Source organism: Palleniella muris (assembly GCF_004792655.1).
Lineage (GTDB): Bacteria > Bacteroidota > Bacteroidia > Bacteroidales > Bacteroidaceae > Prevotella > Prevotella muris_A.
Window position 1 is genome coordinate 1 of record NZ_SRZC01000029.1, and the last position, 41,317, is coordinate 41,317.

A 41,317-nucleotide genomic window follows, 5' to 3' on the forward strand; every position below is an offset into this window, starting at 1 on the left:
CAACTGTGGATAGCTGGAAAGGGTGGAACTATCTGGCATTCATAGTCATGTTTGTTAAAAAATGTCTTAAATCCAATTAGTTTAAACAACTTCATCTTATGAATAGCAGTTCGCGATATTTCGGGAGCGGCCAGCATGCATCGTCGACGATGAACTCGAGTTTGTCAATCTGGTAGCGTATTTCCTCCATCTTCGGTGCCACTGTGTCGTGGTAAGCAATCGCTTTTGCGTGCTCGTCGCCAATCTTGTTAGCCACTTTGCGTGCGTTGACAAGTTCTTCCACCTGGCGTTCTATGGTGGAGGTGCGTTCAGCGATTTCCTCAATGATTTTCACGTTGCGTGCTGAGAGACGCTCTGCCTTGTCGATAGGGAACACAGAGTTCATGTTCTCTACATTCACGAGGAGTTGGCTTTGGTAGCGTGTGGCAACAGGGATGATATGGTTCATTGTCAGGTCGCCAAGCACACGCGCCTCAATCTGTATCTTCTTTGTGTACGTCTCCCATTTCACTTCGTTGCGTGCCTCAAGTTCTTTGCGTGTCATAACTCCAAGGCTTTCAAACATTTCCACACTTTCCTTGTTGAGGTAGTTCTCGAAGATTCGTGGGCAGGATTTCTCTGTGTCAAGTTCGCGGTGTCCCGCCTCCTCGACCCATTCATCGGAATAGCCGTTGCCGTTGAAACGGATAGGCTTGCAGGTTGTGATGTCCTGGCGCAGGATGTCGATGATGGCGTGGAACTTGGCGGTATGTCCTGTACCCTCCGCGAATTTCGGGTCATCGGCAATCTCCTCTATGCGAGTGTCAACACGTTTCTTGAACGACACAAGTGCTTCTGCCACAGCAGAGTTGAGTGCAATCATTGCTGATGCACAGTTCGCTTCTGAGCCCACGGCGCGGAACTCGAAACGGTTGCCGGTGAAGGCGAAAGGAGATGTGCGGTTGCGGTCAGTCTGGTCGATAAGCAGTTCCGGAATCTCCGGGATGTCCATCTTCATGCCCTGTTTCCCGGCCAATGACAACTGGTCGGAGTCTGCACGCTCTATGTGGTCAAGGAATTCCGACACCTGTGTGCCGAGGAATGAGCTGACTATGGCAGGAGGAGCCTCGTTTGCCCCAAGGCGGTGAGCGTTGGTGGCAGACATTATTGACGCTTTCAGCAGTCCGTTATGGCGGTAGACACCCATGAGTGTCTCAACGATGAACACAGCGAAGCGTAGATTCTGTTCCGGTGTTTTTCCCGGTGCGTGGAGAAGTGTGCCTGTGTCGGTCGACAGACTCCAGTTATTATGCTTTCCGGAGCCGTTGATGCCGGCGAAAGGTTTCTCATGGAGGAGTGCGCGGAAGCCATGCTTGCGTGCCACCTTCTTCATGAGTGACATGAGCAGCATGTTATGGTCTACCGCAAGGTTTGTCTCTTCGAAGATAGGAGCAAGCTCAAATTGGTTGGGAGCGACCTCGTTATGACGTGTCTTGCATGGAATGCCAAGCTCCAGAGCCTGTATCTCAAGGTCTTTCATGAAAGCCTGCACACGGTCAGGGATCGTTCCGAAATAATGGTCGTCCATCTGCTGGTTCTTGGCAGAGTCGTGTCCCATGAGTGTGCGTCCTGTCAGCATTAGGTCTGGGCGTGCAGAATAGAGACTGTCATCAACGAGGAAATATTCCTGTTCCCATCCGAGATTGGATGTCACTTTCTTCACTTCAGGGTCAAAGTATCTGCACACTTCCGTTGCCGCCACGTTCACAGCATGGAGTGCGCGGAGCAGTGGAGCCTTGTAGTCGAGAGCCTCCCCACTGTAGCTGATGAATACTGTCGGAATGCACAGTGTGTCATCGATGATGAACACTGGAGATGTCGGATCCCATGCCGAGTAGCCGCGCGCCTCGAAAGTGCTTCGTATTCCTCCGTTAGGGAAAGAACTGGCATCAGGTTCTTGCTGGACAAGCAGTTTTCCTGAAAAATCCTCAACCATGCCTCCCTTGCCGTTGTGTTCAACAAAGGAATCATGTTTCTCCGCCGTGCCTTCCGTCAGTGGCTGGAACCAGTGAGTGTAGTGTGTGACACCATTCTCTTTTGCCCATTGCGCCATGCCTTTAGCCACCTCGTCAGCCACCTCACGCTCCAGTCGCGCCCCATTGTCTATCACGTCAATCATCTTTTCGTAGATAGGTTTGGGCAGGTATTTGTACATTCGTTCACGATTGAACACCTTTCTGCCGAAGTACTCATAAGGTCTTTCCTCAGAAATCTTTACTTCGAGAGGCTTTCTTGAAAGCGCCTCTTTTACCGCATGGAATCTTAAATTTGCCATAATATTGCTATTGTATTATTTGTGTTGTTCAGATGTTTCTATTTCAGCCATTTCCTGATTCTCTCTAAAGCCTCCTCCGTCTGTTCTTTTGAGCCGAAGGCTGTGAATCTGACATATCCCTCGCCTGACGGTCCGAAACCTACTCCCGGTGTGCACACCACATGGGCTCCGTAAAGCAGTTCCTCAAAGAATCGCCATGAGTCAGACCTTTCTGGGACACGCATCCATATGTATGGAGCGTTCTCTCCACCTTGGACGTCAAAGCCCATGTCTTTGAAGGTTGCCAACATCTTTTTGGAGTTTTCCATGTAATAGTCTATTGTCTGGCGCACCTGTCGTTTTCCTTCCGGTGTGTATATAGCCTCTGCTGCACGCTGTGAGAGATAGCTTGTGCCGTTGAACTTTGTGCATTGCCGTCTGTTCCACAGCGGATTAAGAGGGATGCGCCTTCCGTCTAGAGTGGCAGCTGTGAGTTCTTTTGGTACTATGGTGTATCCGCAGCGCACTCCAGTGAATCCTGCTGTCTTGGAATAGCTGTGGAACTCTATGGCACATTTGCGCGCTCCCTTTATCTCGTAGATGCTGTGCGGGATGGAAGGATTCTGGATATATGCCTCATAAGCTGCATCAAAGAATATTATAGCCTCATTCTTCAGGGCGTAGTTCACCCACTTGCGCAACTCTCCTTTTGTCAGTACAGTGCCGGTAGGGTTGTTAGGATAGCAGAGATATATGACATCAACGCGCCTTTCCGGCAATTCCGGAACAAAGTCGTTTTCGGCGTTGCAAGGCATGTAGTAAATATTTGACCATCGTCCGTCTTCTCCTTTCATGCCTGCTCTTCCAATCATAGCGTTTGAGTCTATGTACACAGGGTATATAGGGTCAGTCACAGCGACAGTGTTATCCCAGCGGATAAGCTCCTGTATGTTGCCGGTATCGCTCTTCGCACCGTCGTTAATGAATACCTCATCGATGTCAAGGTGAATGCCACGCGGAAGAAAATCGTTCTTTAGGATAGCTTCCCGCAGGAAATCATATCCCTGTTCCGGTCCGTATCCCCGGAAACCTTGCCGTGTCGCCATCTCGTCTGTTGCCTTATGCAAAGCCTCGATGACAGCCGGGCAGAGAGGTTGAGTGACATCACCAATGCCTAATGATATGACTTCTGCTCCTTTGTGCGTGGCTTTGAAGATATTGACCTTCTTTGCTATGTCTGCGAACAAATAGTTGTTCGGAAGTTTTAGGAAATGCTCGTTAACTAATGCCATATATCTTTTTCCTGTATCAAAAATGAATGTATCCTTCAAAAACAAATTCTGCACCGCCGGTCATATAGACATGGTTGTCTTCCTTGTTCCAGCATATTTGGAGTTCGCCGCCGTCCATGGAGATTGTTGCCGTCCTTCCTGTACGCTTGGTAAGGCATGCTGCGACAGCTGTGGCACAGGCTCCTGTTCCGCAAGCCATTGTGATGCCGCTTCCCCTTTCCCATACTCGCATGCGTATGCTCCCGTCTTCTTGTATCTTGGCAAACTCAATGTTTGCCCTTTCCGGGAACATGCTGTCATGTTCAAGTTGTGGACCGTAATGCTCGATGCTGTCAGTTGTAAGGTCGTCTGTGAAGATTACGAAATGCGGGTTACCCATAGACACAAATGTTCCAAAGATGTTTTTTTCGCTGATTTTCAATGTTGTCTCCTTGCCATTGGCATCTGTATTTGCAAATTGTCTTTCATTATCAAGGACAGGCTCGCCCATATCGACAGTAACATTCTTGACGACCTTGCCTTCTACTGTAAGGTTTAGCACCTTGATGCCTGCAGCAGTGAGAAGTCTGATGCTTGTCTTTTTAGTCAGACCTTTCTCAAAGAGATATTTGCCTATACAGCGTGAGGCATTGCCGCACATCATGGCTTCGGAGCCATCGGCATTGAATATGCGCATCGTGAAATCTGCTTCAGGAATGTCGGCTTTCCCAATCAGCACCAATCCGTCAGAGCCGATACCTTTGTGGCGGTCACTCCATGCGATTGCTGCTTTCTCGGGATTCTTTATATTATATAATGTAGAGTCAACATAAATATAGTCGTTGCCAATCCCATGCATCTTTGTGAAACCTATTTCCTGTGTCATTCTGTTTGGTGTTTCTTTGGATTTGCTTACTGATTGTTTTTATTCCGGATGCAAAGGTAACATATTTTGTAATAAATGAGAAGAAAAATCTTTTGAGATTTACTTTGTTGTTTGATGAAAGTGATAAATCGTAAGATATTCGAGGTGGTCGGTTATGGTTTGTGATGTTTATCTTGCAGAAAAGTTATAATCTGTAACGTCTGTTGTTTGTGTTGATAGAAAAACATTTGAAATGCCGACAAAATGTTTTGGAAATTGATAACTTTGCATCCGAAATGACAGATAAAGCAAAGGTGATATGGTAGAATGTAAGAACAGAGGGCTATACCAAAGCCGGTATGAGCATGACGCTTGCGGAGTAGGTATGGTTGTGAATATCAATGGCGGCAAAAGCCATCAGTTGGTAGATGATGCGCTTCGGATTTTGGAGAATATGCGTCATCGTGGTGCGGAAATCGGTAAAGACGGTGACGGAGCCGGCATTATGATTCAGATTCCGCATGAGTTTATCCTTCTGCAAGGCATCCCGGTGCCGGAGAAAGGGAAATATGGCACAGGAATGGTGTTCCTTCCGAAAGAGAGTGGTGCGCAGCAAGAGATACTGAGCATCATTATTGAAGAGGTGGAGCGTGAAGGACTGCAACTGATGCATCTGCGTTCTGTTCCTACGAACACGGAATGTCTTGGCGAGCGTGCGTTGACAAGCGAGCCGGACATAAAGCAGCTGTTTGTCACAGGTGTGCAGGATGACAAGGTGGACATGTTCCCACGTATCTTGTACACAATAAGGAAGCGTATAGAGAAACGTGTCCATAATAAAGATTTCTACATTTGTTCGTTAAGCAACACAAACATTATTTACAAGGGAATGTTATCATCAATGCAGGTCCGCCTGTACTATCCTGACCTCTCTAATCCTTATCTTACGAGTGGACTGGCATTGGTGCATTCCCGTTTCAGTACAAACACATTCCCCACTTGGTCGCTGGCTCAGCCTTTCCGCCTGTTGGCACACAATGGAGAGATTAACACCATACGTGGCAACCGTGGATGGATGAAGGCACGTGAAAGTGTGTTGTCAAGTGCAGCATTAGGCGATGTCCGTGACACCTCACCAATAGTCCAAGAGGGCATGAGTGACTCTGCCTCTCTTGACAATGTCCTGGAATTCTTTCTTATGTCAGGACTGTCACTGCCACATGCCATGAGTGTGCTTGTGCCGGAGAGTTTCAATGACAAGAACCCTATATCGGAAGATTTGAAAGCCTTTTACGAGTACAATTCCATATTGATGGAACCATGGGATGGTCCTGCCGCGCTCCTGTTCAGTGACGGACGCTTTGCAGGCGGTATGCTTGACAGGAACGGTCTGCGCCCTGCACGCTATACGCTTACTAAAAGTGGCATGATGGTTGTCGCTTCGGAAGTCGGCGTTATGGATTTTGACCCTTCGGAGGTAGCCGGAAAAGGGCGTTTGCAGCCGGGAAAGATACTTCTTGTCGACACTCAGGAAGGAAAGATATACTATGACGGAGAAATCAAGCAACAGTTGGCTTCTGAACATCCGTATCATCAGTGGCTGTCCACGAACTGCATACAGTTGGAGAAACTGAAGAGCGGTCGACATGTGGACAATGCCGTGCCTGATTTGCTGCGTAAGGAAAAGCTCTTCGGATATGGAGATGAGGACATTTCCTCAACGATTATACCAATGGCTGTCAATGGGCAGGAGCCGACAGCATCCATGGGTAATGACACTCCGCTGGCTGTCCTGTCAAGCCGTCCTCAGGTGTTCTTCAACTATTTCAGGCAGCAGTTTGCCCAAGTGACAAACCCTGCGATAGACTCTATCCGTGAGAATCTCGTCATGTCATTGACAGAATATATCGGACGTGTCGGCTCAGGCATACTAAGCCCTGACGAATCAAACTGCAAGATGGTGCGCCTGCCTCATCCTGTCTTGAACAATACACAATTGGACATCCTGTGCAACATACGCTACAAGGGATTCAACACACTTAAACTCTCATTGCGTTTTGAGGACGATATTCGTGAGGCTATTGACCGCTTGTGCAAAGATGCGGAACAAGCGGTAGATGAAGGCTATAACTATATCATCCTTACAGACAGGGGCGAGAGCGGTCCTTTCATTCCGTCTTTGCTGGCGGTTTCTGCTGTTCATCATTATCTTATTTCAGTAGGGAAGCGCGTACAGACTGCTTTGATTGTGGAGAGTGGAGAGATTCGCGAGACAATGCATGCCGCCTTGTTGCTTGGCTATGGAGCTTCCGCCCTGTGCCCTTACATGGTTTTCGCTATATTGGATGACCTTGTAAAGAAAGGAAAGATACAGGAGGACTACTCTACAGCCGAGTCAAACTACATCAAAGCCGTGAAAAAAGGTCTATTCAAGATAATGGCGAAGATGGGAATCTCTACAATCCGAAGCTATCGTGGCGCAAAAATATTCGAGAGCATAGGATTGAGTGAGAGCCTGTTGCGCTCTTATTTCGGGACAGAGACAAGCACAATCGGCGGTGTCGGCTTGGAGAAGATTGCCAATGATGCTGTCTGTTTCAGCGAAAGGCAGAATGACGATGATGTAGGGTTCCTTAAGAATGACGGACAGTTCCATTGGAGGAAAGACGGTATACTTCATGCATGGAATCCTGAGACTATCGCCACATTGCAGTTGGCATGCCGTCGAGGGGACTATAAGAAGTTCAAGGAGTTTTCACGCCTTGTCGATGAAAAGCAGCAGCCGATATTCATCCGTGACTTACTTGATGTGAAGCGCAATCCTATAAGTATCGACGAAGTTGAGTCTGTCTCTGAAATCGTCAGGCATTTTGTGGCAGGTGCCATGTCCTTTGGTGCCTTATCCAAGGAAGCACATGAAGCCATTTGTCTTGCGATGAACCGTTTGGGCGCAAGAAGCAACACCGGCGAGGGAGGCGAGGATGCAGAACGCTTCCATACAAACATTGACGGTGTGAGCCTGTCAAGCAAGACAAAACAGATTGCTTCCGGACGTTTCGGAGTGACGACAGAGTACCTCGTGAATGCAGAGGAATTGCAGATAAAAGTGTCGCAGGGGGCAAAACCGGGCGAAGGTGGACAGCTGCCGGGGTTCAAGGTCAATGAGACCATTGCCAGGACACGCCATTCCATTCCCGGCATTTCGCTGATTTCTCCTCCACCTCATCATGACATTTATTCGATAGAAGATTTGGCGCAACTCATTTTTGACTTGAAGAACGTTAACCCGACCGCTGCCGTCTCCGTGAAACTTGTCGCAGAGAGTGGTGTCGGCACTATTGCCGCCGGCGTGGCAAAGGCGAAAGCTGACCTCATAGTCATCAGCGGTGCGGAGGGAGGAACGGGAGCCAGTCCGGCATCTTCGATGCGTTTTGCCGGCATCTCGCCAGAGATAGGTCTTGCGGAAACACAGCAGACGCTTGTACGCAACGGGCTTCGCGGCGGAACCCGTCTGCAGGTTGACGGTCAGTTGAAGACAGGTCGCGACATCATCCTTATGGCATTGCTTGGTGCTGATGAGTTTGGCTTCGGAACAACGGCGCTTATCGTCCTTGGATGCGTGATGATGCGCAAATGCAACCTCAACACATGCCCTATGGGGGTGGCAACGCAAGACCCACGTCTCCGTAAGCATTTTCTTGGCAAGGCCGACCATTTGGTCAACTATTTCACATTCTTGGCAGAGGAGGTGCGCGAACATCTTGCAGCCATGGGCTTCCGCAGCCTAAAGGAAATTGTAGGTCGTTCCGATTTGATAGAGGTAAAACCTTCCATGCTTGACCTGAGCAGACTGCTTCATAAAGAGGAGGGCGTGCTGAGTTACAGGAATTCTGATGGCTGGAACATTCCTCTCGGCATGCAGCAGACTGTGCTCGACCGGCAGATGGTTGACGCTGCCACTCCGGCGATAGAATGTCAGGAGGAAGTCAATCTTGACTATGTAATCAAGAACACTGACCGCGCTGTCGGGGCAATGCTCTCCGGGAACATTGCCAAGCGATATGGAGGTGCAGGACTGCCTGACGCGACAATCAACGTGAAGTTCAAAGGCTCGGCTGGTCAGTCGTTTGGAGCGTTCCTTGTTAACGGTGTGTCCTTCAAACTCGAAGGTGAGGCTAACGACTATTTTGCCAAAGGACTCTCAGGTGGCCGCATAGCTATTCTTCCTCCCGTCCGTTCGGATTTCGCCGCCGAGGATAACATCATAGCAGGAAACACCGGACTTTACGGCGCGACTTCCGGTGAACTTTACGTCAATGGCAAGGTGGGGGAGCGTTTCGGAGTACGCAACTCCGGTGCCATTGCCGTGATAGAAGGTGCCGGAGACCATTGCTGCGAGTATATGACAGGTGGTCGCATTGTTGTTCTTGGCGAGACGGGCAGAAACTTCGCGGCAGGCATGTCGGGCGGTGTGGCTTATGTCTGGGACAGGCACCACACATTTGATTATTTCTGCAATATGGACATGGTGGAAATCAATCTTGTTGAGGAGACAAGCTATCGCAAGGAACTTCACGAACTCATCCGCCAGCACTATCTTTACACAGGCTCAAAGCTTGCGCGCACAATGCTTGACGATTGGCAGCACTACGTGGAGGACTTCATTCAGGTTGTCCCTATCGAGTACAAGAGGGTGCTGCAGGAAGAGCAGATGCGAAAGCTGCAGAAGAAGATTGCGGACATGCAGCGCGACTATTGAATCCTGTATGATAAAGAAGACCCTCTATGTTTATTGTGCATGTAAGAGTTCTAAAAAAAAGGAAAAAGAAAATATGGGGAAACAGACAGCATTTTTGGATGTGCCTCGCCAAGAAGCAGGTTATCGTCCGATACACGATAGAATACATGATTTCGGAGAAGTAGAGCAGACACTCAACACCGGAGACCGCCGCCGTCAGGCATCGCGCTGTATGGACTGCGGTGTGCCTTTCTGCCATTGGGCATGCCCTTTGGGAAACAAGGCACCGGAATGGAATGATGCCTTGAGCAAAGGCGATTGGGAACTTGCCTACCGTTTGCTCAGCAGCACAAACCCTTTCCCGGAGTTCACAGGACGCATCTGTCCTGCCCTTTGTGAGAAAGCCTGCGTGCTCAATCTCTACGACCATCAGCCGACAACCAATCGCGAGAACGAGGCGGCAATCACAGAGATGGCTTTTCAGGAGGGCTTCATCGATATGCACCTGCCTGAACGCAACGGCAAGCGTGTGGCGGTCATAGGTGGCGGTCCTGCCGGACTTGCAGCAGCCCACGACCTGAACCTTATGGGGTATGCGGTAACGGTTTTTGAGAAGAATGAGGCGGCAGGAGGTCTGTTGCGCTATGGTATTCCGAACTTCAAGCTGAACAAGGAGATTATCGACCGTCGCATAAAGCTCTTGGATCAGGAGGGGATAGAGTTCCGCTACAATGAGGAAGTTGCTCCGGAAGCCGTAGCCGGCGAGTTTGACGCTGTCGTTCTTGCCATGGGAACACCACAGGCACGTGACCTGAATGTTCCGGGACGGGAACTCAAAGGTGTGCATTTCGCCCTTGAGATGCTTGCGCAGCAGAACCGTGTCTTGGCAGGAGCAGAGTTCACAAAGGAAGAGCGTGTCACGGCGGCAGGGAAGAATGTCCTTGTAATCGGCGGTGGCGACACAGGTTCCGACTGTATAGGGACATCCCACCGACAAGGAGCACTGAGCGTGACGCAAATAGAGATTATGCCTCGCCCCGCCGAAGGTCCTGATGACCCGAAGAATCCGTGGCCGCATTTCCCACGCACCTTCAAGACAACATCAAGCCACGAGGAGGGATGCTTGCGGCGTTGGAACATCAACACGCTGGAGTTCGTCAGCGAGGAAGGATGCGTCACAGGTGTGAGGGTGCAGGAGATAGACTGGCAGCCGAATCCGAAAGGCGGGCGTCCGCTTATGGTCGAGAAAGGCGAGCCGGAGGTTATCAAGGCTGAGCTTGTGCTCCTTGCCATGGGATTCCTCAAACCGGAGCATCCGCAGTATCCGGAGAATGTCTTCATCTGTGGTGATGCCGCTTCCGGAACTTCCCTTGTTGTGCGTGCCATGGCGAGCGGCAAGCAAGCGGCATTGCTGGTTGATGAATATCTGAAATTATAGGTGTCCGCTAAAACTCCACAAGTTGTTGTGAAATCAGATTTTCATATGGAATGTTTCGCATAAGATGTGGCGGAGCCACAATCCATATGGTAACTTTACCTTTGCAGTGTCAAATAATATATGTTAAATATATCTATCTTGATAACATAAAAAACCGAGGTTATGTTTACCTTTGTCGTATTAAGGAAGCCAACCTCCCCATGGGGTACACCAATATGGTAACTAGGCTCAGAGCCTTCCGGCGGTTAGGTTATTGGCTTATCGACCGCCTGGTTCCAATGCGCGTCTCCCTTGAGAGTGAGAGGGTAGGCCTTGACCTTTCGCAGCACGATGAGCATTACGGACTGGCGCATATCGATGAGCGCGAGCTTGCCGAGTATGAGGAGCATATACGTGAAAAGAACAAACAATAACATAAAATATGAGCAAATATATCTTTGTGACAGGCGGTGTCGTCTCGTCATTAGGCAAGGGAATAATCTCTGCCTCCATAGGAAAGCTGCTGCAGGCGCGTGGCTTCAGGATTACGATACAGAAGTTTGACCCGTACATAAACATAGACCCGGGTACGCTGAACCCTTACGAGCATGGCGAATGCTATGTCACTTCCGACGGCATGGAGACAGACCTTGACCTCGGACATTACGAGCGTTTCACGGGAATCACCACTACACGCCATAACTCGCAGACAACCGGGCGAATCTACCAATCGGTAATTGAGGCGGAGCGTCGTGGCGATTATCTTGGCAGGACAATACAGGTGGTGCCGCATATCACGGACGAGATAAAGCGCAGGATGAAGTATCTGGAGAAGGACGGTTATGACTTCATCATAACAGAGATAGGCGGAACGATAGGCGACATAGAGTCCGCACCGTTCCTTGAATCCATCCGACAACTGAAATGGGAGCTTGGCAGGGATGCTGTGACGGTTCATCTGACGTATGTCCCTTATCTCAAAGCCGCCGGAGAGCTTAAGACAAAGCCTACACAGCACAGTGTGAAAGAGCTGCAAAGCGTGGGAATACAGCCGGACATCCTTATCCTTCGCACAGAACGGCATCTTGACGACAATCTGCGCCGGAAGGTTGCGGGATTCTGCAATGTCGCTTTGGAGTGCGTGATACAAAGCGAGGACATGCCAAGCATTTACGAGGTTCCTGTCAGCATGCAGCGCCAAGGGCTTGACGCCGCCATTCTCCGTAAAATGGGGATACCTGTCGGTGAGACTCCGGAGCTTGGTCCATGGAACCGGTTCCTTGAGCTTCGCAAGCGCGCAAAGGAGGTTGTGCGCATCGGACTTGTGGGGAAATACGCTTTGCAGGACGCATACAAGAGCATTTGTGAGAGCCTTTCCCATGCTGCCACGTACAATGACAGGAAGGTGGAGATAACCTTCATCGACTCGGAGCATCTTGACATTTCACTGCTGGAGCAGCAGGACGGGCTGGTGATTTGTCCCGGATTCGGGCAGCGAGGGACGAAAGGCAAGATGATTGCCGTCAGATACGCCCGTGAGAATGATGTCCCGTGCTTCGGGATATGCCTTGGAATGCAGATGATGGTCATTGAGTTTGCACGTGACGTCCTTGGGCTGAAAGACGCTGACAGCGCGGAGATGGCGGAGACAAAGAACGCTGTCATTGACCTTATGGCAGGTCAGAAGGGCATTGCAAACCTTGGCGGCACGATGCGCCTTGGTGCTTATGACTGCGAACTGGAGGCAGGGACACGCATGGAGACCGTCTACGGAGAGCGTCTTATCCGTGAGCGCCACCGCCACCGCTATGAGTTCAACAATGACTATCTTGGCAGATTCGAGGATGCCGGAATGAAATGCGTAGGAAAGAATCCTGAGACATCTCTTGTCGAGATTGTTGAAATCCCGGAGTTGCGGTGGTTTGTCGGAACACAATTCCATCCGGAATACCAAAGCACTGTACTTAACCCTCATCCGCTGTTTATGGACTTCATAAAAGCGGCAATAGGGAGATAGGAAAACAGGGGATTCTCTTAAGCCAAACAGAAGGTAACCTTTCGCCATGTGAAAGGTTACACTTTGCCTTGTAAAAGGTTACCTTTGGCAGGGTAAAAGGTTACCCTTGACTATGATAAAGGATAATTACAAGAAATGGAACAACTGAAACATGAGTGCGGCATAGCGATGATTCGCCTTTTGAAGCCGCTGGAATACTACGAAAAGAAGTATGGGACAAGGGCTTACGGTCTGGGAAAGCTCTACCTGATGATGGAGAAGCAGCACAACCGCGGTCAGGAGGGGGCAGGTATTGCCTCTGTCCACCTTGACGCTGTTCCGGGGAAGGAGTACATGTTCCGTGAGAAGGCGCAGGGCAAGGATGCTATAACGGAGATATTCTCGCGTGTCGACGAATCGTTTGCCGGTGAACTCCTTATGGGGCATCTGCGCTATTCGACCACAGGAAATAGTGGGCTGACATTCGTACATCCTTTCCTGCGCCGCAACAATTGGCGTGCGAAGAATCTTTGCCTGTGCGGAAATTTCAACATGACGAACATTGACGAAATCTTCCGCAAACTCACGGCGCAAGGGCAGTTCCCACGCATATACAGTGACTCGTATATAATGCTTGAGCTAATGGGGCACCGGCTTGACCGTGAGGTGGAGCGCAATTTCTCGGCAGCGAAGGCGGAAGGGCTGGAGGGAACAGGGATAACGGACTACATCGATGCGCACATGGAAATCGGTAATGTCTTGGAGACGACAATGAAGGACTTTGACGGAGGCTATGTTGTCTGCGGACTGACAGGTTCCGGAGAACTCTTTGTTATGCGTGACCCGTGGGGCATCCGCCCTGCGTTCTACTATCGTGATGAAGAACTTGTGGCGGTGGCATCCGAATGTCCGGTGCTTCAGACGACATTCAACCTCGATGCGGAGAGCGTGAAGGAACTCGCCCCCGGCTGTTCACTGGCAGTAAGGCGCAATGGTGAGGTAGGCATCTTGGAGATTATGCCGCCGAAGACACTCGCACCATGCAGTTTTGAGAGGATATATTTCAGCCGTGGGAACGACAGGGACATCTACCGTGAGCGAAGATGTCTTGGCGAGCAACTTGTGCCTGCCATAACAGAAGCCTTGGGTGGTGACGTGGACAATACGGTCTTCTCCTTCATTCCAAACACTGCCGAAGTGGCTTATTATGGCATGCTCCACGGATTCATGAGGCAGGGGCATGATGTCCGCTTCGAGAAGATAGCGTGGAAGGACATCAAGCTGCGCACATTCATCACTGGAGATGCTCTGCGCAACGACCTTGCCGCCCATGTCTATGATGTTACCTATGGTGTCGTGCGCCCTTACGAGGACAACCTTGTGGTAATCGATGACTCTATAGTCAGAGGGACAACACTGAGAGAGAGTATCATAAAAATCCTTGACCGTCTGCATCCGAAGAAGATTGTCATTGTCAGCAGTTCACCGCAGATTCGTTATCCCGACTTCTATGGCATAGACATGGCACGAATGGAGGAGTTCATCGCTTTCCGTGCCTGCGTCTCCTTGCTGGAAAGGCGTGGCATGAAGCAGCTCATCGAGGATGTTTACAAACAGTGCATGAAAGAACTTGAGAAGTCTGCATGGGAGCAGTCTCTGCCGGTCAAGGAGCTTTATGCCGCATTCAACGTGGACGAATTGAACGAGGAGATGGTCAGGCTGCTGCGTACGGAGGATGTCTCCACTCCGATTGAGCTTGTCTTCCAAAGCATTGAGGGGCTCCATGCGGCATGCCCCGGACATGGCGGTGACTGGTATTTCACAGGCAACTATCCGACGCCGGGTGGTGTACGCCTGTGCAACCGCGCGTTCGCAAACTGGTTTGAGGAGCATTGTACGGCTTCCGGGGAATAGGCATCATGACAGACTGGATATAATCCCCAATCGGCAATCAGGCATTATGCGGGCTTCAATGGCAACTGCTGTTTATTGTCTGATTGCCGATTCGGGATAACATCTTTGCTTTGGGTTACATAAGTTGAATATTCTGATACGCAGTAACCTGACGGGATGCTGCTCCGTGAGGGAATGGCATTCCGTCTTTTTTGAGGCTTGTTTTACAGCCTGATTAGCATTTGCGGCAGCAAAAAACTGTGCCGTTACTTGGCAACAATAAAAAAATGTGTGAAAAATATTGTGCAAATGGAAATTTATTATTACCTTTGCAATGCATTTGCGGCAGTAGCTCAGTTGGCAGAGCATCAGCTTCCCAAGCTGAGGGTCGCGAGTTCGAGCCTCGTTTGCCGCTCTTTTGTATGAGCATGCCTCTTATGTTTGAGGGGCATGCTCAGTTATTTTTATAGCAGATGATTGGTTTTCTGCCGATTATATGCCTTAGAGTATTCCATAAATAAACAGCACCTTTGTAGCCGGTCTATAAAGGTGCTGTTTTTATGTGAATAGATGTTGAATGGTGTTTGGATTATTCATGACACGGCGCAAAATACGTTAAACTATTGCAGATTGCAGAAATATTATTACTTTTGTATCATATTTTTCCAACAGTCGCATGGGTTAGTTCAATGCAGCGTCAAGGATAATCATCAGCAGGAAGCCGACGGTGAACCCGATAGACCCAAGGTTGGAGTGAGAGCCTTGCGATGCCGCAGGGATAAGTTCCTCCACCACGACATAGAGCATTGCTCCTGCTGCAAAGGCAAGCAGGAAAGGCATGAGCGGAACAACGGCGGAGGCAAGCCATATAGTGAGCAGTGCCGCTGCCGGCTGAACCACACCGCTCAGTACTCCGATGATGAAAGCGCGGTTTTTGGTGTTGCCTGCATCGCGCAAAGGGAGTGAGACGATAGCTCCTTCCGGCACGTTCTGTATGGCAATGCCGACAGACAGTGCGAGTGCCCCTGTCACGGGCAGGCAGGCGTTGCCTTCCGCAACGGCAGCAAACGCCACGCCGATAGCCATTCCCTCCGGAATGTTGTGCAGGATAATGGCAAGTATAAGTTTCCATGTTCGTGACATGTCGCAATTCAGTCCTTCGTCGGAGGAGTCGTTTCCGTGCCGGTGCGGTATGACACTGTCCATAATCAGAAGGAAAGCCACGCCTGCCGCAAATCCCGAAATGGCAGGCATGATGCGGCTCACGCCTTCCCCTCCCGACATGTTCATGGCAGGAATGAGCAGCGACCAGACGGCGGCAGCTATCATCACTCCGGCAGTGAAGCCCATGAATGCTTTTTTCGTAAGCAGTGGTATGGTGTCCTTTATCGTGTAGACAAATGCGGCTCCTATTGTCGTTCCTATGACAGGGATGATAAGTACTGAAAATAATGCGCTCATATAGTTCTCTGTTTTTGGTTTCGAGTACAAAGAGAATGCCAACCGGGTGCAGCAAGAGCTTGCTCTTATTGCCGAGGTGCAGCTTATCTTATGCAAAGATACAGAAAGTTGCCAATAACAGTATAATGTTTTAGGTTTAAATTAAATCAGTTAAAGTTTTTTGTTTTTGATTTGCTTCTGCTGGCGTGTAAGCAAAAATGGGATAAATGCTTGCTATATGTCGGATATACGGGCGTTTTCGTAAATTAAAACAATAACGTATGTTAAAAAACGGTTGATAAAACAAAAGGTAACACTTGACATTGCCAAGGGTTACCTTTCATCAAGTGAAGCATTACCTTTTATAGTGCCAAAGGTAACACTTCATTTTGTCATTTGTTGTCTTTGGGATTTTATGCCAATAGATTTTACACTGCTTACCATTTCAGCTTGTCGATGCTGAACACAGGACCGTCCTTGCATACGCAGACATTTCCCTTCTGAGTGTCCTCCACACAGCAGAGGCAAGCCCCTACGCCGCATGCCATTTTGTTCTCAAGAGAGACTTCGCAATAAACACTTTTCTCCCTCGCAAGTTTTGCCACGGCAACCATCATCGGCTTCGGACCGCAGACACTTATCTGACAGAAATTGTGGGTGTTCCATACGGAATGGTTTGTCACAAACCCTTTCTCGCCCTCCGAACCGTCCTCTGTGGTGATGAACACCTCACCGATGGCGCGGAAATTGTCCAGCTCGAGAAGGTCAGACTTTGAGCGTGCACCAAGCAGGAACATTGGTGTGCCACCGTTTTTCTTTATCACTTCACCGGCATAGAGCAACGGTGCGACACCCACGCCGCCACCGACAAGAAGCACGGAATAATCTTTTTGTGTCTCTTCCTCACAGGCTGGAGCTACAGTAAAGCCGTTGCCGAGTGGGAGGAGTACGTTAAGTATGTCGCCCTCTTTCAGTTTTGCAAGTGCACGTGTGCCGTCACCGACAAGTGCGATGAGGAGCCAAAGCTCATTCTTCTCATAGTCAACATAATGGATGGAGATAGGGCGGCGCAGGAAAGTGGTCTTCGAGCCGTCGACACGTATCTCCACGAACTGCCCCGGAGCCATATCGGGGAGTGGGGCGTTGTCGGTAAGTTTGATGAGGATATATTTCTCGTTGATGCGTTCCACGCATTTCACCGTAAGGTCTAACAAGTGTTTCTGTTTCATAGCACTCCTATTATTTCGTGAATGTCCTTTATTCCGTGGTTGTCAAGCCACAGGTTTATTCCGTCCTTTACCTTCTTTGTCACGGCAGGGTCGAGAAAGTTTGCCGTGCCTATTTCTATTGCCGTAGCACCTGCCATAAGGAATTCTATGGCGTCTTCCGCAGTGGATATGCCACCAAGTCCTACTACCGGAATGCTGACAGCCTTGCTAACCTGATAGACCATCCTGAGTGCCACAGGCTTCACGCATGGACCGGAGAGTCCTCCTGTGCCTATGGAAAGATTAAATTTCCGCTTCTCGATGTCGATGCTTGTACCCATCAGTGTGTTGATGAGCGACACGCTGTCCGCTCCTTCCGCTTCGACAGCCTTGGCAATGTCTGTGATGCTTGTTACGTTTGGCGATAGTTTTACGATGAGAGTCTTGTCGTAAGCTTTCCTTACAGCCTTCACAACGCTTGCCGCACCCTCACAGGTCACGCCGAAAGCCATGCCGCCGTCCTTGACGTTAGGGCAGGAGATGTTCAGTTCGATGGCGCGGATGTTCTCCAGAGCATTGACGCGTGTGGCGCACTCGGCATAGTCCTCTGGTGAAGAACCGCTGACATTGACAATCATCTGTGTGTCGATGTCCTTTATCTCCGGATAGATATGCTCGCAGAAGTAGTCCACGCCTTTGTTCTGAAGTCCTACACAGTTGAGCATACCCTGTGCCGTTTCCGCCATACGGGGATAGTCGTTGCCCTGTCGTGGTTTGAGGGTTGTGCCTTTGACGATGATGCCTCCAATCTCATCGAGAGGCACGAGGTCGGCAAATTCGAGACCGTAGCCGAAAGTGCCGCTGGCAGTCATGACCGGATTCTTTAGTTCCAGTTTGCCGATGTTGACATTGAGTTTTGCCATTCGATTGTATCTTTTTCTTGGGTTTCTTGTGTGAGTTTTGGTAAGTCAAACAACACCTCGGCAATTCTGAGCAAGCTCCAACTGCTCTCGGTTTGTACAACTTTGTAACAAAATTACTAAAATAATCCTAATCTTCCAAAGAAAATGGCAGAAAACTGACAATAATGTACATTATTCAGCGTTTAGCATTTAACTGTCGGTGCATGATTGCAGTCCGTACAGTCACTATATATAATAATGTGTAAGAAAACCATCATACGATGCATATATTAACAATTCTTGTTGCTATCTTGGCGATTCTTTTGCCGAAGCCTTTGTCAAAAGGTTCTGAAATGATTGTCAGGCATAAAGCATACACACTGAGTTACAACAAATCGCGCAACACTCCGAATTGGGTGGCGTGGACTTTGACGGCGAACCATACCGATGGTCCTGTGCCAAGGGCAAGCAAATTTCTTGCCGACCCGCTGATTCCTCGTGCCTACCGCGTGGAATATTATGACTACAAGGAGTCAGGTTATGACCGTGGCCACATGTGTCCTGCTGCCGACAACAAGTGGAACGCGCAGGCAATGAAGGAATGCTTCTACATGTCAAACATGTGTCCGCAGGATCCGGCACTCAACTCCGGCTCATGGGCAAGTCTAGAGAAAGCCTGCCGCCAGTGGGCGAAGACGGAGGGAAAGATCTACATTGTCTGTGGTCCGGTGTACAAGAACCGCAAGCATGAGCGCATTGGTGTGAGCCATGTCGTGGAAGTTCCGGATGGTTTCTTCAAGGCTGTGCTGTCTTTGCGTAAGGGGCATGAGAAGGCAATCGCGTTCTATTATGCGAACAATTCTAAGAAACAGCCTTACCGCCATGCGTGCACAGCTGTCGACAACATAGAGGCTCTTACAGGTCTTGACCTCTTTGCAGACCTTGATGACAAACTGGAAGCAAGACTGGAGAGGCGCTGTAACATCAATGATTGGAAATAACTAACGGGCGGAAGCCACGCTGTAGGGGTGTGGCTCGTGACAAACAATATACAGAACAATTAAAAAAGACATTACTATGAAACACTTTCCTCCTTCAGAACTGCCGATAAATGCTGACGGCAGTGCTTTTCATCTTCATCTGAAACCTGAGAATCTTGCCGACAAAGTCATCTTGGTTGGCGACCCGGGGCGTGTGGAAACGGTTGCTGCACACTTTGACTCCGTAGAGGCAGAGGTGGCAAGCCGTGAGTTCCGCACTATCACCGGCACATACAAAGGCAAGCGGATTACGGCGCAGTCCACAGGTATCGGTTGTGACAACATTGACATTGTTGTGACTGAGCTTGACGCTTTGGCGAACATAGATTTCACGACACGCATGGAGAATGAGAAATTCCGGCAACTCACCCTTGTGCGTATCGGTACTTGTGGCGGCTTGCAGCCTGAGACACCTATCGGCACTTTTGTCGCTTCATCAAAAAGCATCGGCTTTGACGGACTGCTCAATTACTATGCAGGGCGTGACGAAGTCTGCGACCTTGAACTTGAAGAGGCGTTTGTGAAGCACATGGATTGGTGTGCAAAGAAGGGTGCTCCATACGTTGCCACTGCTTGTCCTGAACTCATAGAGCAGATAGCCGGCGAGGATATGGTGCGCGGCATCACCATCGCCTGTGGCGGTTTCTATGGTCCGCAAGGGCGTCAGATACGTCTTGGCATACAGGATCCGAACCAGAATGAGAAGGTCGAGTCTTTCCGTTATGGTGACTTGAAGGTCTGCAACTTTGAAATGGAGTCATCGGCGCTTGCCGGTTTGGCTTCTCTCTTCGGTCATCGTGCCATGACATGCTGCATGGTTATTGCCAACCGCTATGCCAAAGAGATGAATACTCAGTACAAGAACAAGATTGATGACCTCATCCGCCTTGTGCTTGACAGGATTTGAAAAACATCAAAGTCAGAAGAACAAACAAGTTCAGACAAATATAATACAAAAGAATCTGCCACCGTTTCTTGTTTCATGTGTAGTGGGATAAGAAACGGTGGCAGACTTTTTTGTTTGGTTTTTATTGCTTTATGCTCAGCAGGAATTCCCTCAGCACTTTGCAGGCTACGGCAGTTGATATGCCTGAGGTGTCAATATTCGGTGCAAGCTCGTTGATGTCCGCGCCGACAATGTTGCAGTTTGAGCATATTTCGTAGATAGCTTTGCGAAGCTCATCGAATGTCACGCCGCCCGCTTCCGGTGTTCCTGTGCCCGGGAATACTGACGAGTCAAGCACATCAAGGTCAATGGTAAAATAGACCGGTGTGCCTTTCGGCAATGCCAGTCCTTTGCTTTTGCCATTGCCCTCGCTATCATCGCCATGGACAAGGTTGGCAATGTCTTTGAGAGAGAACGGATGAATGTCAGTGTGTCCGGCATGTGCAAACTGCCATTCAGCACGCTCTCCGGAGCGTATGCCAAACTGATGAATCCTGCCGTCGCCAATGATGTCGTGGCAGCGGCGTAGGACACAGGCATGGGACAACTGCACTCCGAGATAATCATTGCGCAGGTCGGCATGCGCATCAAAGTGTATGATGTGCACGTCAGGATAACGCTTTGCCACCTCACGGAAAGCTCCGAGCGTCACAAGATGCTCTCCGCCAAGCATCAATGGTATCTTGCCGTCGTCAAGAATCTCTGCAGTATGCCGGGAAATAGCGTCAAGAGCCATCTCTGCCGAACCCATCGGAAGTTCCAAATCACCGGAGTCAAAGACAGCAATACCGTCATATTCCCCTTTGTCATTAAGGTCAACAAGGTCGCGATCGAGATAAGGAGAGTAGGTTTCTATGCCATAACTCTCATGCCTCATTGCCGCTGAACCGAATCGTGCGCCGGGTCTGTAACTCGTTGTGCTGTCGAAAGGCGCTCCGAAGAGCACCACTTTCGCATCCTCGTATTCGGCATCGCAGCCGATAAATGTCTCTATGTTGTGTTTCATGTATTATTCTGTTTTTATACAAGTGTTTATGCGGAAACGTGCAAGTATCAGTATTTGAATGATGAGCCGCCGACAAATTCACGCATGATTGATGTCGGAGGAATCTCCTTGTCTGACACCGGAGTGAAATAATGGATGAATTTCAGCAGTCTGTGCGCCTCGGCATACTCCGGACAGTTCTTCGGAACGGAGCGCAGGATAGGTTCGGCGTGGTTGCGAAGTATGGCGAACTCAATGCTCAATGCTGAGTTGAACATCACATCGGCATTCTCCTGGTAAGGGAAAATCCACTTCTCTTCCGCAGCACATACATTAGGCCACTGCTTTATTGTCTCACGAGCAGAGAATGCTCCTTTGTTGTAATCGCGGATGATGCGCCTCAACAGGCGGTTGTCACGTGTCGGAATCCAGTTGTGGTCGTCAAGAGAAACATTGGTAAGTGCGGAAGTATATATTTTGTATTTGTTGCCCTCCGGAATGTTCTCTGTCAGCCGTGGGTTCAGTGCGTGTATGCCCTCGATGATAAGGATATGCTTGTCCTTTATGCGCAGTTTCTTTCCGTTCCATTCACGCATACCGGTAGTGAAGTTATATTCCGGCACTTCCACATCCTTTCCTTCAAGAAGCTGCACAAGATGCTCACCAAGGAGTTTGTGGTCGACAGCCTCGAAATTGTCAAAGTCATACTGCCCGTTAGGCAGAAGCGGAGTGTCCACACGGTTGACAAAGTAGTCGTCCGTAGAGAAAGATATTGGTCGCAGTCCGCAAGCAAGGAGCTGTATGGACAGACGCTTGCAGAACGTTGTCTTTCCCGAGCTTGACGGACCTGTGATAAGCACAACCTTCAGGTCCTGCTCCCTGTACCTCTGTTCTATCTCCTCTGCAATCTTTACAATCTTTTTCTCCTGCAACGCCTCCGAAACCTGTATCAGTTCCGGTGCCCTTCCGTTTTGGCAAGCCTTGTTGACGTCACCGGCATTGGACAGGCGCATGATGACATTCCACTTCACCTGCTCCTTGTAGACATCGAAAGTCATAGGCTGCGGTATCATCTCCGCCAGCTGTTCCGGATTGTTCTTGTCAGGAACGCGCAGCAGCATGCCCTCGCCGTACTGTTCAAGTCCGAAGACCTTCAGATAGCCTGCCGACGGAACCAATGCCCCATAGTAATAGTCCACTGTGTCGCCAAGAGTGTAATAGTCGGTGTACACCTTCTCCGAAGTCTCCAAAAGCCTCACCTTGTCGGTGAATCCACGCTCCTTGAATATGCGGATAGCCTCTTCCGTAGGAGCTTCGTTGCGTCGGAACGGCATGTCAAGGCTTATTATTTCCTGCATCCTTTGGCGCACTCTCTCAACCTCCTCGACAGTAAGTCCGCGCTTGTTCTCAGGGCTTTTTGCGGTGATGTTCTTGAAATTCCTGACGAAATTGCAGTAATAGCCTCGTGAGATAGGATGCTCGATGAACAGTTTGCAGCCCGGGAACACGTCCTGTGCCGCTTTGTAGAGCACGAAGCACAGTGAGCGGATGTAGGCACGCATGCCACTGGGGTTGCATACATCCACAAATTCCACGTCACGGTTCTGCCACAACCTGAACTTCAGTCCTTGCGATGTGTTGTTGACTTTGGCTGAGACCACAGGATGCTTGAAGTCAAGCCCGAACTCCGGGAATATATCCAGAAGGGAGCTGCCTTCGGTGAAACTCTTTGTCTGATTGTTGTTCGTACAGCGTATTTGCAACATTTTCTTTCTGTGGGTTAAGTAATATTTTATGCAAAGTTACAAATAATTCCGAAATATTTTGTAATTTTGCAACAAAATTGTATTAATATAGTAGAAAAATGACACAGTTATTCAAGCGGCATCTGCCGGACATCCTTGTAGTGCTGGCGTTTGTCGTCATAGCGTTTGCATATTTTTTTCCTGCCGACACAGAAGGCAGGATACTCTATCGCCACGACTCCTCCGCAGGACGCGGTGCAGGAATGGAGGTTTCAAACTATCGTGAGAAGACCGGGGAGGTGTCCCGTTGGACAAACTCCGTGTTCTCAGGAATGCCTACTTATCAGTCTGCACCTTCCTATGACAGTCAGAAGCCGCTGAATGCCGTTACCGACGCGTTCCACCTTTGGCTTCCGGAGAATGTCTGGTACTTGTTCGCCTACCTCTTCGGGTTCTATATCATGCTCCGCGCCTTTGACTTCAAATGGTACCTTGCGGCACTGGGCTCGGTGATATGGGCGTTCTCAAGCTATTTCCTGATTATCATTGCAGCGGGTCATATATGGAAAGTGATGGCGTTGGCTTACCTCCCTCCGATGATTGGCGGTGTGGCATTGTCCTACAAGGGCAAGTACCTGGTGGGCTTCCTTGTCACCGCTGTCTTCGCAGCCATGGAGGTTTTGGCAAACCATGTGCAGATGACTTATTACTATTGCTTCATCATCTTCTTCATGGTCATAGCCTATCTTGTCGAGGCCATAAAGGAAAAACAACTGCTGCGCTTTGCAAAAGCGTCGGCGACATGTGTCTGTGCGGCTCTTGTGGGCATACTGATGAACGCGTCAAACCTCTACCACACATGGGAATACCAGAACGAGTCCATGCGCGGAAAGAGCGAGCTTGTGAAGGAAAACTCTGCAAATCAGACATCTTCGGGTCTTGACCGCGACTATATAACGCAATGGAGCTACGGAATAAGTGAGACATGGACGCTGCTTGTGCCTAACACAAAGGGAGGCTCTTCCATGGACGCGATAGCTTCCAATGAGACAGCCATGGCTCATGCCAATAACGATTATGTCGGCATCTACCAGCAGATGGGACAGTATTGGGGCGAGCAGCCGGGCACGTCCGGTCCTGTTTATGTTGGCGCATTCGTTGTTATGCTCTTCGTTCTCGGTCTGATGGTCGTAAAGGGTCCCATGAAATGGGCACTCCTTGCTGCCACAGTGCTCTCCATACTGCTCTCTTGGGGCAAGAACTTCATGCCGTTGACGGATTTCTTCATTGACTATGTCCCGATGTATGCCAAGTTCCGCACGGTGGCATCGATACTCGTCATTGCAGAGTTCACCATACCTCTTCTTGCCATTATGGCACTGGCGAAGGTCATCGAGGCTCCGAAACCTGAGAAGGGCAAGGACAAAATGCTGAAAAAGATAGGCATAAGTTTCGTGCTGACAGCAGGCATCTGCGTGCTTTTCGCCCTTATGCCGACACTCTTTTTCACGGACTTCGTTTCACAGAACGAGCTGAGAATGCTTGGGCAGATACCTCAGGAACAGCTCAATCCGTTGCTTTCCAACCTGCGCGAGATGCGTCAGGCTGTGTTCGCAGCCGACTGTTGGCGTTCATTCTGGGTCATTGCAGCCGGTGCAGCATTGCTTGTGGCCATGCGCATGCGCAAACTGAAGCCTGTCTATGCCGTCACGGCAATGGCTCTCCTTTGCCTCTTCGACATGTGGCAGGTGGACAAACGCTATCTGAATGATGCCATGTTCGTCAATGCGGAACAGCGCACGGCTCCGCAGCCTATGACACAGACTGACATGGAGATACTGAAAGACAAGTCGTTGGACTACCGTGTGCTGAACCTTGCGTCAAACACGTTCAACGAGAACGAGACAAGCTACTACCATAAGTCTGTCGGCGGATACCATGCAGCAAAGCTGCGTCGCTATCAGGAGCTTATCGAGAAGTATATCTCTCCTGAGATGCAGAAGACAATGTCTGCCATTGTAGAGGCTCAGGGTGACATGTCCATGTTCGGCAAGGATGTCTGTCCTGTGCTCAACATGCTGAACACAAAGTATTTCATCCTTCCTCTCCAGGGGGGTGAGACTATGCCTGTGCAGAATCCTAATGCCTTTGGCAACGCATGGTACGTGGATAATGTGCTCTTCGTCAATAACGCCAACGAGGAACTTGACGGTATGGCAAAGATTGATTTGAGCAGGCAAGCCGTTGCCGACAAGAAGTTTGAGGCACAGCTTTCTCAGTCGGTGCAGCAGGATTCCATGGCTGTCGTGACAATGACAAAGTACGCTCCGAACCATTTGGAGTATGAGGCAGAGTCGTCAAAGGGCGGTGTGATAGTCTTCTCCGAGATATATTATCCGGGCTGGACATGTACAGTCGATGGCCGGGAAGTGGAGCTTGGCAGAGTGAACTATGTGCTCCGCGCCGTGAATGTCAAGGCAGGAAAGCACAAGATTGTATTGGATTTCCACCCGCAGACCGTCAAGACAACGGAGACTGTGGCATACACAGCCTTCGGAATCCTTGTCCTCTGTCTTTTGGTAATAATAGCACTTTATTTCAAGCGACGCAAATGAACTTTGAACGACTGAATGAAGAATACCGCCGTGAGGAGCTGCTCCGCAACATAGAGCATGCTTTGCAGAAACTCTCCCTGAGCGAACTTGAGGCGATAAGCTATGACCTTCTGACAAAAGGGTATATGGACAATTAATGAAAGATGTAAGATGACAAATTGTTGATATTAAGTTTGTTACCTTATATTTAGCACATCGATAAACAAAAGGTTACCTTTTGCCATGCAAAGTGTTACCTTTCATGTGGTGAAAGGTAACCTTTTACAAGGTAAACCGTTACCTTTTGCAGAACGGAGTGACAGCCTGTGTTTTTCAGGTCTGTCTGTTGGAAATAAAAAGTAGTGTGATTAATGAAATCAAGATATAAGTTTAACGGCAAAAAGGAGTGACAAATGCAACAGACAGCTATTCTATTACTGCACTGCCCTGACAAGCTGGGCATCATTACAGAGATAACAAAGTTCATCACCGACAACAATGGCAACATCGTCTACCTTGACCAATATGTTGACAAAATTGACGGACGGTTCTTCATGCGTGTGGAGTGGGAGCTTGAGAAGTTTGCCATCCCTGCGGAAAAACTGTCGGAATACATCGAGACGCTCTATGGACAACGCTACAACATGCAATTCCAGATATATTTCAATTACGAGAAACCGCGCATGGCTTTGTTCGTAAGCAAGATGTCGCACTGCCTTTATGACCTCCTTGCACGTTACAAGGCCGGGGAACTTGACGTTGAGATTCCGTGCATTGTCTCCAACCATGAGGATCTCAGGTATGTCGCCGAGCAGTTTGACATCCCGTATTATGTTTGGTCAATCAAGAAAGACTGGTCCAACAAGCAGGAGGTTGAGCGTGAGGAAATGGAACTGATGAGGGAAAAGGGCATAACGTTTATCGTCCTTGCACGCTACATGCAGATTATCTCAGAAGAGATGATACAGCAGTATCCTAACCGTATCATCAACATCCACCATTCGTTCCTGCCGGCATTTGTAGGTGCAAAGCCTTATCATCAGGCATATCAGCGAGGCGTGAAGATTATCGGTGCGACAAGCCATTATGTCACTTCGGAGCTTGACGCAGGACCTATCATCGAGCAGGATGTCGTGCGCATCACCCATAAGGACACTCCCGAGACCCTTGTCCTGAAGGGCAAGGACCTTGAGAAGATAGTCCTCTCGCGTGCCGTCAAGAAGCATATCGAGCGCAAAATCCTCACTTGCCATAACAAAACGATAATTTTCAGTTGACGAGCCAATGGTTATTGCCATATAAGGCACTGAGCAATAAATAACTTTCCGTATTGTGCAATTCTTCATGAAAATGTTCTGCAAGAATTGCGCATTACGGATTTTTTTCTTCCATTAAACGCATACATACCTTATGTTTTTCCATATTGCAATATCGAAAATGGTAAAAGTTTTCGTCTGAAAAGAAAGAAAATTAGAAAAGTTTTCGTTTGAAAAGAAAACTTTTACTATCTTTGCAGAAAATAAACTCCACCTCTGCAATTAAGAGCAAACTCTTACTGCATTCGGTTTGAATTGTCTTTGCACAAAAATATAGTAAGCTATGGATAAAAAGAGAACATTCCAATCAATTATCAGTCTGAAGCAGAAAGATATGGTTTCGCGACTTTTTGAGCGTGACTTACAGTTGCCGATAGACAGTGGACACATAATCACTGTGCCCGGTGTACGTCGCTGTGGTAAGTCATCTTTAATGGAACTTGTTGTTTCTCAGTTGGTTGAACGTGGTATTGATAAGTGCCGTATCCTGTGGATAGGATTTGATGATGAGCGTCTTCGCAATATAACATCCGACGACCTGAACGACATTATAACAGGCTACATGGAGATGTATCCTGACATAGAGATGAAAGATGTATATATGTTCTTCGATGAGATTCAATATGTTGATGGGTGGGAATTGTTTGTTTTACGCATATTCAAATCATATTGTAAAAATATCTTTGTCTCCGGTAGTAATGCCAGCCTGTTGTCTGCTGAATTGTCAACAGCTTTACGAGGGTGGCCGATTGAGTATGAAGAGTTTCCGCTAAGTTTTGCGGAATATTGCCGTTTCAGAAATGTAGCAGTGGAAATGTTTTCAGAAGAAGGCCAAGCCTATTTGGTTCGTGCTTTCCAAGGGTTTCTTATGGACGGCGGCTATCCGGAAGTTGTGCTGTCTGCAAACGAGACATTGAAGAACAAACTTTTGCAGAGCTATTTCAATGCAATGCTTTTTCGCGACTTGGTTGACAGATATGGGTTGACCAACCTCCCTGCCGTGCGTTATTTCATAAAAAGAGTGATGACTAACCTTTCAAAGCCAACATCAATAAACTCTATTTACAACGAATTGAAATCGCAAGGCATAAAAGTTGCGCGTGAGAGATTGTACGGATTGGCAGAACAATGCTGCTCTATATATTTGTTTTTCCGTTTGCCAAAATATAGCAAATCCATTGTCAAGGAAAATTCTTCATTCCCAAAGTTTTATGTAGTTGACAGTGGACTATGGCGCTCTGTTCTTACGCCACAGAGTGAGGAAAAAGGCAAACTGCTTGAAAACGCTGTTTACTTGCATCTGCGCCGCAATATGTCTCCATCTACAAAATTGTATTATTATTCAGACAAGAAAGAATGTGACTTTGTTGTTCAAGAATACGATTGTGTGAAAACGCTCATACAAGTGACATGGTCGTTGCTTGAAGGCGGAACACGTGAACGAGAAATCGGTGGTCTGTTGGAATGCGCTAAGGTAACAAACTGTAATGAGCTTCTGATTATTACATATAATGAAGAAGAAAACATTGAACTATCAGGTAAGACTGTACGCGTGATTCCTGCTTGGAGGTGGATGTTGGCATAACCGTGAATTATGATGTTTACATAAATATAACATTGACAATCCGGTCATCGAAAATAATGCAAAGACCGCATTCTTTTATTTATCATGTGCTGCAAAGTGCCAATATCTCAGCAGCGATTCTTGCAGGTTAAGGAGAGCCGTTGGTTATTAACATGATATGAAAAATTATTGTCGGTTTTGCAAACTGCTTTTTCGGGCATAGCAGTTGCTTATGTAAAGAAATCATAATTATTTTATTCCTGATTCTTGATTCTTGATTAAAATTATTAACTTTGCATCTATCAACTACAACAGTCTACCGAACAATGGAGAACAATACAGTGCAAGGCGGGAAATTTGTCGTGGAGGTGCGACCGGAAATCCTTGAGTGCGATGTCGTCCGTTTCCAGAACAACAAGGAAAAATGGGTGGCTTTCGTAGGGCTTCTTGACGGACATCCTTACGAGATTTTCACCGGTCTGCAAGATGATGAGGAAGGCATAGCACTACCGAAAAGCGTCGAGAAAGGAAATATAATAAAGTGCACAAATGCTGACGGCACCAAAAGGTATGACTTCCAGTTTGAGAACAAGCGTGGCTACAAGACCACTGTGGAGGGGCTTTCCGAGAAGTTCAATCCGGAATACTGGAACTATGCCAAGCTGATTTCTGGTGTTCTCCGTTATGGTATGCCTATAAAGCATGTCGTGAAGCTCGTCTCTTCCATGGAGATGAACACCGACAGCATCAACAACTGGGCATCAGGAGTGGAACGTGCGCTGAAGAAGTATATCTCTACTGACGAATAGACTCATTGCGGTTTGTGGAGACAGAGACGTACATACATATAGACAGCCTTCGCATGCATGCCTTTCATGGCGTGCTGGAACAGGAGCGCAGGGTGGGGAATGACTACCTTGTTAATATAAAGGTAGGCTATCCATGGCTGCAGGCCGTTGTGACCGATGATGTCGATGACACGCTCAACTATGCTGCACTTGCGGACATAGTCAAAGGGCAGATGAACATTCCTTCTGCACTTCTGGAGCATGTTGCCGGCAGAATAACGGCAAGGATACAGGAAATGTTCCCGAAATGCACATTTATAGACCTGAGAATCACCAAGGTTGCCCCGCCGATGCAGTGTGATTGTGACGGTGCCGGAGTGCATATCGTGATGAAGGACGTGAAAAATGAAATGTGAATGCGCGAAAAATGACGCTGATGTCATAGCGTTTTACTGTTAAGAAATTCTGTGGTATTAGACTTATCTTGAAACAAAGAATATTCCATATAGCATTATTCCTGCTTGTTGCCGTTGCATCAATGGCGGCAGGGAAAAAATATGTTCTGGTGATTGACCCCGGTCATGGCGGCAGAGATGCCGGCGCTGTGGGCTCTTTCTCCAAGGAGAAGGACATAAACCTGAAAGTTGCTCTATGCTTCGGAAGGTATGTGGAAAGGAACTGCCCAAACGTGAAAGTCATATATACGAGGAAAAAGGATACTTTCCTCCAACTCTATGAGCGTGCGGACATTGCCAACAAGAACCATGCCGATGTGTTCGTCTCCATACACACAAACTCTCTCCCAAAGGGGCATATAGGACGAGGGGTTGAGACTTATTCCATGACTTTGCGCCGTTCGGAAGAGAAACTCTCAGCTGCCATGCGCGAGAACTCGGTGATAACCTATGAGGAAGGCTACGAGGAGCGTTATGAGGGCTATGACTCGAAGTCTGATGAATCGGCAATAATGTTTGAGTACATCCACGATGAGAACATGGCAAAAAGCGTGGAACTTTCAAAGTCTATACAGAAAAGCCTGTGCGCATCGGCAAACCGTCCAAACAAGGGTGTCAAACAGGATAATTTCCATGTGCTGCGCCGTACTTCGATGCCGGCATGTCTTGTGGAGCTTGGTTTTATCTCCACTCCCGATGAGGAACGCTTGCTGAACGACGAGGCGGTTATCGACAAGATGGGGTATGGCATATATGTCGGTTTTGTGAAGTATATGGACAAGAATTCTGTCGTCACTCCATACAAGCCCGATGCTGAAAGCCATATAGCACTGCCTACCGTAGCACCGTCAAAGAAGACTTCCGCTCCGTCAAAGAGCAAGAGGCAGGCGGACGATGAAGAGGCAAAGGCGAAAGAGACCGTGGAAAAGTCAATGCCGGAATCTCATGACAGGCAGGAGCAAAGTTCTGACAAGCTGGTGTACAAGGTGCAGTTCGTGACAGCGTCGACTGTACTTAAGGAGGGCGCAAGCGTTTTCAAAGGTGTGACAGGGGCAGAACATTATAAAGACGGCGGTGTCTATAAATATACCATAGGATGCTGTGAGACACAGGCAGAGGCTGTAAAGCTTAAACGTGAAATTGCGGAGAAATTCCCTGACGCCTTTGTCATAAAGTTCCAGAACGGACAACGTGTCAGATAATTAATTAGGAAAATAAACTTAGAAATTGCGATATGAACAAATATTTTACCAAAGAAGTGCGCATCGCTCTGGCTGTTCTTGCCGGAATAGTAGTCCTTTTTGTGGGAATGAATTTCCTCAAAGGTGTCATGTTGTTCTCTGATGACTATTCATATAAGGTGCAGATTGCTGACGCCAACGGTCTTACTCAGTCCAACCCTGTGTATGCCAATGGTCTGCAGGTCGGTGTTGTACGTGACGTGACTGTTGACTTTTCAAATATGGCGAAAGGCATTACTGTCACGATAGATGTGGACAAGCGCATGCGCATTCCTGAAGGAACCATAGCAGAAGTTGATGCTGACCTTATGGGCAACCTGAAGATGAACCTTGTCCTTGCTTCTTCTTCAAAGAGTATAGAGCCGGGAGGCACTATCATGGGACGTGCAGCAGACGGCGTGATGAACAAGTTGGCGGACTTGGTGCCTTATCTTGAGACAATCGTGCCGAAGCTGGATTCCATCATGACAAGTGTCAATACGCTTCTCGCTGACCCTGCTGTTGTGGCAATCCTCCGTAATACTGAGACCACGACAGCCAACCTCAGCACCTCAACAGCAGAACTCAACAGACTGCTTGCACAGATGAACAGACAGGTGCCGGGACTGTTGCAGAAGGCTGACAAGACAATGGCAAACACGGAACAGCTTACTGGAAACCTTGCGAAACTGGATGTAGCGTCCACAATGGCAAGTGTCGATGCAACGCTGAAAAACTGTGAGGAACTTACAAACAAACTGAATTCCAATTCAGGAACAATAGGAAAGCTACTGAATGACTCTTCTCTCTATGATAATTTGAATGCCACTATACGTGACGCTGACTCTCTGATGATTGACCTGAAGGCTCATCCTAAGCGTTATGTTCATTTCTCTGTATTCGGAAAGAAGGATAAATAATGTGTTTTCTCTCTTGCCACCCGAGGAGACAAAGGGTGGAGTGTGCTTAATTTAAGGTATAATAGTGGCAGATTATAAACTACTTTGGGAAGATACGCAGCAGCGTATTCTGGCTGACTTGTCAGCAGAAGGTAAGGAGGAAGAGTATAACAAATGGTTCCGTCCTGTAACCTTTGAATCGTTTGACACGCAAACTCACCAGTTGCTTTTGCGTGTCCCGGGACGAGCATATATAGATCATATTGAGAAGAATCATCTTCGCGTTTTTGCCAAGGCACTTATCGCTGCTTATGGCAAAGGTGTGAAGTTGAACTACCGTATTGTTGTTGTCAAGGAGGCTAACGAGACTGTCGTTGAGGCTTCTGACCCGGAAATGGTTGCTCCACGTGCTAACGCATCGCAGAAACAGTCAAAGCTTCCCGAGGTGGACCCTCAGCTTGCACCAAGCCTTAATTTCAAGAATTTCATAGAGGGCGAGTCGAATAAGCTGTCACGCTCTGTCGGTCTGAACATTGCGGAACATCCAAGAAGTTCCAAGTTTAATCCTTTCTTCATCTTCGGTCCGTCAGGTTGTGGCAAGACCCACCTTGTCACGGCAATAGGATTGCGTGCGAAGGAGCTTTATCCTAACCTCCGTGTGCTGTACGTTTCTGCACGCACGTTCCGCCAGCAGTACACAACAGCCGTCACAGAGAATACGGTGAATGATTTCATTGCTTTCTACCAAACTTTGGATATACTGATTGTGGATGACATACAGGAGTGGGCTTCGCAGGAGAAAACACAGGATACGTTCTTCCATATCTTTGACTACTTGTTCCGAAGAGGCAAGAGGATAATCCTTGCTTCTGACCGTTCGCCGGCGCAGTTGCGAGGCATGCACGAGCGACTCATAACACGTTTTATTTGCGGTGCCACTTGTGAATTGATGCGTCCTAACAAACAACTGTGTGTTGACATATTGAAGAACAAGATAGCCCATGACGGACTTACAGGTCTTTTCTCCGATGAGGTGATAGAATACATTGCCACAACGGTCACCGGCAGTGTTAGGGACTTGCAGGGAATAATCAATTCACTGATGGTGTACAGTATTGCAGGCAATACGGAGATTGACATGCCTTTGACAGAGAAAGTTATAAAGCGCATTGTCTCTTTTGTGGATGACACCCAGGTGACATTGGACAATATCATTGACAGTGTATGCCTTATCTGCAATGTCACTTCCCAGGACATAAACAGCAAGTCAAGGAAGAAGGACATAACAGAGGCGCGCCAGATTGTAATGTATCTTGCACAGACGCTTACCAACATGCCTGCAACCCGCATCGGCAGACTTGTCGGTGGCAGAGACCATTCCACTGTCGCCCATTCCTGCAAGAAAGTGAAGAAGGCTCTTGTGACAGACAAACAACTAAACCAGCTTATCGACAAGATAAAGAAGGAAATAAAGGACAGCACTGCGAAATAAAACTCCTGCCAACAAGCTCTCCTTATAAAAAAAGAAAGAGCGTGTGGCGGCAGGATGAATCTGTAATATACGACAAATCCGGATAAAGAGTTTATGGTTTTCCCATAACCCTTTATCCGGATTTTTGTTATCTATCTGCCGCCTTATAGGGCGGTTGTGTTCCATGTGTCAGCCTTGGGGCGATGCATTTATACTACGCCTTGCGCCATCATTGCGTTGGCAACCTTCATGAAGCCTGCGATGTTCGCGCCCTTCACGTAGTCGATGTAGCCGTTCTCCTGCTTGCCGTACTTGACACACTGTCCATGGATAGAGTGCATGATGTAATGCAGTTTCTCGTCAACCTCTGCCTCAGACCATGACAGACGTATGGCATTCTGTGTCATTTCAAGTCCTGATGTCGCTACGCCGCCTGCGTTTACTGCCTTGCCCGGTGCGAAGAGCATTCCTGCTGCAATGAACTTATCCACTGCCTCTGCTGTACACCCCATATTGCTCACCTCGGCTATGCACAAAGGCTTGTTTGCCAAAAGCATGTCAGCATCCTCGCCACTGACCTCGTTCTGTGTGGCACAAGGCAGCGCGATGTCACACTTCTGCTCCCATGGACGCTTGCCGGGGAAGAATGTAGCTTCAGGGAACTCCTCTGCATAAGGTGCGCAGACATCATTTCCACTTGCACGAAGCTCAAGCATGTAGTCAATCTTCTCACCGCAAATGCCTGTCGGGTCATAGATGTAACCGTCAGGACCGGAGATTGTTATAACCTTTGCGCCAAGTTCGGTAGCCTTCTTTGCAGCACCCCATGCCACATTGCCGAAGCCACTGATAGCCACTGTCTTGCCCTTTATGTCTATGCCGTGGGTCTGCAGCATCTCATTGACAAAGTAGAGCGCGCCGAAACCTGTAGCCTCAGGGCGTATGCGGCTGCCGCCCCAGTCAAGTCCCTTGCCTGTAAGCACACCGTTCCACTTGTGTGTCAGCTTCTTGTACATGCCGAAGAGATAGCCAATCTCCCTTGCTCCGACACCGATGTCGCCTGCAGGAACATCCTCGTCAGGACCGATATTCTTCACAAGCTCAGTCATGAACGACTGGCAGAAGCGCATAACCTCATTGTCGGAACGTCCGCGGATAGAGAAGTCACTGCCACCCTTGCCGCCACCCATAGGCAGAGTAGTGAGGGCGTTCTTGAATGTCTGCTCGAAGCCAAGGAACTTTAGTATGGAGAGATTCACGGAAGGGTGGAATCTCAGTCCGCCTTTGTAAGGACCTATGGCACTGTTGAACTGCACACGGTAGCCGAGGTTCACATGCACCTCGCCGTTGTCATCCACCCATGGCACACGGAAAGTGATGATACGTTCCGGCTCGACAATGCGTTCAATGATTTTTGCGTGTTCAAACTCCGGATGCCGGTTGTAGACATCCTTTACAGAATTAAGCACTTCGCGTACAGCCTGCAAATATTCCAATTCTCCCGGATGCTTCTGCTCCAGTTGCTGCATGATTTTCTGTACATCCATAGTAATATAGTTTTAGGGTTAGATTTTGTATTATGTTTTCGATGGCAAAAATACAGTTTTTTATTGTAATGACCAAATAAAATCAGATAAAAATACAAAATATTTTATTTTCATTGTTATACACAAAACTTACGCTTTGTCAATTGTACTGCTATTTAATATGCTTTTTCGTGAAGAATAAACGGCTTTTGTTTATTATGTGGATTGTTTGTGTGATAAAATGTTATCGTCAAGTCAGAATGTAGGAACGTGAAACAAGCAAGGTTGTTTGTGGAAATTATACCGCGTTTTTCATTCTTCTGCGCCATGCGTAGTAGCCGTAGACAGCTATGACAGTATAGATGGCATAGAGCAGTGCACGCGCGTATATACCTTTATATATATATAATGCGGAGGAGATGGCATCAACAACCAGCCACACCCACCATTGCTCGATATATTTCCGTGACAACATCCACAGCCCGATGATAGAAAATGCTGTAGTCAAAGAATCAAGCACCGGCACATTGCTGTCCGTACAGAAATGCAGAAACGCCCACAATGCCGCCCACAATGCCGCAGTCAACGGCATGAGGACATAGACTGTTGACAGTGGCGTATGGCTTATGGCGATGGCTGTCGCTTTGGCTTTGTTGCCTGATTTCCTCCGACGCCAAGAGTAAAAGCCGTAGATAGCGGCAAGGAAATAGTAGAACTCCATGCCACAATCTGCATACACTCCTGCACGGTAGAGCACAACGGTGTAGACAACCGGCATTATCGCGCCGGTTATCCACATCAGTATGTTCTCTTTAAGTTCAAGATAGAGGTACAGCAGTCCCAATGTCGTGCCAAGTACATCCATCCAGTTGTTTGCCAAATATTCGGTCATTGGGTGGGTTTTTGTTTAAGGTTGTGGGTTATGGGTTTTTGGTTTAAGGTTGGTATGGTTTCAAAAGACTAACATATAACCCAAAACCAACAACCCACAACCCTTCGGTTAGAATCTCAGAGTGACGTTGCCCATGACGGTGAATCCTGCCATCGGGATGTAGCCAATCTGATAGTAGCGGTTATCGTTTGTATAGTCGTTGCCGTCAACTGCTGAATAAACCCAGCCACCGGCAGCATAGTGACGGTTGAAGATGTTGTTGAAGTTCAGCCCGAACACAGCTTCCTTTATGCCTGCCTTCAGCTTCTTCAGCCCGAGAGTGTACTTCAGGCTGATGTTTGTCGCGGAGTAGCAAGGGAGCGAGCGGTCAGCGTTCTCCGAGTTGTCAAGGTACTGGCGGCTGACAAAGTTTGTGTGCCATACACCTTGGAAACCTTTGTAATGGAAATCGATGAAGCCGTTGAGGATTGCCGATGGTGAGAAAGACAATGTGGAATTGTCGTAATGGACAAGCTCGGGGTCACCTGCCCAATTATCGACATACTCGTCGAAATCCTTAATCTTGTTCCTGCTCAGTGCAGCGTTTCCTTCTATGGAGAGCCATGGGAGAGGAGCGACGCCCGCACTCAGTTCGATGCCCATGCGGTAGGAGTCCTTCACGTTTGTCGTAAGGTTCTCGCCGATGTCCGATTGTGCACCGGTCTGCACGAACTGGTTGTCGTAACTCATGTAGTAAAGGTTCAGATTGACCGACCATTTCTTAGCCTGATAGCCGTAGCCAAGCTCGAAATCGTTGAGCGACTCAGCCTCCGGGGCAGGGTAGGAGCCGTTGTCCGTGAAATTGTTGCGCTCAGGTTCGCGATTGCTGCGTGCATAGGACGCATACGCATTGTGTCCGTTCTTGTGGAAACTGATGCCGACTTTCGGGTTGAGGAAGTTGTATTTCGCATCGATGTCAAGCCTTTGGTTGGTGAAAGAACCGTCATTGTTCTCATAAAACTTGTCGTTCACACCGTTTGTGGTGTATTTGACATGGCGGTACTGCACATCGGCAAAGACATCGAAAGCAGGCGTGATGTGATATGTCGCCTTGGCAAATGCGCTGACATCTGTCTTGTCGGCATCCGAGTCATAGTACTGATACTCACCGTTGCCATTAAGATAATATTTGCGCACATCCTCGTCCGCGATGTATGTGAGGTAGCCATAGTGGTTGCCGGTGAACTGTTGGGCAGAGATGTTGCCGATGATGTCCCACCGGCTGTCCTCGTAGTTGACATTGGCAATCAGTCCGTAGAAATCCTGCGTCATGCCCTTTTTGCGCACAAAGTCTGTTTTCTTTGGCAGACTGATGCCTGCTTCGGGCGTCATGGAGAGTCCGAATTTCGACAGTTTGTTGTCATAACGGAACTCATCGTAGTAGCCGTGACCGTGTGTATAGTGAGCTGTGGCAGAAGTGCTCCATTTGTCGTTTATCTGCCATGCCATGGAGAGCAGGTTGTGGTTGTACCAGAAATTGTCCGTGGTCTTGTCCCAGAATGAGCCGTCAGCCATTTTGTAACGCTCGACAGTCCATCCTCCTTCCCAGTCAGGGATAAAGTTCTCGTAAAGGCTGTTGTACTTTCCAAGTCCGAGATTGTACATGTCCTTGTACGTTTTCACGCCGTCATAGCTGTTAAGGCTGTAATCACCGTTGCCTGCGGTCACACCGTTCCATGCCTGCCCCGTAGACTCAAAGCTACCGATGTTCTTGTAACTGAGTTTGAAGTTCTGACGCTGGTTAAGGAAGGTCAGTCCGCCATAGTAATTGCCTGACTTTCCGCCCGTTCCGTGGATATACCCGTCTGTGGTCGTTTGGTGGTATGCACCTTCGAGAACAAGGAAATGGCGTGGCAGACGGATGCCGGTCAGTCCGGTGGAAAGCTGTGCCCCAAAGTTCCATGTGTCATAAGATCCGTAGGATGCGGATACTTCTGCCGAAGGATTATGCTGCGGCAGCGCCGTCATGAGCGATATTGTTCCGCCGAAAGCGCCGTCGCCGTTGGACGATGTGCCTACTCCGCGCTGTATTTGTGCGCTGCCGAGGAGCGAGCCGAAACTGTTCATGTTTGCCCAGAAGACACACTGGTCCTCCGGCGAATTGAGAGCCACACCGTCAAGCGTGACATTGATTCGCGAGCCTGCCGCACCACGGATGCGCATGTAGGTCGTGCCCGTTCCCACACCGTTCTCGCTCCATGCCAGCACGCCCGGTGTGCGTGCGAAAAGGAACGGCAGTTCCTGACCTGTCTTTGAGAATTCCTGAAGCTGCTGCTTCTTGACGTTTGCCACTGCAAACGGTGCGTCCTTTGCGGCGCGCACGCCTTTCACGGTCACCTCACCGAGCTGCTGCACACGGAGAGTGTCTTGGGTTTCTGCCACCGCAACGCCTTCTGTGGCAAATGCTGCGATGGCGGCAAAGAATAATTTCTTCATCTTTTCTTTTATCCGATGATAGTTGATGAAAAAAGGGAGAGAAACCTGTAGCTGACTAAAACCTGCCCATCTGCTCTCACGAGCCGCTTGGAGGTCATCATCGTTATTCCTACGCCGGCATTACCCGGATCAGGTTTGAGGGTTTGTTCTCAGCACCACCAACAAGTGGGCACCCCTTAAAAAGCACTTTGCTTTTCAGGTGCAAAGGTATAAAGAATCCTTGTATCTGTGAAAGAATCTTACGTAAAATGCTTGAAAATTAACATTTATTGTTTAATCAGGTGTGCTTCTTTTTTGCACGGAAATGAAGAGAAAATAAGAAAACTCACGCCATTTTCGCCCTCAGAGAATCGCCTGGAGATTTTTTTGAAAGGGAAATCTCGGAAAATTGCAGGAATTTTGTGGTTTGGTTATTATGTTGGGAATCAATGTGTTGTGCTCTTTTGACGTGCTTTTGTGCACAAAAACTCCTGCGTTTCGTTACCTTTTAGCGCGGAATTCCTATCCTTTTGCGGTGCAAAGTGCTACCTTTTCCACTGCTAAAGGTTACCTTCGGCAGCCTGTAAGGTAACCTTTAGTACCGTGCAAGGTCATTTTTTCCACTGTAAAACGTGATTGTCCGTCTACGAAAGGCGCATTTTCCGCATTATGATAAATAGCGCATTAGAAAACTCATGCATTTTTTTCGCATTGATTAGCCTCATGCGGATAAAGAAGATTTCTGTGGATAGCTTTTCTCTCCAATGAAAAATCAGGTGGCAAAAGAAACCGGGAGACCTCCTTAAAAGGTAATTGTGAAAATTCATAAGGTATAATTTACAAATACACCACAATAAGCCTTTGGTTTGCAAATTTATGCAAAATGTTTGCATTTTTATTTGGTACGATTAATAAAATTGTATATCTTTGTGCTGTTTATTAACCGTAAGTAATAAAAATAGGCTTATGCAAGTAATAGAAAGACCATATTATTCAACACTTATCAAGCCGTTCATTGGCAAAAACATCATCAAAGTGCTTACAGGACAGCGTCGTGTGGGCAAGAGTTGCATACTCCGTCAGCTACAACAATTTGTGGCTTCTGTGAATCCAGCCACAAACATCATATACATAAACAAAGAGCTTGAAGAGTTTGCAACTATTCGCAACCATAACGATTTCACAGCTTATGTTTCACTGCAATTAAAGACAGGTGTGCCTAACTCGCTGTTTGTTGACGAGATACAGGACATAGAAGGGTTTGAGAAAACCTTACGCAGCCTGCAAGCGCAAGGTGAATGCGACATATTTATCACAGGTTCAAATGCAACTATGCTGTCCGGTGAATTGGCAACTTGTCTGTCCGGAAGATATGTGGAATTCCATATCCACAGCCTGAACTATAGCGAGTTCCTTCAGTTCCATGGCCTCCAGGCCTCAAACTCTTCGTTGCGCCAATACCTTACTTTTGGAGGGCTGCCATTCCTTAAGAACCTTGAACTGGAGGAATATCAGGCATTTGAATATTTGCGCAATGTCTATTCGACAATCGTCCTGAAGGATGTTGTGAAGCGTGAAAATATCCGCAACATCAGTTTTATGGAAACACTCGCGCTGTATATGTCTGACAACATCGGGCAATTGTTCTCCGCCAATAATATCAGCAAATACCTGAAGTCGCAGCATGTTAATATCTCCACTCTCCAAGTGGTTAATTATCTGCGGACACTTTGCAACGCTTACTTGATAAACAAAGTTGGCAGGATGGACATTGCGGGGCTGAGGAAATTTGAAATCGGTGACAAATATTTCTTCGAAGACATCGGTTTGCGCAACTGCAACATAGGTTTTTCTTTCCAAAGGGACATACATAAGCTTATAGAGAACGCTGTATTCCTCCATCTGCACTCTATCCCCGGGGTTTGCATCCACACCGGTCAGATAGGGAAACAGGAAATAGACTTTGTCGCTGTGAAAGGTGATAAGCGTATTTACACACAAGCAACCTACCTGTTGTCAAGCGAGCAAACGGTTAACAGAGAATTTGGTAATCTGCGCTCTGTACCTGATAACTACCCAAAATATGTAGTCTCCCTTGACGAATGGACAAGCAGCAGTAATATTGACGGCATCAACCACCTCCATTTAGGGGAATTCCTGCAACTCACTGATTTGCTGTCATGAATGAGGAAGCACTTGCCGCTTGCTTTTATATTTAAGCGAAAATATAATAAAGCCTTTCCGTTTGGTGAATGCCAAAACTTTGGTTGTAAGTAACTGTCGGGAATTAGTTCATACTAAAAACGCAGTATATCAGCAGTTCATAAGCAAGCTCAACTGTGTTCGGTTTGCACTGTCTTTGGATTCTTAGAGCAATAGCAACTCTTAGAGCGACACATTATTTCTTCGGGTAAGTCGGAATCCGGATTTACAGATGCTTCCATCTGATTTCCCTTTGCTTGGTCCTTGTCCTCATTGACCGCAAGGATGTTATCTCGATTCCCATAATCCGTGCAATCTCATCGTCACTGTCCTTCATGCCGCATAGAATCATGAACACCTTTTGGCGTAGGCTTAACCTGTCATAATTGTTTTCAAGATTTCTGACAAACCCCATATCCAAACTGCGGTAGTATTCAAGGAAACATGTGTAGTCGTCACGTTCCCAAAGACTTATGCTCTCTCCATGCATGATGCTGTCATACAAGCATTTTCCTTTGCGAACCATTTCCGATTGCATGTTGTTGAGTATATCATTCTCTTTCTTCAATATAGCCATTTCTTTGGATGACTCCTTTTCTGCTTCCTCCAATGCACTGATGCGCTCCATGTTCCTTGTCATCTCTTCATTATTGCCGTCCAATTCCTTATGCTTTCTAAGAGTCATGACCCTATAATACACGGCACAGCCACAAAGCATTATGGCAATGCCTGTAAGTACGATAATGATTTGCAGGTTATCAGCATGTTATAGGCTGTGGTGTCTTTCAGTTCCTTGTCAACAAGGTGGTCTATCTCTGAAAGACGCTTTTGCATGACTCCTTGATGACATCCTGCTAAAAGGATGTGCATGATGATGAATAGTGAAAGGTAGGTTTTGTTTTTCATAGTATAGCTTGTTTCTTATGCAAAGATAATGCAAACCGAATGCAGACAGAATTTATTCATATATGCTGAGGTGCAGCTTATCTTATGCAAAAATACACATTTTTTCCGAGTTTCATGTGATTGCAAAAAATGCAACGTTGCATTTTAGGGTGATTTAACGCGTTGCACTTTTTGCAATCGCCTGATAATAGGCATAGTGAAGTTGTTTAAACTACTTGGATTTAAGACATTTTTTTACAAACATGACTATGAATGCCAGATAGTTCCACCCTTTCCAGCTATCCACAGTTG

The 41,317-nt window shown here is 48.0% G+C and carries 29 protein-coding genes, 1 tRNA gene, 1 pseudogene and 1 riboswitch; of the genes and pseudogenes, 18 read left to right on the top strand and 13 right to left on the bottom strand.

Annotated features, from left to right (window positions below):
- Positions 1–91: 91 nt before the first annotated feature.
- From E5358_RS13495 to dapF, 3 genes are read right to left on the bottom strand one after another with little or no spacing between them, the layout of a single operon-like run.
- A complete protein-coding gene (locus tag E5358_RS13495) occupies positions 92–2,314 on the bottom strand; it encodes a glutamine synthetase III family protein (protein WP_135940705.1) in 2,223 nt (740 codons plus the stop codon).
- Between the two features lie 38 nt (positions 2,315–2,352).
- On the bottom strand, positions 2,353–3,585 hold the full coding sequence (locus E5358_RS13500) for an LL-diaminopimelate aminotransferase (protein WP_135940706.1): 1,233 nt from the start codon (positions 3,583–3,585) through the stop codon (positions 2,353–2,355).
- A 16-nt stretch (positions 3,586–3,601) separates the two neighbouring features.
- Positions 3,602–4,450, bottom strand: coding sequence for a diaminopimelate epimerase (dapF, locus tag E5358_RS13505; RefSeq protein ID WP_135940707.1), 849 nt, complete (start codon positions 4,448–4,450; stop codon positions 3,602–3,604).
- Between the two features lie 298 nt (positions 4,451–4,748).
- Between dapF and gltB the strand changes: the two genes are divergently transcribed.
- From gltB to E5358_RS13535, 6 genes are all read left to right on the top strand, one after another.
- Positions 4,749–9,188: a glutamate synthase large subunit gene (gene gltB, locus E5358_RS13510; RefSeq protein WP_135940708.1), complete on the top strand. Its 4,440-nt coding sequence runs from the start codon at positions 4,749–4,751 to the stop codon at positions 9,186–9,188.
- 73 nt (positions 9,189–9,261) lie between these two features.
- Positions 9,262–10,605 carry a glutamate synthase subunit beta gene (locus E5358_RS13515; RefSeq protein ID WP_135940709.1) on the top strand — a complete coding sequence of 448 codons (1,344 nt, stop codon included), beginning with the start codon at positions 9,262–9,264 and terminating at the stop codon, positions 10,603–10,605.
- A gap of 215 nt (positions 10,606–10,820) precedes the next feature.
- On the top strand, positions 10,821–11,018 hold the full coding sequence (locus tag E5358_RS13520) for a hypothetical protein (RefSeq protein WP_277821312.1): 198 nt from the start codon (positions 10,821–10,823) through the stop codon (positions 11,016–11,018).
- An 8-nt stretch (positions 11,019–11,026) separates the two neighbouring features.
- Positions 11,027–12,601 (top strand): CTP synthase, encoded by a 1,575-nt coding sequence (locus E5358_RS13525; RefSeq protein ID WP_135940710.1) that lies wholly within the window; start codon positions 11,027–11,029, stop codon positions 12,599–12,601.
- A gap of 135 nt (positions 12,602–12,736) precedes the next feature.
- Positions 12,737–14,494 carry an amidophosphoribosyltransferase gene (locus E5358_RS13530; protein ID WP_135940711.1) on the top strand — a complete coding sequence of 586 codons (1,758 nt, stop codon included), beginning with the start codon at positions 12,737–12,739 and terminating at the stop codon, positions 14,492–14,494.
- 321 nt (positions 14,495–14,815) lie between these two features.
- Positions 14,816–14,888 (top strand) — tRNA-Gly (locus E5358_RS13535).
- A 266-nt stretch (positions 14,889–15,154) separates the two neighbouring features.
- Here E5358_RS13535 and E5358_RS13540 read toward each other — a convergent pair.
- The 3 genes from E5358_RS13540 to E5358_RS13550 form a co-directional block, all read right to left on the bottom strand.
- Positions 15,155–15,934 carry a ZIP family metal transporter gene (locus E5358_RS13540; RefSeq protein WP_135940712.1) on the bottom strand — a complete coding sequence of 260 codons (780 nt, stop codon included), beginning with the start codon at positions 15,932–15,934 and terminating at the stop codon, positions 15,155–15,157.
- Positions 15,935–16,350: 416 nt separating this feature from the next.
- Positions 16,351–17,142, bottom strand: coding sequence for a dihydroorotate dehydrogenase electron transfer subunit (locus E5358_RS13545; RefSeq protein WP_135940713.1), 792 nt, complete (start codon positions 17,140–17,142; stop codon positions 16,351–16,353).
- Positions 17,139–18,044 (bottom strand): dihydroorotate dehydrogenase, encoded by a 906-nt coding sequence (locus E5358_RS13550; RefSeq protein ID WP_135940714.1) that lies wholly within the window; start codon positions 18,042–18,044, stop codon positions 17,139–17,141. Before E5358_RS13550 ends, E5358_RS13545 begins: the two co-directional genes overlap by 4 nt.
- 260 nt (positions 18,045–18,304) lie before the next feature.
- Between E5358_RS13550 and E5358_RS13555 the strand changes: the two genes are divergently transcribed.
- Both E5358_RS13555 and E5358_RS13560 read left to right on the top strand, forming a co-directional pair.
- On the top strand, positions 18,305–19,024 hold the full coding sequence (locus E5358_RS13555) for a DNA/RNA non-specific endonuclease (RefSeq protein ID WP_135940715.1): 720 nt from the start codon (positions 18,305–18,307) through the stop codon (positions 19,022–19,024).
- A gap of 76 nt (positions 19,025–19,100) precedes the next feature.
- A complete protein-coding gene (locus E5358_RS13560) occupies positions 19,101–19,970 on the top strand; it encodes a nucleoside phosphorylase (protein WP_135940716.1) in 870 nt (289 codons plus the stop codon).
- Between the two features lie 121 nt (positions 19,971–20,091).
- Here the strand turns inward: E5358_RS13560 and speB are convergent, their stop codons facing one another.
- Both speB and E5358_RS13570 read right to left on the bottom strand, forming a co-directional pair.
- Positions 20,092–21,015 carry an agmatinase gene (speB, locus tag E5358_RS13565; RefSeq protein ID WP_135940717.1) on the bottom strand — a complete coding sequence of 308 codons (924 nt, stop codon included), beginning with the start codon at positions 21,013–21,015 and terminating at the stop codon, positions 20,092–20,094.
- A 47-nt stretch (positions 21,016–21,062) separates the two neighbouring features.
- Positions 21,063–22,760, bottom strand: coding sequence for a nucleoside kinase (locus tag E5358_RS13570; RefSeq protein ID WP_135940718.1), 1,698 nt, complete (start codon positions 22,758–22,760; stop codon positions 21,063–21,065).
- A 98-nt stretch (positions 22,761–22,858) separates the two neighbouring features.
- Here E5358_RS13570 and E5358_RS13575 point away from each other — a divergent pair, with 98 nt between their 5' ends.
- The 9 genes and pseudogenes from E5358_RS13575 to dnaA all read left to right on the top strand — a co-directional run bounded on the left by E5358_RS13575 (position 22,859) and on the right by dnaA (position 33,067).
- Complete coding sequence (locus E5358_RS13575) at positions 22,859–25,354, top strand: YfhO family protein (protein WP_135940719.1); 2,496 nt, start codon at positions 22,859–22,861, stop codon at positions 25,352–25,354.
- A complete protein-coding gene (locus E5358_RS15140) occupies positions 25,351–25,491 on the top strand; it encodes a hypothetical protein (protein ID WP_168354681.1) in 141 nt (46 codons plus the stop codon). The genes E5358_RS13575 and E5358_RS15140 overlap by 4 nt, the downstream gene beginning before the upstream one ends.
- A gap of 255 nt (positions 25,492–25,746) precedes the next feature.
- A complete protein-coding gene (purU, locus tag E5358_RS13580) occupies positions 25,747–26,610 on the top strand; it encodes a formyltetrahydrofolate deformylase (protein WP_135940720.1) in 864 nt (287 codons plus the stop codon).
- Between the two features lie 322 nt (positions 26,611–26,932).
- On the top strand, positions 26,933–28,234 hold the full coding sequence (locus tag E5358_RS13585; protein ID WP_135940721.1) for an ATP-binding protein: 1,302 nt from the start codon (positions 26,933–26,935) through the stop codon (positions 28,232–28,234).
- Positions 28,235–28,572: 338 nt separating this feature from the next.
- Positions 28,573–29,010 (top strand): annotated as a pseudogene (locus E5358_RS13590) (adenosylcobalamin-dependent ribonucleoside-diphosphate reductase); the annotation flags it as partial.
- A 26-nt stretch (positions 29,011–29,036) separates the two neighbouring features.
- Positions 29,037–29,417 carry a dihydroneopterin aldolase gene (folB, locus tag E5358_RS13595; protein WP_135940722.1) on the top strand — a complete coding sequence of 127 codons (381 nt, stop codon included), beginning with the start codon at positions 29,037–29,039 and terminating at the stop codon, positions 29,415–29,417.
- Between the two features lie 68 nt (positions 29,418–29,485).
- Positions 29,486–30,658: an N-acetylmuramoyl-L-alanine amidase family protein gene (locus E5358_RS13600; RefSeq protein ID WP_277821313.1), complete on the top strand. Its 1,173-nt coding sequence runs from the start codon at positions 29,486–29,488 to the stop codon at positions 30,656–30,658.
- Positions 30,659–30,690: 32 nt separating this feature from the next.
- Entirely contained in the window at positions 30,691–31,596 is a 906-nt protein-coding gene (locus E5358_RS13605; RefSeq protein ID WP_135940723.1) for an MlaD family protein, read from the top strand.
- Between the two features lie 61 nt (positions 31,597–31,657).
- A complete protein-coding gene (dnaA, locus tag E5358_RS13610; protein ID WP_135940724.1) occupies positions 31,658–33,067 on the top strand; it encodes a chromosomal replication initiator protein DnaA in 1,410 nt (469 codons plus the stop codon).
- A 188-nt stretch (positions 33,068–33,255) separates the two neighbouring features.
- Here dnaA and gdhA read toward each other — a convergent pair whose 3' ends face one another.
- The 3 genes from gdhA to E5358_RS13625 all read right to left on the bottom strand — a co-directional run bounded on the left by gdhA (position 33,256) and on the right by E5358_RS13625 (position 37,939).
- Entirely contained in the window at positions 33,256–34,593 is a 1,338-nt protein-coding gene (gene gdhA, locus E5358_RS13615) for an NADP-specific glutamate dehydrogenase (protein ID WP_135940725.1), read from the bottom strand.
- A 277-nt stretch (positions 34,594–34,870) separates the two neighbouring features.
- Complete coding sequence (gene pnuC, locus E5358_RS13620) at positions 34,871–35,464, bottom strand: nicotinamide riboside transporter PnuC (RefSeq protein WP_135940726.1); 594 nt, start codon at positions 35,462–35,464, stop codon at positions 34,871–34,873.
- Positions 35,465–35,572: 108 nt separating this feature from the next.
- Positions 35,573–37,939: a TonB-dependent receptor gene (locus E5358_RS13625; RefSeq protein ID WP_135940727.1), complete on the bottom strand. Its 2,367-nt coding sequence runs from the start codon at positions 37,937–37,939 to the stop codon at positions 35,573–35,575.
- An 89-nt stretch (positions 37,940–38,028) separates the two neighbouring features.
- Positions 38,029–38,126: riboswitch (TPP riboswitch) on the bottom strand.
- A 758-nt stretch (positions 38,127–38,884) separates the two neighbouring features.
- Between E5358_RS13625 and E5358_RS13630 the strand changes: the two genes are divergently transcribed.
- Positions 38,885–40,102 (top strand): ATP-binding protein, encoded by a 1,218-nt coding sequence (locus E5358_RS13630; RefSeq protein WP_135940728.1) that lies wholly within the window; start codon positions 38,885–38,887, stop codon positions 40,100–40,102.
- Positions 40,103–40,346: 244 nt separating this feature from the next.
- On the opposite strand, the gene E5358_RS13635 is transcribed toward E5358_RS13630, so the two are convergent.
- Positions 40,347–40,805 (bottom strand): hypothetical protein, encoded by a 459-nt coding sequence (locus E5358_RS13635; protein ID WP_135940729.1) that lies wholly within the window; start codon positions 40,803–40,805, stop codon positions 40,347–40,349.
- A 32-nt stretch (positions 40,806–40,837) separates the two neighbouring features.
- Entirely contained in the window at positions 40,838–41,026 is a 189-nt protein-coding gene (locus E5358_RS13640) for a hypothetical protein (protein WP_135940730.1), read from the bottom strand.
- Positions 41,027–41,317 lie beyond the last annotated feature (291 nt).

What these genes read in the sequence shown, in the direction of transcription:
- E5358_RS13495 (WP_135940705.1), bottom strand. Translation starts at nt 2,314, where the DNA reads ATGGCAAATTTAAGATTCCATGCGGTAAAAGAGGCGCTTTCAAGAAAG.
- E5358_RS13500 (WP_135940706.1), bottom strand. Translation starts at nt 3,585, where the DNA reads ATGGCATTAGTTAACGAGCATTTCCTAAAACTTCCGAACAACTATTTG.
- dapF (WP_135940707.1), bottom strand. Translation starts at nt 4,450, where the DNA reads ATGACACAGGAAATAGGTTTCACAAAGATGCATGGGATTGGCAACGAC.
- gltB (WP_135940708.1), top strand. Translation starts at nt 4,749, where the DNA reads ATGGTAGAATGTAAGAACAGAGGGCTATACCAAAGCCGGTATGAGCAT.
- E5358_RS13515 (WP_135940709.1), top strand. Translation starts at nt 9,262, where the DNA reads ATGGGGAAACAGACAGCATTTTTGGATGTGCCTCGCCAAGAAGCAGGT.
- E5358_RS13520 (WP_277821312.1), top strand. Translation starts at nt 10,821, where the DNA reads ATGGTAACTAGGCTCAGAGCCTTCCGGCGGTTAGGTTATTGGCTTATC.
- E5358_RS13525 (WP_135940710.1), top strand. Translation starts at nt 11,027, where the DNA reads ATGAGCAAATATATCTTTGTGACAGGCGGTGTCGTCTCGTCATTAGGC.
- E5358_RS13530 (WP_135940711.1), top strand. Translation starts at nt 12,737, where the DNA reads ATGGAACAACTGAAACATGAGTGCGGCATAGCGATGATTCGCCTTTTG.
- E5358_RS13540 (WP_135940712.1), bottom strand. Translation starts at nt 15,934, where the DNA reads ATGAGCGCATTATTTTCAGTACTTATCATCCCTGTCATAGGAACGACA.
- E5358_RS13545 (WP_135940713.1), bottom strand. Translation starts at nt 17,142, where the DNA reads ATGAAACAGAAACACTTGTTAGACCTTACGGTGAAATGCGTGGAACGC.
- E5358_RS13550 (WP_135940714.1), bottom strand. Translation starts at nt 18,044, where the DNA reads ATGGCAAAACTCAATGTCAACATCGGCAAACTGGAACTAAAGAATCCG.
- E5358_RS13555 (WP_135940715.1), top strand. Translation starts at nt 18,305, where the DNA reads ATGCATATATTAACAATTCTTGTTGCTATCTTGGCGATTCTTTTGCCG.
- E5358_RS13560 (WP_135940716.1), top strand. Translation starts at nt 19,101, where the DNA reads ATGAAACACTTTCCTCCTTCAGAACTGCCGATAAATGCTGACGGCAGT.
- speB (WP_135940717.1), bottom strand. Translation starts at nt 21,015, where the DNA reads ATGAAACACAACATAGAGACATTTATCGGCTGCGATGCCGAATACGAG.
- E5358_RS13570 (WP_135940718.1), bottom strand. Translation starts at nt 22,760, where the DNA reads ATGTTGCAAATACGCTGTACGAACAACAATCAGACAAAGAGTTTCACC.
- E5358_RS13575 (WP_135940719.1), top strand. Translation starts at nt 22,859, where the DNA reads ATGACACAGTTATTCAAGCGGCATCTGCCGGACATCCTTGTAGTGCTG.
- E5358_RS15140 (WP_168354681.1), top strand. Translation starts at nt 25,351, where the DNA reads ATGAACTTTGAACGACTGAATGAAGAATACCGCCGTGAGGAGCTGCTC.
- purU (WP_135940720.1), top strand. Translation starts at nt 25,747, where the DNA reads ATGCAACAGACAGCTATTCTATTACTGCACTGCCCTGACAAGCTGGGC.
- E5358_RS13585 (WP_135940721.1), top strand. Translation starts at nt 26,933, where the DNA reads ATGGATAAAAAGAGAACATTCCAATCAATTATCAGTCTGAAGCAGAAA.
- E5358_RS13605 (WP_135940723.1), top strand. Translation starts at nt 30,691, where the DNA reads ATGAACAAATATTTTACCAAAGAAGTGCGCATCGCTCTGGCTGTTCTT.
- gdhA (WP_135940725.1), bottom strand. Translation starts at nt 34,593, where the DNA reads ATGGATGTACAGAAAATCATGCAGCAACTGGAGCAGAAGCATCCGGGA.
- pnuC (WP_135940726.1), bottom strand. Translation starts at nt 35,464, where the DNA reads ATGACCGAATATTTGGCAAACAACTGGATGGATGTACTTGGCACGACA.
- E5358_RS13625 (WP_135940727.1), bottom strand. Translation starts at nt 37,939, where the DNA reads ATGAAGAAATTATTCTTTGCCGCCATCGCAGCATTTGCCACAGAAGGC.
- E5358_RS13630 (WP_135940728.1), top strand. Translation starts at nt 38,885, where the DNA reads ATGCAAGTAATAGAAAGACCATATTATTCAACACTTATCAAGCCGTTC.
- E5358_RS13635 (WP_135940729.1), bottom strand. Translation starts at nt 40,805, where the DNA reads ATGACTCTTAGAAAGCATAAGGAATTGGACGGCAATAATGAAGAGATG.
- E5358_RS13640 (WP_135940730.1), bottom strand. Translation starts at nt 41,026, where the DNA reads ATGAAAAACAAAACCTACCTTTCACTATTCATCATCATGCACATCCTT.